The sequence below is a fragment of the Pseudodesulfovibrio profundus genome, from assembly GCF_900217235.1.
Classification (GTDB): domain Bacteria; phylum Desulfobacterota; class Desulfovibrionia; order Desulfovibrionales; family Desulfovibrionaceae; genus Pseudodesulfovibrio; species Pseudodesulfovibrio profundus.
This window is the reverse complement of the sequence record NZ_LT907975.1, coordinates 1,442,776-1,499,731: the sequence shown is the minus strand read 5'-3', so window position 1 is coordinate 1,499,731 and position 56,956 is coordinate 1,442,776. Positions and strand designations below refer to the sequence as shown.

Here is a 56,956-nt window from a genome sequence, read left to right as displayed (position 1 = left end):
GTCCTTGGTTCCGGAGAACGTGTCTTTTTCTCCTCCTCTTGGGATGATGGTGGCTTTGATCCCATGCTCGGGCTTTGGAACAGTGATGGAAGCCTGATCGAGTTTCAGGATGATGGTGGGGCTACCGGTACACAGCTTTCCAACGGTGTTGGGTATGACTATGGCGGGTATGACTCATTTTATGCAGTGAATCTGGACGTTGGAAGCTATTTCCTTACCCTCACTGCCTATGATAACTTCAACATTTCTGATAGTTATCTTGATGGGTTCCAACGTGACGGGGACACCCCTCTGCTCATCGCTGACTGGGACCAGCCTGCCAATGGTTCAGTCACAAACGAATACGCATTCCATATTTTGAATGTTGACCGAGCAAGCGGACCGATTCCCGCTCCTGAACCTTCAACCATGCTTCTTCTCGGCGTGGGATTGCTTGGATTGATCGGGTTTGGACGGAAGAAGATGAAGGCTTAAGGTCTTGTTGCTTTAAATAGGGTTGGTGCCGTGAAAGCACGGTACAAGTAAAGACAACACCTCTTCAGGTCGCGTCTGATCGTACACCGAATCGGTAATAAAAAAGGTTGCAGTGATGAAGTGCAACCTTTTTTATTGGTCTGAGACCTTTATGATTTGTATGGCCGTGCGGATCGCCGGTCCTTTTCCCTTTCTATTGAGAAGGTTTGCTTCGGAGTGCCCGGTCTACGATTGGCGCGAGAACAGATGCCGCAGCCTCGTTGCCAAACGGATTCCAGTGGTTGTCACATACGAAGAACACATCATGTGCATTCAACTTCTGCTCGTGGAATTCCTTGAGCATGTCGACGTAAGTGAAGCCTTTCTCCTCCGACAGTTCCCGTATTTTCTTTGACAAAGGCGGTTCCTGTCCGGTGTACATCTCAAAGTCCGGAAGGACCGGGATCGTGAACACGATCAGTTTCTTGTCTCGCGCTTCTTCTGCGATCTGTTCCAGTGAGTACCGCATGATATTCCACTCTTCATTTGTGAAATTATAGTAACGCGACTCAGGCTTTTCCCGATCAAACTCTTCCTGCCAGCGGGGGACCAGTGTCAATCCTTCGAGTCGGTAGGACCCGAGATAGCGCATGATGCGATAAAAACTGCTCCACTCGCGTAAGGTGAAATCAAAGCTCTTCAGAAACGGTGTCTTCTTGTTGATGTTTGGCAGTTCTTTCGCACTGTATACCAGGTCGTAATCGGGATATGTGCCATCCAGGTAGGGGCGATAGGATGCTTTTTTCAGCCCGATCTCGTAGTCGTTATCCTTGAAATCGTTATGGGGAAGGATGCCCAATATAACCACATCATGGTCAAACTCGCGGACCATGTGTTTATAGAGCTGCCATTCCTGGATTGTCCCGAATCCCCCAGAGGTTCCGAAGTTGAGAACCTCTTTGCCGAGAGTCGCTTCCAGCCGGTCGGAGAGTCTGTCTTCCGACTCGTTTCCCCATCCTTCGACAAAGGAATCACCAAGGATTGCAACGCGGGTGTCGTTGCTGGTCATGGAGCGTTCCTGGTCTCTCATGCCATGGGAGTTGGCTGTGTACTTGACCACAAAGCACGACTTGTTGTGCAGGTATTCGGAGTTGGGAGCGTGCCATACCCCGAAGTGCTCGTTGATATATACCCAGAACTTACTGCCGGCATTGACGATGCTGTAGGTTGGCAGTGGAATGTGGGGATTGATGAACCGAATGTAGGCGTACGAGCTTATTTCGAGCAGGACGATGGTAATAAAAAGAAAAATCGCCAGTTGCTTCAGAAAAGAGAGAATTTTTTTCATCAGAATTAGTCCAATTCAAATTGGCTGATCCAATCTTTGGATTCGTCCCACTCGGGTTGATCAGCTTTGGAAAACACATGGTCACCTATTACGAGGTAATCCATCTCGGTGCGCATGAAGCAGGTGTAGGCATCTGCCGGGGTACAGACGATAGGCTCGCCTCGGACGTTGAAACTCGTATTGACCACCAGTCCGCATCCGTGCTCCGCATTGAAGGTATTGATAAGTTCCCAATATCGAGGGTTGGTCTTTTTGCTGACCGACTGGATACGCGCCGAATGATCGACATGCGTTACGGCCGGGATGTGCGAACGCTGAACGTACAGACGATCATACATCTCCATGTCGTCATAGCCTTCGGGGAGCGGATGGCACTGCGCATCGGCCACCGGAGCCACGATGAGCATGTATGGTGAAGGACGATCAAGATCGAACCATGTGGCAATCTCTTCTTCCATGACGGACGGGGCAAAGGGGCGGAACCCCTCGCGGTACTTGATCTTGAGATTGAGCTTTTTCTGCATTTCCGGGTGGCGTGGATCACCGAGTATGGAACGCCCGCCCAATGCTCTCGGTCCATATTCCATGCGGCCCTGGAACCAGCCGATGGCATTACCCTGGGAAAGCAGGTCGGCAACGTCCGAAGTCAGCTTGCCGAAATCATCGTATTTAACGGACTTCGCCTTGAACTGACGAATGACGCGCTGGGTGTCGTTCTCCGAAAAAGAGGGGCCGAGGTAGGCGCCACGCATGGAGTCATCAGAATCGACCACGCGCTCCTTGCCTTGCCAGATGTGCCGTCCGGCAAGGGCCGCACCCAGGGCTCCGCCAGCGTCGCCGGCAGCGGGCTGAATCCAGATATCGTCAAATGTCTTGTTGCGAAGCAGTTTGCCGTTGGCCACACAGTTGAGCGCCACGCCGCCAGCCATGACCAGTTTGTTGCAGCCGGTCAACTCTTTGGCGGTTTCAGCCAATGTAAATACAATTTCCTCGGTCACCTGCTGAATGGCAAAGGCGAGGTCCATGTAGTCCTGGGAAATGTCTGTTTCAGGCTGGCGGGCCGGGATTCCAAAGAGCGATTCCCATTTGGGGAATTCGCACATGGTCAGGCCGGTGGCATAGTTGAAATACTCCATGTTCAGGAGCAGGGAGCCGTCTTCGCGTACGTCGATCAGCTCATCATAGATGGCTTGCTTCCACGTGTCGATTCGCTCTGCCGTGGGATTACCGTATGGAGCGAGCCCCATGAGTTTATATTCGCCGGAGTTGACCCTGAAGCCACAGAACGCGGTGAAGGCAGAGTAGAGGAGACCGAGTGAATGAGGGAAATGCAATTCCCTGAGAACCGAGATGTCCTTCCCGGACCCCTTGCAGATGGTCGTCGTTGCCCATTCGCCGACGCCGTCCACCGTCAGGATTGCAGCTTCCTCAAAAGGGGAGGGGTAAAATGCACTCGCTGCGTGTGAGAGGTGGTGCTCCGGAAAGAGGATCTTCGGCTTGCCAGAACCCAGACGAGCAAGCTCGTCCTTGAGCATTTTACGCATGAAGAGCTTTTCCTTGATCCATACCGGTATGGAGGAAAGGAAGCTCTGTAATCCCTTGGGAGCAAAACCGTTGTATGTTTCCAGAAGTCGCTCGAACTTGAGGTAGGGCTTGTCGTAGAATGCGACGGCACTCAGGTCGGAGAGCTGCAATCCGCCTTCTTTCAGAACATACTTGGCCGCATTGTGCGGGAAATCTGCGTCGTGCTTCTTGCGAGTGAATCGTTCTTCTTGTGCTGCGGCTACAATTTCACCGTCCACCAGAAGAACAGCGGCTGAATCATGATAAAAGGCAGAAATCCCCAGAATGGCGTCTGACATATTGCCCTCTAGAATACGGTGTAAATGAACGGTGCAATGGCCGAACCGCTGGTCAGGACAATGAGCGAACCGAAAACGAGCAGTACGAGGATGACCGGAAGCAGCCAGAATTTTTTGCGTACTTTAAGAAAGCCCCAGAGGTCTTTGAGAAAATCCATGATGTTCCTTGTTTGCTAGTAAGGGAGTTCGATTTCTTCTGCAGTGAAGGTGTGGTCGCGTGATTCAAAAACGGACGTTGAATCCTTTTTCCATTTTCCGAGCTGCATGGGGTCGTGCCCTAGCATTCGTCGCAAGAGGGCAAGGGGAGTCACAACCACAAAAAATACCAGGGAGAGTAATATTTTGGACATGACAGTCCCAAGCAGTGTCGAAAAGCCGAGCCAGCCTTTAGCTACATAGGTGTATGCCCGCGCCCAAACCATGTTGAGCACTAACAGGATGATGGCAGCGAGGTGATACTCTCTGACATCAGTGAACCACCCTATGAGCAGGGCGATGAGCACCATGGCCATGCCGGTGTCGCTGCACTCTTTTGTGGTTACTGTCGTAGGGAATATACCGTGAGAGTTGTGTTTGTTGGTGTCTATCATATGTCTTGGTAAATAAAATTATAATTTTTTGTACGCTTGTGCCTTATAAATATCCCAAAATCAAGTTGCTTTCGTCGTATCTTCTATTGATATGGTTATTGTTATCATCTTGGGCGTAGCGTTCATCGTTTTCTTATCGATCATTACTTGAGAATGGAGATGGCGGATTGAGAGATATAAAGGGGCCGGCGAAGTAGTGGATTTGCCGTCTACATCACACTGGTCTTGGAAGCTGCGCAGGATTACCGAGGTTGTCGAATGAGGCTGATTCAATAGCAAAGTCCAACAAACATCATGCTGTTGGGCTGTGGAAGTGTGGAAGTGTGGAAGTGTGGGAGTCGGGTGATACATAAGAAAAAGGTTTGTGGCTGATAGTCACAAACCTTTTATCTTGGAGTCAAGAGAGTGCTTGAAGGCTTTTATGGTTTTTGGCTTTTCAACGAGCGGGTTTTATGGAGTGATGTTCTTGGACTGATAGCAGAACCTGAAGGACATCTACCTCTTTGACCCTGTTGTGGTAAGCTGCATATCTCTGTGCGAACATGCCCCTTGCAATTACTGCAACAAGGAATGAAATAGGGTTTAATCGTTAGTAATGACCTTATACCTTACCCCGAGGTCATCGCACAAATTCTTAACACCCTGAAGAACCAGTTGTTCGGATTCTTCATGTGACCGTTCATCATCTGTCCCTGTTGCAATTATCTGGCTGACATTCTTGCTGACTGGAACAACGGTGAATCTCGCTTCCCACTTCGTTTCAGTCCCTTCGACTTTGATCAAATAATTATCCTCATCGATGTCGGTAACGGTGAAGGTGATGCCGGATTCTGACACACCACTTTCTACCCGTTTTTTTGCGGCAGCAAAGACTTCCGGAGCACTCTTGGGGATTTCGACCGTAACCGTTATGCCAGAATCGGAGTATGCGGCAATAATGGGTATGATCAACATCGGACACCCCTGCAAAAACAAGGTCAGACTGAGCAAAAGCGGAGCCCAAAGCCTCAAAATAGTGCTGTTTTTTTGGTACCTCATGGAGTCTCCTTGTAAATGAGTATAGGTTGACAGATCACACTGTTGATTCCGTATCACAACTGGAACACATTTACGACAAAGTTTTTAGATCGCAGCACGATCAGGTCACTTGTGAAGCAGGCTCCCAACGCTATTTTGGGGGATAATTTATTCTTGATTCAGTGGTATGAAAGAATAAAATGCGCTTGGGCGCATAGGCACTTCGGATGTATAATCCAAACAGATGCATAGTTGGTATGAGGGGGCGAACGAGAGTTATGTACGTTTTATTTCGTGGCAGAGCGGTAATGCACGTTGCTCTGTACTCTCTGCTTCACGGCAACCCCATGGCGTTGGACGCGGGTCGCACGAACTGCTCGTTGGAAAAGAAAAAAGGTTTGTGACTGGTTAGCCACAAACCTTTTGCATTCTTGGTGCCGAAGAGAAGACTCGAACTTCCACGGGATTGCTCCCACTAGACCCTGAACCTAGCGTGTCTACCAATTCCACCACTTCGGCACGATCAGGGACGAGTTAGATAACTGGAGTTGCTTTGCCTGTCAACCGATAAGTGCTGCCTTTCTGACTATGGGCGTTGGGTGTACCCTCCTTAAAAAAACGTGACAGTTCGCTTTCTTTGGGATACCACGCCACCATGACCGACCTGTTGGGCTTCACCCCTAGAAAAATTCTTGCGTGTCAGCTTCGCCAGATTGGCGATGTGTTGCTTTCGACACCGGCTTACAAGCTACTCAAGCAACGGTATCCTGACGCAGAGCTCCATGTCCTTACAGAAAAGAAGTGTGTCAGTGTGCTGGAGAATAACCCGCATGTTGATCATGTTTGGGCTATCGATAAAAAGGAGCTTGCCAACCCGTTGAAGGCTGTTGCATGGTACGCCCGTGTCGGTCGTCAGGGGTACGATCTCATCGTTGACTTTCAGCAACTCCCTCGCTGCAAGTGGGTTGTCGGCTTGTCCAATGCTCCTGTCCGACTCTCTTTCTCTCCTCCCTGGTACAATAGATTCCTTTACACACACTGGACGGAAATGGAATCCGGGTATGCCGCAAAAGCCAAGGCCAGCGTGCTGGCGCCACTTGGTATTGAGTGGGATATGGATAAACCCGAGCTGTTTCTTACCGATCAGGAAAAGAGTGACGCCGAGGCCACTCTCAAGCAGTACGGGCTTTCCGGTGTGCCGTTCATCACAGTCGATCCCAGTCATCGTCGGAAAACCCGAAAGTGGCCGGCTCGTCATTATATTGCATTGCTGAAAATTTTGGAAGAGCAGCACCCGGACATGAAGGCCGTGATCCTGTATGGTCCCGGGGAAAAAGAGCTGGCAGACAAAATCAATGCTGAAGCCGGGAACAATGTTCTGGTTTTCGATGAAATGTTGAGCCTGCGTCAGATGGCGGCCGTTCTTGATAGGGCTGTCATGCATTTGGGAAACTGTTCCTCCCCAAGGCACTTTGCTGTGGCCGTAGATACGCCTTCTGTCGTCATACACGGTGCAACCAGCCCGGCATGGCGCTTTCCCAGCGATGATCACTTGAGTCTCATTCGCTGGCAAGGCTGCTATCTGTGCAACAAAAATACATGCAAGCTCGGAACAATTGAGTGTCTAGTTGAGTATCTTCCCGAGCACGTGTTTTCGGAGTTCAAAGAGCACCTGGAAAAGTGCCTGGTGCGTTGGAGCGATCATGAAAGGTAAGCCGATCAAAGTGGCATTTATCGTGGGAGGCCTACCTTTTGGCGGAGTCGAAAACTGGCTGCTTGACCTTGTTCAGCCTCTCAAAGCGGGAAGTGAAATCGATCCATACGTGATCAACCTTTCCGGGACGGGCGACCTCATGTCCAAATATGAAAAGATGGGTGTTGAGGTCCTTTGCATTGGTAGCGACAAGAAAAGCATCAAAACGCATCGTTTGGATACCCTGCTGGAGTTGCGCAAGAAGCTGAAGGATATTCAGCCTGATATTGTGCATACAATGCATTTCTCAGCAGACTATTTCGGGCGTCTTGCTGCTCTGGGGTTGGATGTTCCGGTTTTTTGCCACGTTCATACTGCCAAATCCGAACGCAAAATCTACCGAAGACTAGCCAATAAAACATTATCCTATGCCACGACGTGTTTTTTTTCCGTCTCAAAGGAAGTGGCGTCCACGGTTGAGAAAGATCATAACACTGCAGGACGTCCCAGCCGCGTGCTCTATAACGCCGTGGACCCTGCCAAAATGGATGTGGAACCCTTTGACTTGTTCGAACGACATGGCCTGTCAGGTAAAACCATTGTGGGCGTTGGTCGATTCGTTGCCCTGAAGAATTTTGACAAGTTAATCAAGGCTTTTGCGATTGTTAGTGAGCAGGATCCCGACGCTTCGCTTCTGTTGTTGGGTGATGGTGGACAGATGGATGATCTGAAGCAGCTTGTTCAGGAATTGCAAATCGAGAATAAAGTCTGTCTGCCTGGATATGTGAACAATGCCGATATCCCCAGCTATCTGAAAGCCGCCTATGTCCTGGCAATGCCCTCAGAATATGAAGGATTACCGATTGCTCATATTGAGAGCTTGTTTTGCGGGTTGCCAGCCGTCGTGTCCGAACATGTGCCGTCCATCGAGATTGCAGCTGATGCCTCTCTCGTCTGCACGACGGATGTCGATGACATAGCAGAAAAACTGTTACGTGTTTTATCGGATACATCGCTCCACTCCAGTCTGTCTCAAGCCGCCCTGTCCATTGCGCCCGAGTACTCTATTGAGCGATATATAGAGAAGCTCTTGGCGGTATATAGGGAATTCCTGTAGATAGTTGCCATGAAGATTTTATTTGTAGTTGACAGAATGGGTGGAGGCGGTATCGAGCGCTTGCTCGTAGACATGGTTCGTCAGCTCAAGGATACTGGTCACGAACCTGTTGCGATCCCCATGGCCTCATCCGGTCCGCTGCTTGCGGATCTCGAGGCAACAGGTATTCCTGTGCGATCAATTACGGACAATATCAAGGACATTGGTTTCTTCAAGCCCGTCATGATCAAGCGGTTGCGGCAGATGATCAGGGAGGAAGCACCGGATATTATCCATCTCTGTGACATCGTGAGTGGGCATGTGGGCAGAATCGCCAGTCTGGGGTTGGGCATCCCTGTTGTTTACGCTCTTCATAGCATGGCTCCCCACGGGAAACGAAAATACCGCGTCGCGAGTTCTCTTCTTTCATTTGCAACCGATCACTATGTAGCGGTCTCCAGAGAGGTCTGGGAGGTCACCGGGCGTCAACAGAATATAGCCCGAAAACCGTATACGGTCATACATAATGGGGTGAATCAGCAACTTTTTCTTGACTCGCAACCTATCGATATAGCTCGGGATATAATCGGTGACGATGGGCCTGTTGTAATGAGTTGCGGACGACTTGTGCCATTGAAGAATGTGGATCTTCTCATACGCAGTTTTGTCTCAGTCTTGGAAAAAATCCCCAATGCGTCCTTGTTGATATTGGGTGATGGGCCGGAAAGGGAGCGCCTGGAAGCTCTGGCTCGGGAAGTGGAAGTTGACGGAAGTACATATTTTCTCGGATTCAGGGAAGATGTCCCTTCTATTCTCAAAGGACTGGCTTCGATGCGTGCGTTGATGGCTATGCCTTCGGAGTACGAAGGGTTCAGCCTTGCCTTTGCCGAGGCCCTCTATTGTGGATTGCCTGTCGTTATCAGCGAGCAGGCCGCCCCTAAAGATATAGTTGGCGAGGGAGTAGTATATTGCTCTCTTGATGAAACATCCTTGTCTACAGCACTTTGTAAAGCCCTGGGTGATGCGGATCTGTATGCAGAAATGTCCCATAGCGCCCGGAATCTTGGTGCGAGCTTGACTATTGCCAATACTATTGATGATCATTTGCGCGTTTATGAAAATGTACTCAGCCAAAAAAAGGGAATGGGCGTTTAATGAGTAGCCCACTGATATCAATTGGAATTACCTGCTTCAATGCACAGGACACAGTTGGCCGTGCAATAGAAAGCGCCCTTGAGCAGGATTGGCCCAATACGGAAGTCGTCGTTGTTGATGACTGCTCCTTGGATGATTCAATCTCCGTCATTGAATCGTATATGGAAAAGCACGACAACATACGGCTTATTCGCCATGAGGAAAATCGCGGTTGTCCTGTGTCCAGAAACAGTATCCTTGACCATGCCCGAGGCGATTACATAGCCTTTTTCGATGACGATGACTGGAGCTATCCTTCCCGGCTGACCAAGCAGTACAATCGCATTCAGGAATACGGCCATTCATCTGAGATAGTTTTTTGTTACTGCAACTGGGAAGTTGCTCTTGAAGAAAAGCCGGACGAGATTATACAGACAATCGAAGGTATTGGACGCCATCCTGCTGAACCGCATGGGGAGATGGTTGCGAGATATCTTCTGCTCGGTCAGTTTGTTTCGCTGCCGGGAGCAAAAAGTCCCGACTATACATGGGGAGGCCTTGGAACGGGGACACTCATGGGGAGTCGGGAAAATTTCGATTTGGTTGGCAGATTTGATGAGGAGCTTGGCCGGTATGAAGACTGGGATATGGCTATTCGAGCGAGCTTCCTGGGGGCACATTTTATTTCGGTAGACGAAACCTTAATGCTCCAGCACAGGACTTATGGGCAGGATAAATCCTTTAAAAATGTTGTGGATAACAGATCGCACCTTGCTCACAAGTATAAAAGTTTTTTCATAAAATCAGACGTTTGGTTGTATGCAAGGATAATGATGCATGCTGGGGCTCACGAGTATGTCGGCAACAAGTGGCGGTTTAAGTTGTTACGAAGCTTGGCAAAGCGAGTTCTGTAAAGTTGTGTAAAATGAGACTGGCTATGTAACAAGTCTTCGTACTGTTTTGGTGACTTTGAATCGATAATAAATAAAGAGATATATGATGAAATTTCAAATCATGTTGCCTACCTACAATAGAGGGGATTTGGTTGGCGGTGCAATAAAAACAGTACTCGCCCAGGAGAACCCCAACTGGTCTCTGTTGGTCGTTGACAATAACAGTGCTGATAATACAGCGGAAGTCGTCAAGTCCTTTGATGATCCTAGAATACGTTATGTGTGCAATCCCACCAACACGTCGATGTCTGGCAACTGGGAGTTCGGACTTAAGCACCTCGAAGAGGCTGATGCGTACACGGTGCTTGGTGATGATGACGGATTTCTACCAAATGCTTTGACTGTTGTTGAGAATATGTTTCAGGAGCATGATATTGAAGCTGTTAGGGTTGATGACGGGTGTTTTACATATCCTGCGGTAGATGGCAGTACCCTTTCTCGTTTGCAGGCATCCTGTCGCGGTGAGTACTCAATTTATAATTCGTTTGAGGTCCTCAAGAAGGTAGCTCGCTTCGAGCATCCTGGGGGCTATAAGTGGTTACCCTCTATCTATAACAGTTTTTTTTCCAGGAAGCTCCTTGAAACGATAAAAGAGAAATCTCCAGAAAGAGTTTTTGGTTCTGCCGCCCCAGATATTTATACGGCCATGCTTGCAGGAGGCCTAGGTGTTAACTTTCTCTACCTTTCATATCCCGTTAAGTTGCCTGGAACTTCTCCTAAATCAAATGGTTTCCTAGTAGGAAAGACTGGAAAGAAAGGGAAGATAGATCCTAGGGCTTCGGAGTTTTACAAAAGTACAATTGCGGAAAAGCTGATTAGGCATGATGCCATTACTATTTTCCCCCATGTGTGGGATTCCATTCAGAAAGTGAGATCATTACTTAATATTAGAGATATCTCTCTTGATTCTGAAAGGGTATATACTGCTGTTGTAAAGGAGTTCCTGAAGAGGAGTAACGTGCTACTTGAAGGTGATATTCAATTTTTGTCAGAAGTATGCTCTGTCCCGGTAGAGGATGTCAGGAAGGATATTTCTGGGAGGTTGAAAAGAAAAGAAGTCAAAGAACGTAAACGCAAAATTCGCAAGGCATTGACTCTAAGTAGCCTACGCCGCCGGATTTGGCCCCGCTCAGAGCCCATTTCTTCCAATAAATACTTTATTGACGAGTATGTTGCGGATGAGAGTGTGAATGATATTTATTCCGGATGTATGTACTACTACCAAATGCTGCAACCGCTTGATTTCGAGGTTAAACCTGTTGAAGATGTTGCTGGTATTTATGCGTCTGAATAAAGAAGCAAGCCGCTTCCTGAATAAAAGTCTTTTGAAGGATCAGAAGCAAATATAATATTATCCTACCCTCTTGTGGGCAGTTGAGTGTGGTTAAAGTGCTGATTTAATTAGAGACTAATGTAATGGGCTCATTTATGATGTTTGTGATTACTTCAATGATTTACCGAGCATGGGGTCGTTTTAGTGAGTAGCATATGATAAAGGTGATGGTTCACTGACAATTTGTTTTTTAGAATTTTGCTTATGTACACGGGGGTAAGATACATCCTCAAAGCATATTAAAAAGTCTGAAAGACGAGTGTCTGGAGCCTTTTTGCTGCGTATCTCATTTGATATTGATGTGCTTGGATATCCTAGGGCCTTCAGATGGGCTTCACCGTCTGAAGATATTGAGAAATCTGGCTTGAGGGTGATCAATAAAAGTGGAATCTACTATAAGATGCTTTCTACACCACAAATGGATTGGTTCTTGAGAACGGTCTCTGAGAAAAGGGGTATGGTTGGGGGAGAACCGGGATGGAAAAGGCATTTTGCCGTGCCTGCTATGAATATAGGCTTGAACACCCTGAAGATTGCAATCTCGTTTACGCAGTTACAGAAGATTGATGAAGTAGGATTAAGGGATACAGTATAACGGATTCTACTGAGCTCCAACAGCAGGTTGCTGCCAATATTGAAAACTCTGGGGCAGGATAAAGAGCTTCTGGGAAAATATCATCGCTGGGCCCAGCGCTCCAACGAGAGTGGGTATACATATGACTTCAAGTAGATAGGGCTTCCCCTCATTCTATACCCTCAAGATATGGCTGCGATGCAGGAAATCATATGGGAAGTAAAACCTGACCATAACATCGAGACAGATATAGCTCGTCTTCTATGCCAGCATGTTGAAAATGAGGGATATTCAAGGTGGAGTCGTTGGGGTGGATATTGATATCAGGCCTGATAACCGTGAGGCGATCGAAAATCATCCCATGGCTAAGTGTATAACACTTATTCAAGGCTCTTCGATTGATGAGGGGGTTGTGGATCAAGTGAAAAGTTGTGCTCAAGGAAAGAGTCGAGTTCTTGTTGCTCTAGACTCTAATCATACCCATCAGCATGTGCTTGCAGAGCTGAAAACATACGCTCCACTTGTTGCAAAAGACAGTTGTTGTGTTGTTTTGGACACTATCATTGAATATATGCCTGAAGGGTACTTCCCTGATCGTCCCTGGGATAAAGGTGATAATCCTAAGACTGCAGTCTGGGAGTATCTCAAGACAACGGATCGCTTTGAGATAGACGATGCTATTCAAAACAAGCCGCAGATTACCGTAGCTCCAGATTACTACTTGAAGTGCATCAAGAATTAATTCATGAAACGAATACCTGTAGCCGGGCCATCTGTTACGAAGCTGGAAATTGATTACGTCACAGATGCAGCTGTTAATTCGTGGGGTGAAAATGCCAGTGTTTACTATGAGAAGTTCCACAGAACTTTCGCTGAATTCGTTGGTGTCAAAAATGCTGTCAGCTTGCCGTCATGTACATCGGCGCTGCACCTCTCTTTGGCTGCCTTGGGAGTTGGGCAGGGGACGAAGTTGTTGTGCCTGACGTTACATGGATAGCTTCTTCTGCTCCTGTCTCTTACGTTGGCGCTATTCCTGTTTTGCCGATATTGATCTGGAAACGTGGTGTATCTCTACCAAAGGTGTTGAGGAATGCCTCACATCGAAAACCAAAGCCATCATCCCTGTTGAGCTCTATGGCAGTATGCCGGATTGGGGTGCTATCCACGATGTCGCACGGGCCAATAATTTGTTCGTTGTGGAGGATGCGGCAGAAGCGCTGGGGTCTCAATGTAAAGGCAAAGGGGCTGGCAGCCTGGGCGCTACTGGTTGTTTTAGTTTTCATGGTTCCAAAAGCCTGACGACCAATGAAGGGGGAATGATTGTTATAGATGACGACGACCTCTTCAAACGGATCCTGTTCTTACTTGACCATGGGCGTATAGCGGGGAATGTTTTCCCCGTGAATGTTGAGTTTGCTTTCAAGTACAAAATGAGTGCTATGCAGGCTGCTATGGGACTTGCTTTGATTGAGCGTGGTCAGGAGTTGGTTGATGGCAAGCGTGAGATATTTAACTGGTACGCTGAAGAGCTTGGTGATATTGATGGCCTCAAGCTGAATGCAGAACCCGTCGGTGTGGTAAACAGTTACTGGATGACCACAGTTATCGTTGATCCAAAATATGGAATGGATAAATTCATTCTTATGGAAAAAATGAAACAGGAAGGAGTGGATACCCGTCCATTCTTCTCCCCGCTTAGTTCAATCCCTGCATATGCTGATACGGAAGAAGCTCGGGTTGCTTCAAAGAGAAATATCAATGCGTATGCCGTTAGTGGGGCAGGCATCAATTTGCCTAGCGGTCTTCAGCTTACAAGGGATGATATTTCAAAAGTCTGCGACGCGTTAAAAAGAATTTTGAAGGGATAAGGTTTATGGAAGTAGTAATCCTGTGCGGCGGTTTGGGGACTCGTCTCCGTGAGGAAACCGAATTTCGTCCTAAGCCGATGGTGAATATTGGACCCAGGCCGATTTTATGGCATGTCATGAAAACCTATGCATCGCATGGGCATACGGATTTCGTGCTTCCGCTCGGATACAAAGGTGAAATGATCCGTGATTATTTTGTTAACTATCAATGGATGAATAATGATGTGACCGTTGATCTTGGGCATCCTGATTCCATTTGTCAGCACAATTGTCACGATGAGTCAGACTGGCGTATAACCATGTCCGACACCGGTGCGCAGACCCTCAAGGGTGGACGTATCAAGCGTATTGAGAAATATATCACCGGCGACACTTTTATGATGACCTATGGTGATGGTGTGGCAAACATCGACATCGCGGCTTTGCTTGATTTTCATAACTCCCATGGAAAGTTGGTCACGGTGACGGGTGTTAACCCTGCTCAGCAGTTTGGTGTTCTTAAGACGGAAAATGATGCCGTTCTAGCTTTCGAGGAAAAGCCCGATAGAGCTAGAGAGGATCTCATTAGCGGCGGTTACTTTGTGATGAGCAGAAAGGTTTTCGATTACCTTACCCCAGAAGTGGGGTGTGATTTTGAGTACGGCCCACTTGAAAAGATTGCGGCTGAAGGCCAACTCATGGTTTACCGTCATGACGGCTTTTGGGCTTGCATGGACACCTTGCGAGACACTGAAAAGTTGAATGCCATGTGGGATGCTGGCAAAGCTCCTTGGAAGATCTGGTAGTCATGTTTTCGAATTTTTATAGTGGAAAAAGAGTTTTTCTTACCGGGCACACCGGATTCAAGGGAGCATGGTTAGCTCTGTGGCTTGAGCAGATGGGCGCCCAGGTTGCGGCATATTCTCTAGAACCGCCATCTTCGCCTTCCCTCTGGTCTTTGGCGAATGTTGAAGGTTCCGTTAAACGGGTTGGTGGTGACATCAATAACGCAGCTGATATCTCGGCAGCGGTTCGTTCGTTCAAACCTGAAATAGTGATTCATATGGCGGCTCAATCTCTTGTCAGGCCATCGTATGATAACCCACTTGAGACCCTTAATACCAATGTGATGGGGACTGCCAATCTGCTTGAGGCGATTAGGCATACGCCACATGTGCGCTCTGTGATCATCGTTACGAGCGATAAGTGCTATGAGAATCAGGAGACAGGTACTCCTTTTGTGGAAAGCGATCCCATGGGGGGGCATGATCCGTATTCAGCGAGTAAAGGATGCGCTGAACTCGTCACAGCTTCTTACGTAAATAGTTTTTTCCGGCAAAATTCAACGGCTGTTGCTACTGTTCGAGCGGGGAATGTCATCGGGGGAGGAGATTTCGCCGTAGATCGCTTGATTCCTGACATGGTAAGGGCTTTCAAGGCTGGTAATCCGGTTCATATTCGGTCACCGCATGCCACACGTCCCTGGCAACATGTTCTTGAGCCTCTCTCGGGGTACCTTCGCCTGGCAAAGTCCCTTTTCGAAGAAGGTCAGGAATATGTCGGAGCTTGGAATTTCGGTCCGGCAAAAGAATCTGTCAAAACAGTTGGTGAAGTTGTTACATTCTTTTCCGATTTGTGGGGAGAAGGTGCAGCCCATCAAATTGACCAGAGCGAGCAGCCTCACGAGGCTAAGCTGTTAGGTTTGGACTGTAGCAAGGTCAATAATGAGTTGGGATGGAAGCCGAAGACTGATTTTGAGAAGGCAATGGAAATGACCGCCGAGTGGTATAAGGAGTGGGCGAACGCAGGGGATGTTCGTAGCAAAACCATCAAGCAGATTGCCGAATTTGAGGCTTTAAAATGATTATTTCTGACTTGCCCCTAGCAGGTTTGCTCCTTTTGGAATCAGAACCTTTTCGTGACGATAGAGGGCAATTTTCGCGGCTGTTTTGTCGAAACGAACTAAGTGAAAGAGGCGTGGGGATGAATATTGCCCAGATCAATCATTCACTTACTCGCAAAGTTGGATCGATCCGAGGAATGCACTTTCAGCGTCCTCCGCATGCCGAGATCAAGATTATTCGATGCTTGCGAGGCAAATGCTTCGATGTCGCTGTGGATTTAAGGCCGGAATCTGACACCTATTTGAAGTGGCATGGGGAAATACTGGAAGGCCATGACAACAAAGCGCTGTTAATCCCTGAAGGATTTGCGCATGGATTCCAGGTATTGGAAGCGGATACTGAATTGCTTTACCTTCACTCGGAGTTCTATACTCCAGAGGTTGAAGCTGGAGTTCGCTTTGATGATCCCCAACTGGCCATTGAGTGGCCTTTGCCGCCAAGTGAAATTTCTGACAGAGATGCTACCCTGCCGTTCATCAAATAATTGAGAGTTTTTACATGAATTGCCGCCATTGCGACACTCCTTTGAGAGATGTTTTTATTGATCTTTTTCACCAACCGCCATCGAACTCTTTTTTGTCTTCGAGCCAGTTGGATGAACCAGAAGTCTACTATCCTCTTAAGATTTTTGTCTGCTCAGAGTGTTTTTTGGTTCAGGTAGCAGAGTACAAGAAATCCGAAGATATTTTTTCTGATGACTATGTCTACTACTCCTCCTATTCGACATCATGGGTTGAGCATGCAAAGCAATACGTCGACATGGCAACATCACGGTTCGGACTCGAAGCAGACTCCCAAGTGGTAGAGATCGCATCCAATGATGGCTACCTCTTACAGTGGTTTGTTCAGGCAGGAATTCCATGTCTTGGTATTGAGCCTACAGGCGGGACTGCTGACGCTGCTGAGGAAAAAGGGGTGCATTCTCTCAGAGAATTCTTTGGTTCTGAACTGGCAAGTAGATTGGTTGAACAAGGAAAGCAGGCAGACCTGCTTTTGGGAAACAATGTTCTCGCACATGTCCCTGATATTAATGATTTTGTCTCCGGTCTGAAGATTGCCTTGAAGCAGGGGGGTACCATTACGATGGAATTCCCTCATTTGGCGAATCTTGTTCGCTTAAACCAGTTTGATACCATATATCATGAACATTATTCCTATTTGTCACTGCTCTCGGTTCAACGAATATTTCAGGAAAATGGCCTGACCATTTTTGATGTCGAGCATCTGCCGACACATGGCGGGTCTCTGAGAATTTTTGCATGCCACGAAGAGGAAGCGCGAGAGGTCAAACGTGCTGTTGCAGATTGTCTTGAAGATGAACTGGCTCAGGGAGCGGGGACAATCGATTACTATACTGGATTTCAGCAAAAAGCCGACTTGATCAAAAGAGAACTCCTCGCCTTTCTCATGGACCAAAAGCGTGAGGGGAAAACCGTAGCTGCCTATGGGGCTGCAGCCAAAGGCAACACGCTTCTCAACTATTGTGGAGCCCGAACAGATCTCATTTCATTTTGCGTTGATGCCTCGCCTCATAAGCAGGGGCGCTACATGCCTGGCAGTCATATTCCGGTTCTTTCACCTGAGACACTCCGAGAAGAAAAGCCTGACTTTGTTTTGATTCTTCCTTGGAATATCAAAGAAGAAATCATGAAGCAGCATCATTACATCAATGAGTGGGGCGGGCGTTTTGTGGCTGCAATTCCAGAATTAGTCGTGTTTTGATTGGCTCAATCATAGCCGAGTCTAACACACGGGAAATCAAACCTTATTTTGCCGTGAAATCGGTGTCTCTATGATTGGTTGATTTAGAGTTGTTGAGCATACCACGAATAGAATGTCGGTAGCTCTTGAGGGGCTTTTGTCGCATCTTGTACCGGTAGATGCCAATAGCAAGTCATATTACTCTATGCCTTTAGTGGCTTGTGAGCACTGCATTCTCCCACTTTCACGAGTCACATGCTGTTTTGCTTGAGACTCTGCCTTTTCCCAGCCATCCATTGTATTTTCGACTTTGGTCGAAGTGTGTCCGAAACAGCTTGGGACACTCAAGCACCGACAATACTGTTGCCCCTTCGAGTCTGAAGCTCGTTTGGCCAGATGTTTACGAAAATGAGGGAGCGGCCTTCATTTTGAAGTAGGGGTTTTCTTCTTCAAAAAAAGAAGAAAGGCCTCATGGCGGTGATTGAGGCCTTTCGGGGGGAGTTCCCGACGGGGATGCCGGGAAAATGTGGCTCTAATAAGCCACAGCCCCGAAAAGAGAGCAATAGGGGATGTTCCCGTTCTTCAGTAGAGAAACAGGAAAATATCCCGAATAATCATGAAATTTTTTTCATCGGGCCTCAAGCAACTCAAGGCCCGATGAAATATGTGTTATTCGTAGGCGTTAGTGAGCCTTCAGAAGGTTCTTGGCGATCTCCAGGTCGTACAGCGCAAGGGGGTTCCGATCCGTGGCGCGTTCCTTGTACATTTCGGCGGCCTGCTGGATAGCGGAGTAGGGGACCCATTGGTGTTTTTCCCAGATGATCGGTTCATTGGGGTTATAGAGTCGAAATTCAATGACGCCTTCGTTGTCTCGGACGTACATGCGAACTTCGGGGTGCTGCAGTGACGGGGTGTAGTAGTGGCCTCGTTCGTCTTTCATGTTAGGCTCCCTGGGCGAAGCTGAATCGTACGGAATCGCCCTTTTCATATACTTTGATGTTCATGGTTCCGAGCAGGACACGTAAGGGACGTCCGAAAAGGAATTCGGTGATGTCTGCGTTTGTACCGCTCTTTTCTGCTACCAAGCGTCGAACTTCCATATCGAACAGAACGATTTCTTTCAATTTGACGCCTGCCTCGTCATCTCCTTCACGAGCCTTTTTTGCCGTTTCTTCCATAAGAATGGGAGAACATTGCTTGTCATGCTCTTCGATGAGTTCAAGGAGAGGGTGGTTTTCAGGCAGCAGGCTCGCCCGCGTCAGCCTGGTTTTATCATATACTGCCGATAGCGCCTCTGGTTCGAGACAGAAAAGGAGTTCGCACTCCAGCGGACGAGTCTCGTAAATACCGCAGTTCTGTCCATCAGGGCTGAAGTTGATGCATGTCCACCCGTTGTCGCGTCCCTTTATCTTGAGAATTTCGGTCTCAAGGGGGAGGATTGACTGGGCGGGCTGATTGTAGACACGCTCTCCAGGTCGAAGTGTGACGATATCGGACAGTTGGATTGTACCATCCTGAACAAGCGGCATGTCTTCTTCGTGCAAAGCCGGACCGCCTTTTCTGCAGCATGCGCCGCACCGCTTACATTGAAGATTGTTATCATTCGTATTCTGCAAGTTTGTGTTGCTCCTGAAATTCTTTTGTTGTAACGATTATGTCGATCCATAACCTGTTGCCAAGGACCGATACTCTGCATGGACTGCAAACGCAAGTCTGCGCGCGAGAAAGAGCAAAGGCGCGGGACGGGCGATGGGCCCGTATGATCAGGTTTGACAATGCTTTTTGGGCAATTACCGGTTGACATAAATCGGATGCGTCCATTACATTGGCACCCCTGCATACTTTGTGAATAGGTGCGCAAAAGGCCCCTGTTCAACGCACGATGCGTAATGTAGCAAAGGTGTCCGGGCTCCGGAAAATATTCTGCAGTCGGCCCGGATTAGAATGGTTGATGGCAACATCTTAATCAAACAATGGAGGTTAAGGGAATGGCGAAACACAAAACTCCTCTGTTGGATCAGCTGGAAAGCGGCCCGTGGCCCAGCTTCGTATCCGACATCAAACAGGAGGCAGCAAACCGAGCCAAGAACGAAAAAGGTCTTGACTACCAGGTTGCAGTGGACTGCCCTGAAGATCTGCTCGGCGTTCTTGAAATGTCTTTCACCGATGGTGAAACTCACTGGAAGCACGGCGGCATCGTTGGCGTTTTCGGTTACGGCGGCGGCGTTATCGGCCGTTACTGTGACCAGCCTGAGATGTTCCCCGGCGTTGCTCACTTCCACACCGTTCGCGTGGCTCAGCCCGCCGGTATGTGGTACAAGACTGACTTCCTGCGTCAGCTGATGGACATCTGGGATCTCCGCGGTTCCGGTCTGACCAACATGCACGGCGCTACCGGTGACATCGTTCTGCTTGGTACTGCTACTCCGCAGCTCGAAGAAATCTTCTGGGAATTGACTCACGACCTCGACGTCGACCTCGGCGGCTCCGGCTCCAACCTGCGTACCCCCGCTTCCTGCATGGGTATGTCTCGTTGCCAGTACGCCTGCTACGACGCTCAGGAACTGTGCTACAACATGACCCAGGAATACCAGGATGAGCTGCACCGCCCGGCTTTCCCCTACAAGTTCAAGTTCAAGTTCGACGGTTGCGCGAACGGTTGCGTTGCATCCATCGCACGTTCCGACATGGCCTTCATCGGTACCTGGAAAGGCGCCATCAAGATCGACCAGGAAAAAGTAGCTGCTTACGTTGGCGGCGAAATCGCTCCTAACGCTGGCGCTCACGCCGGTCGTGACTGGGGTGCATTCGACATCCAGAAGGAAGTCGTCGATCTGTGTCCGTCCGAATGCCTCGCATTCGAAGACGGCAAGCTGGTCATGGACCACAAAGAGTGTGTCCGCTGCATGCACTGCATCAACACCATGCCTCAGGCCCTGAAGATCGGTGACGAGCGCGGCTTGTCCATCTTCTGCGGTGCTAAGGCTCCGATTCTCGACGGTCCTCAGATGGGCTCCCTGCTCGTTCCCTTCGTTGAAGTCAACAAGGACGACGACTACCAGGCCATCAAAGACATCGTTGAAAACGTTTGGGACTGGTGGATGGACGAAGGCAAGAACCGTGAGCGTATCGGTGAGACCATGAAGCGTCTTGGCTTTGCCGCCTTGGCTGATGCCGCTGGCATCGCTGCTGATCCTCGCCACGTTCAGGAACCCCGCCACAACCCCTACATCTTCTGGAAGGCAGAAGACGTTGATGGTGGTTGGGATCGCGATCTCGCCGAATTCCGTAAACGCCACCAGCGCTAAAGATTGGAGGAAAATAATATGGCTTTCATTTCTTCCGGATACAATCCTGACAAACCGATGGAAGGTCGTATCTCTGATATCGGCCCCCGCCACTTCACGGATTTCCTTCCCCCGGTAATTGCTAAGAACTTCGGCAAGTGGGACTACCACGAGATCCTCGAACCGGGTCTCCTGTGCCACACCGCCGAGTCTGGTGACAAAGTCTACACCGTTCGTTGCGGTTCCGCACGTCTGGTTTCCGTCACCTACATTCGTGAACTCTGTGACATCGCTGACAAGTTCACCGGTGGACACCTGCGTTTCACCACTCGTAACAACATCGAGTTCATCCTCGAGTCCCTGGACGAAGCCAAAGAACTGATGACCTTCCTGGAAGGCCAGAAGTTCGACGGTGGTTCTCACAAGTTCCCCGTTGGTGGTACCGGTGCCGGTGTCACTAACATCGTCCACACCCAGGGTTGGATTCACTGCCACACCCCGGCTTCCGACGCTTCCGGTACCGTTAAGGCTACCATGGACGTCGTATTCGATGACTTCAAGGACATGAAGCTGCCTGCTCCGGTTCGCATCTCCATGGCTTGCTGCCTCAACATGTGTGGCGCGGTTCACTGCTCCGACATCGCTATCCTCGGTGTTCACCGCAAGCCGCCCCTCATTGACCACGAGTACCTTGACAACCTTTGTGAGATCCCCCTGGCCGTCGCTTCCTGCCCCACCGGTGCAGTTCGCCCGACCAAGGTAGAGCTCAACGGTGAGACCTACAAGACCGTCGCAATTAAGGAAGAGCGCTGCATGTTCTGTGGTAACTGCTACACCATGTGCCCCTCCCTGCCTCTGTCCGACGGTGAAGGTGACGGTATTGCCATCATGGTTGGTGGTAAGATCTCCAACCGTATCACCAAGCCCGCCTTCTCCAAGGTTGTAGTACCTTTCGTACCCAACGAGCCGCCTCGCTGGCCTACGATGACCAAGGTCATCAAGAAGATCCTCGACACCTACGCTGCCGAGGCCAACAAGTACGAGCGTCTGGGCGACTGGGCTAACCGTATTGGTTGGGAACGCTTCTTCGAGAAATGCGAACTGGAATTCAGCTCTCACCTGATTGATGATTTCCGTGATCCCGCATACTACACCTGGCGTCAGACCACTCAGTTCAAGTGGTAAGATAATAAAGCTCCGGGGTACGGCATTCCGCCGTACCCCGACTTTGCAACAATGAAGGAGTCCGACTATGGCACTCGATCCTGAAGCCGCAAAAGCTGAAATTATTGCTTTTTGCGAGTCCAAATCCAAGAATAAGTCCAAGTTCTACTTCAATGACTTCACCAAGCTGTTCCCGGAAGAGAAGAGCCGTGCAGTCAAGAAGATTCTTACCCAGCTGATTCAGGAAGAAAAACTGGTGTTCTGGTCCTCCGGTTCCACCACCATGTACGGCCTTGCTGGCGCTGGCAAGCAGGCTGCTTCCGAGGGCGAAGGTTAATCTTTTCGCGAAGTTCGGATCACAAGGCCTTGCCCGTTTCCGGGCAAGGCTTTTCTTGATTCTGGGCGCCTGCGTATTTATGTATTTGGCAGTCAAAGTTTGCTCCACGGGAGCACGGTCTAGAGCGCTGCCGGGTGCGGTGTGCTGATTTCAGAATGCGAGCCTTTTAGGCTCATAGCTTCAAAACAACCTGTGCCGATAACAATCCCCAGATTTATTTTAGCCGGTTTATCCGGCGGTACCGGGAAGACTATTGTCTCCCTGGGCCTTGCTCGCGCGTTTCATCTGCGCGGCTTACGAGTTGCCCCTTTCAAGAAAGGCCCTGACTACATTGATGCCAAATGGCTTGGTCTGGCTGCAGATTCTGTCTGTTCTAATCTTGACCCGTTTTTTCATACCGACTCCATGTTGCAGTCCCTGCTGGTCCACAAGTCCGCCGGTCGTGATATCAGCCTGATAGAAGGCAACCGTGGATTGTTCGATGGCAAGGATCGACATGGTAGCTGTTCCACGGCTGAGTTGGCGCGCAAGCTTGATACTCCTGTCATATTGACCATTGATTGTACCAAGATGACGCGAACTGTTGCCGCCATCGTGCAAGGGTGCGTTCATTTCGAGCAGGGGTTGAATCTGGCCGGTGTGATCCTCAACAGAACTGCCGGCGAACGGCATCGCTCCGTCCTCAAGGAATCTATCGAGGAGCATACCGACATACCAGTGCTGGGCATGCTTCCCAAGCTCAAGGATAACCCTATTCCGGAGCGTCACATGGGGTTGATGTCAGACCAGGAGTACGACGGTACTGATTACGGAAGCGAACAAAAAGCGTTGGATGCGCTTGCGACCATGGCTGAGGAGTGGCTTGACCTGGAAGCGATTCTGAAAATTGCCTCTGCTGCACCTGCTACGTCCCAACAGGTTCCCCAATTATTTCCTGGCGATCCCAAGCCTCGCAATGTTCGTATCGGTTACGTCCACGATGCCGCTCTCTGGTTTTATTACCCGGAGAACCTTGAGGCACTGGAACACGCAGGGGCCGAACTTGTCCGTCTGAGCCTGTTGTCGGATGAACCGTGGCCCGAAGTGGATGGGCTGTATATTGGTGGCGGTTTCCCAGAAGTTTTTGCCGATCGCATAGCCAAAAACAGGGGTGTTCTCGATTCCTTGCGGCACTTGTCCGAGGCCGGTGCTCCGGTGTATGCGGAGTGCGGTGGCTTCATGGTGTTGTGTGATTACCTCAAGACAGATGACAATACCTATCCCATGGCAGGTGTATTCCCGGTGGGGACTACCTTTTGTCAGCGCCCACAGGGGTTGGGATATACAGAAGCCGTCGCGGTTCGGGACACTGTCTTTTTTCCAGAAGGTGGCCGTGTTTTAGGTCATGAATTTCATTATTCCGTGTGTTTGGATAAAGAGAAAGAAGCTCTCGATTATGCCATGCGCATGGACAGGGGCAAAGGGGTCGGCATCGGTTGGGACGGCCTGCATGTAAACAATACGCTTGCAGGATACAATCACACCCACGCCCTTGCCGTACCTGAGTGGGCTCCTCGATTCGTAGAGGCTGCCAAGCTGTTTCGCGAGTCACGCGATCTATAAAGGCGAAAGCGTTGTGGGACCGGCTAGGAAGATGGTATGTCCCACCCAGATAGTTATAAACAAAGCGAGTTAGAATATGGGAATTCCTTTCATCGATCTGAAAGCGCAATATCAGCGTGTTGAAGAGGCGGTTAAAAAGGGTATTGATGGTGTGTTGGATCATGGCGCATATGTCATGGGACCGGAGATAACCGAACTCGAAGACCAACTTGCCGATTTTTCTGACGTTAAGCATGCTGTTGGATGTGCCTCGGGAACTGATGCCCTGATCATGGCGCTGATGGCGTTTGAGGTTGGACCGGGTGATGCCGTTTTCACGACCCCGTTTACGTTCATGGCGACTGCAGAATCCATTGCTCTGCTTGGTGCAACGCCGGTATTTGTCGATATCGACCCGGTCACCTTCAATATTGATCCCGACGACCTCCGCCGCAAGGTTCGCTACGTCAAAAATGAACGCAAGGACCTGACACCCAAAGGGGTGATCGCCGTTGATCTGTTCGGTCAACCGGCTGATTATGACCGTATAGAGCCTTTGGCTCACAATAACGGGCTGTTCCTCATCGTTGATGCAGCACAGTCTTTTGGCGCTACCTACAAGGGTAAACCTGTCTGCTCGCTGGGCGATGTCGCATGTACCTCCTTCTTCCCGGCCAAGCCGCTTGGTTGTTACGGTGATGGTGGTATGGTCTTCGCGCAAAACGATGAGCTGCATAAGCTGCTTGTCTCCATCCGTGTACATGGAATGGGTGAGGACAAGTACGAGAACGTGCGTCTTGGCATCAATGGGCGCCTCGACTCCATGCAGGCGGCGGTCCTTCTCGCGAAGTTCGCCATTTTCGCCGATGAGATCGAAAAGCGGCAGCAGGCTGCTGATCGGTATGCAGAACTGCTGAGTGACGTTCCTGATCTGGTTGTTCCGAAGGTGGCAGAAGGCAATACCTCTGTCTGGGCCCAGTACTCACTGCTTGCCAACGACAGCGCCCATCGAGAGGAGCTGATGACCAAGCTTCGCGAAAATGATATACCTTCGGTCATCTACTATCCCAAGCCGTTGCATCAGCAAAAGGCATTTGCTGATCTGAACTACTCCAAGGGTGATTTCCCTGTGTGTGATTCCGTGGCTGATCGTATTTTCAGCCTGCCCATGCACCCGTACCTTGAGGAAGAGGACCAGAAGACCATCGCCAAGGTACTCAAAGGATAATTGATTATCATGAAACGTCGGTCTCCACTCATTCGGGTTCTCAAGCCCATAGTGGCCGGGATGGCGCTTGCCTTCTTTGTGACCGCATTTCTGGATCGTCCGGCACCGGTGCATTTTCAGCCGGAAAACCCGTACGCGCCCAAGCAGTCGGAAGTGGCTCGGCCACAGACTGATCAGGTTATGGATACCAATGTCCTGCGTCTGGGGTCTCCACTTTCGGTTCAGCCTTCTACAGGTGTGAATTCCAATGGAGAGCCTGGAGAGGTAGAGGTTCGCAAGACGGTCCAGCCACCTGAAGAGAATATTGAAGAGCTATGATGTGTGAGATGTCAAACGCCTCAGACTCACTATAAACGACATTACACCGGACCTTCCGGTACAAAGGAGAATGAATATGATCAAAATGGAAACAAGCATGGGCGACATCGTCATCGAACTGGACTTCGACAAGGCTCCCATCAGCGCTGCCAACTTTCAGCAGTACGTTGAAGACGGATTCTACGACGGTTTGATCTTCCACCGCGTCATCAATGGTTTCATGGTTCAGGGCGGCGGCATGGATGAGAACATGAATGAAAAGCCGACCCGTGAGCCCATCAAGAACGAAGCTAACAATGGTGTGAAGAACGACTGCTACACCCTGGCTATGGCCCGTACCATGGATCCGCATTCTGCCTCTTCCCAGTTCTTCATCAACGTCAAGGACAATGGTTTCCTGAACTTCACCGCAGAGACCCCTCAGGGCTGGGGCTACGCTGTTTTTGGCAAAGTTGTCGAAGGCACCGAAGTCGTTGATGCTATCAAGGAAGTACCTACCGGGCGTAACGGTTTCCACGACGATGTTCCTGTTGAGCCGGTTTTCATCAACAAGGCTACTGTCATCGAAGATTAATTTCGCATCGGCAGCAGCCGATCAGAATGAATGCCCAAGGCGCGTCATAGACATATGGCGCGCCTTTTTCATTGCATACCGTTGCTAGTCACATGGACGATTGCATACAAAGGTGGATTTTTGTCTGATACGTATTACTATAAGAAGTAATAGTAATGAAAAGTCAGGAGCACCTATGCGATTTGATAATAGTTATGCACGCCTTCCCGATCGATTCTATGAACGTATTGACCCTGTTCTGGTCAATGAGCCTGAGCTTATACGGTTGAATCGACCTTTGATGCAATCTATGGAACTCGACCTCCCGGAGGATACTACTGAGTTGGCGGCCATTCTGTCTGGCAACAAGGTGCCGGATGGGGCAGAGCCACTGGCCATGGCGTATGCAGGGCATCAGTTCGGAGGATTTGTTCCGCAACTGGGTGATGGCCGTGCAGTCCTGTTGGGAGAGGTGCTGACTGAGAAGGGAAGGCGGTACGATATTCAATTGAAGGGTTCGGGACAGACGCGTTTTTCGCGTGCTGGCGATGGGCGATCCGCCCTTGGGCCGGTATTGCGAGAATATATCGTCAGTGAGGCCATGCATGCGCTGGGCATTCCTACAACGCGCTCACTGGCAATGGTCAGTACAGGCGAAATCGTGCTCAGGGAAAAGCCCACACCGGGAGGCGTACTGACTCGTGTTTCATCCGGTCTGGTCCGTGTCGGAACCTTTGAATACTTTGCAGCGCGTGAGGACTGGGAAGCTGTTCGGTTACTGGCTGATCATGTCATTGAGCGGCATTACCCGGCTGCCAGGAAGTCGAGCACACCGTATCTGGACCTGTATCGTTTGGTCTGCATTGCCACAGCAGAACTTGTGGCCCGCTGGATGGGGGTGGGATTCATCCATGTCGTCATGAATACGGACAATACCGCTATTAGCGGCGAGACCATAGACTATGGCCCGTGTGCGTTCATGGATACCTACGAGCCGGACAAGGTGTTCAGTTCCATCGATCATTTCGGCCGATATGCATTCAATAACCAGCCGACCATCGCGCAATGGAACATGGCGGCTTTCGGCGGATGTATCCTTCCACTGCTTAGCGAAAATGAAGATGAAGCACGAAGCGTGGCGCAGACCACCCTTGAGACCTTCTCTTCCATCTTCAAGCAGAGTTATCAAAAGGTGCTCACGGAAAAGATCGGTTTACCGGATACGGAGGAGGGCTTTGAGCATGCTCGACAGTTGCTTCGCCTTATGCATGCGGATCACGTTGATTTTACGATTGCTTTCCGAACGCTTGCCGAAGATCTTGATACCTTTTCCGGTTTGTTCATCAATGGAGCGGCTATTACGTCCTGGCTCGGTGAGTGGGAGCGTTACCTTGATGGAGCAGGTATAACCCCGGATCAGAGCATGCAACGCATGCGTCAGGTCAATCCGGCCTATATTCCGCGCAACCACAGGATCGAGCAGGCAATCCGGGCAGCCGAAGATGATGGTGACTATACGTTGACGCACCGGCTGATCGAGGTTCTAGAAAATCCGTATGATGATCAACCCGCATATCATGAGTACAGGAATCCTCCCAAGCCGGAAGAAATCGTCAGGCAGACATTTTGTGGAACCTAGACGGGTATAAGTCTATGAAATAAAAAAAGGCGCCCCGGATTTGTCGGAGCGCCATTTTTTTGATCGTTTTTACTGATTTTAGCCGCCCAGATAGGCTCTTTTGACCTCTGGATCGTCCATCAGTGAGGCACTGGGGCCTTCGGCTACAATTTCACCTGTGTCGATAACGTATCCGCGGTGGGCAAAGTCCAAAGCGAGCTTGGCGTTCTGCTCGATGAGCAGGATGGTCATGCCTTCCTCGTTCAATTCTTTGAGTGCGCGGAACATATCGTACATGAGCAGGGGAGCAAGGCCCATTGACGGCTCATCAAGCATGACGACGCGGCATGCGGACATGAGTGCGCGCCCAACTGCCAGCATCTGCTGTTCACCGCCGGACAAGGATTCAGAGCGCTGTTTCTTGCGCTCGTCAAGGCGCGGGAACAGGGAATAGACGCGGTTGTAATCCCGCTGAATGTCGGCCTGCGAGTCTTTGCGGGCGTATGTGGCCAGCTTGAGGTTCTCCTCAACGGTCAGGTTGCCGAAGATATGACGTCCTTCGGGAACCAGAGCTACGTGCAGGTCGGCAACGATTTTATCCGGGGACATGCCAAGGATGGATTGCCCCTTGAAGCGGATATCGCCTTTGATGACCTTGGGAGCCTCGGGCGGCGGCAACTGCGCAATGGACATGAGCGTCGTGGACTTGCCGGCTCCATTGGCGCCGATAAGGGTGACGATTTCGCCTTCGCCCACGGTGAAGTTGATGCCGTGCAGGGCTTCGATATTGCCGTACTTGACGTACAGATTTTCGACTTCGATAAGTGGAGTACTCATATGTTGTCGTCTCCAAGATAGGCCTTGATGACGGCCGGGTTGGATTGAATGTCTTCAGCGGTGCCTTCGGCAATGGTGGCGCCGAAGTCAATGACCTTGATCCACTGGCACAACGATGTCACGACCTTCATCTGGTGTTCGATCATGAAGATGGTGATATCAAAGTTTTCGTGAATCCAGCTGACGAGCTTGATCAGCTCTTCCACGTCAGACGAGTTCAGGCCGGCGGCAGGTTCATCCAGAAGCAGCAGCTTCGGGCGAATGGACATGGCGCGGGCTATCTCCACGCGGCGCTGGAGGCCGTATGGCAGGTTTTTCGGGTACTCCAACGCATAGTCAGAGAGGGACATGGCCTCAAGCAACTCCTCGGCAATTTCAAGGATTCGCGCTTCACGTTCGCGGTATTTCTTGCCGCGAATGATGGAATCCCACACCGAGTATCCCATGCGATAATGCTGGGCGATACGAATGTTGTCCAGAACAGTCATGTCGTGCCAGAGGCGAATGTTCTGGAATGTCCGGGCAACCCCCAGGGAAGTGACCTGATGCGGCCGCAAGCCTGCGGTGGGTGTGCCATTGAGGGTGATGGACCCTTCGGTTGGTTGGTAGAAGCCGGAAATCAGGTTGAAGATGGTGGTCTTGCCGGCGCCGTTGGGACCGATAAGTCCCATCAGTTCGCCGCCTTTCATCTCAACGCTGAATTCCGATACGGCCTGCAGGCCGCCAAAACGTTGTGTCAGGGAGTCGATAGTAAGCAAAGACATGTCGCCCCCTTATTTGAACGTGTAGTATTTTTTGAGTTTCGGGAACACGTCCGACAGCTCCTTGTTGCCCAGAAGTCCTTCGGGGCGGAATTGCATGATCAGAACCAGCATCAGCGGAATGATCACCCACTTGATGACGCCTGCGGAGGGTTCCCACTCGGGGAAGATGAAAGTCGCAGGCGAAGTGAGCACATCAATGATGGCCTGTGAACGCAGTACCTCCATCAGGGCCGTGAACAGGATGGCGGAGATGACCGCTCCGGACAGGGACCCCATGCCGCCGAGGTAAACCATGACCATGGCTTCGGTGGACTTGAGGATGTTGAAGGACTGCGGGTTTACATACCCGATGATGTGCGCGAACAGGCCACCGGCGCAACCGGCGAGTCCTGCGGATATCATGAAGTTGATGGTTTTGATCTTGTTGGTGTTCACCGACATGATTTCGGCGGCTACCTCATCCTGGCAGATGGCGTTGACGCCTTTGCCGTAGGTGGAAGAGATGAACCGGCGGATGACCCAGATGGTGAACGCTGTGAACAGCATCACGTAGAGCAGCACCCATGGGAAGTCGTTCTCGCCCATCATCCATGACGGCGTGTTGTCCACCATGGCCCAAACCGTGTCTTTCATGCCCTGAAAACCGCGGGAACCACCGATGAAATCCATGTTTTCGATGGCGGAAATGACCATGTAGTTTACCGCAATGGTGATAATGGCCAGATAGTCGTCACGGGTTTTAAAGGATGGGAGCGCCACGAGTATGGACGTTATGGCTGCCATGGCTCCACCTATCAGAATGATGATCGGGAAGATGATGTATACCATGCCCTCAGGGAACATGGGATCACCGAACTTGCTGCCGAAGAACAGGACTGAAAGGATGGATGACACGTAAGCCCCGACGCACATGAAGGCAGCGTGACCACAGGTGAATTCACCCATGTTGCCGTTTACGAGGTTCAGGCTGGTGGACATCATGATGTTGATGCCCACAAACATGACGACTGCCTGGATGTAGTTGTCGATGATCCGGAACTGGGCAAGTACCAGCAGTACCACGGCGCAGAAGGCCAGAAGTATGTTGAATGTGTATTTCTGCATGGTTGTCTCCAGCTAGATCTTGGTGGATTGCGGCATACCGAACAATCCGGTTGGCTTGATCCAGAGGATGATTAGCAGAATAGTAAAGGCGAAGAGATCGCGGTAGGTGGACGGGAAGACGGTGACAACACCAACTTCGATGAAGCCCAACAGGAAGCCGCCGTAGAAGGCGCCGCGAATGTCACCGATACCACCAACAACCGCAGCGATGAACGCTTTCCAGCCAATGATCATGCCCATGAACGGCTCAAGGATCGGGTAGGACATGGCGAACAGCAGTCCGGCCAGCCCGGCAAAACCGGAACCGAGAATGAACGTGAACACAATGATGGTGTCGATGGGAATGCCCATGAGGGGAATGGCGAACTTGTCGTACGAGATTCCCCGCATTGCCATGCCTATCTTGGTCTTGGTGACAATGAAATTCAGGAAGGCAAATACGGCAACGGCTGCGACGATGACGATTACCTTGAGGTTGGTGAAGGTGACGCCCCCGATATTCCAGATGGTCTTTTCGATGAGTTCGGGGAATTTGAGGCGGCTGGCTCCGAGAACGGCCAGGTTGGAGTATTCCAGAATAAGCCCGCACATGAGAGCCGTGATGACCACGTAAAGGCGATGTGCACCTTTGCGGCGCAAGGGGCGGTAGGCAATGCGTTCAAGCGTTACACCCACACAGGCGGTCAGGGCCATGGTCAGGGGGATTGCCAGCGCGAAGGTCACCAGCGGGGAGAACCCCAGAGCGGGACCGAGCATCGTGCCGGACAGGAAAAACGCGATGTACGCGCCCACCATGAAGATGTCTCCATGGGCGAAGTTGATCAAACGCAGTACGCCGTACACCAAAGTGTAACCAAGAGCGATCAGTGCGTAGAAGCTTCCCCATTGGAGCGCATTCAAGATGTTTTGAATGATAAAGTCCACGATTCTACTTCCTGAGAAATTTCTTTTCTGTTTTGGGCGGATCGACGAACGAATGTGCCCGTTTGGTTGACAAAAAGGCGGGGCCCGGAAGGTCCCCGCCTTGATCAATCATGCAGTCAGCCGGTTAGGGGCAGACAGATTCCTCGAATACGAATTCACCCTTGTCGGTGATCTTGACGACTACGGCGCACTTGATGGGGTCACCCTGTGCATCGAACTTGGAAGAACCGGTGATGCCGTCAAAGGACTTGATGGCAGCCAGGCCTTCACGGACAGCCTTACGCATCTTGCGCGGGTTGCTTTCAACCTTGCCGGCGTTCTTGATGGCTTCGATCAGGATACCGATGGAATCCCAGGTCAGAGCAGCATAGTCAGCAGGGGTATCGCCATATTTTGCTTCGTAGCGATCGATGAATTCCTTGGTTGCACCCTGGGCGCCGGCAGCGGCGTAGTGGGTGGAGAAGTAGTTGTTGTAACAGGCATCGCCGCACAACTTGACCAGATCAGGGGTGCCCCAGGCATCGGAACCCATGAAGGGACCGGTGTAGCCGAGGTCGCGTGCCTGCTGAACGATCAGGGCAACCTGGTTGTAGTTGTTGGGGATGAAGATGAAATCAGGCTCGGCAGCGATGATGGTGGTCAACTGTGCAGAGAAGTCCTGATCCTTGGTGCCGTGGGATTCGAAAGCAACGACGGGGCCGAGGCCTTTCTTTTCCCAGGAGCTCTTGAAAATTTCAGCCAGACCTTTTGCGTAGTCGTTGGAAATATCGAAGATAACAGCGGACTTTTTGGCGCCGAACTTCTTGGCGGCAAAGTCAGCTACAACCGGACCCTGGAACGGATCAAGGAAGGCCGCACGGAAAACCCAGGGACGGTCCTTGGTGGTGTCCGGGTTGGTGGACCACGGGGTGATCATCGGGGTGCGGTTGTCGTTGCAGGTACCACCGGCAGGAACAGCCTGCTTGGAGGAGTTGGGGCCGATAATGGCGATGACATCTTCCTGCTCAATGAGTTTCAGGGCGACGTTAACAGCGGATTCAGCTTTGGATTCGTTGTCCATGTAGACAAATTCCAAGGGGTACTTTGTGCCGCCAACTTCCAGACCGCCTTGGGCATTGATGTCTTCAAGGTACATCTCGGCAGCTTTCTTGGAACCGTCGCCAACTTCGGGGATATCACCGGTCAGTGGCAGGTTGAAGCCTATTTTGATGGCGTCGGCTGCAAAAGCCGGTGCGCAGATGAGTGCACTCAAAATGAGTGACAGTGTCAACATCCCGAATTTACTAAACTCTTTTCTCATTACTCCTCCTCTCATAGGAATTACAGATACCAGTTTCATTGACTAGCTTGTGCAATACACCAATTGAAGGGCTGAGTGAAGGGGTTTTCGCTAATACATTTTTGCAAATGTGGTAGTATGTTTGAATTTATTTCGTATTTTCACGCTTCTGCCGGAGGAAAATTCGTAAAAATTTAATAAACAGCGAAGGTGTTTTCTCATAATTGTTATTTTTGCAGATTGGCTGTTGCTAGAAATGAGGCGTTGTTGGCAAAAAAAGCCCCGCAAAAAGCGGGGCTTAAAAAAGATATTCTATTATATTAGGTAATGGTTAAAGAGTGATTTTTGACTCGATTAGCCTCAGAACGGCAGACACGCATTCATCGAGCGGCATGGTGTCGGTGGTCAGACGCAGGTCAGGATTTTCCGGCCTGTCATATGGTGCGCTGATGCCGGTGTAGTTTTTGATCTTGCCTTCTCGTGCGAGCTTGTACATTCCCTTGACGTCGCGCTCTTCACATACCTCTACAGGACAGTCCGTATGAATGAGATAAAAGTCGCCATCCTGATGGGCCTGGCGAAGCTTCTCCTGCTCTTCGTGTCGGGGCGTGATGAATGCGCAAAGACAGATGATTCCGGCATCCAGAAACAGTTTGTTCATCTCGCATATGCGGCGGATGTTTTCCGAGCGCCCTTCTGGTGAAAAGGAGAGGTCTCCGCACAACCCATGTCGGACGTTATCTCCGTCAAAGGTATAGGCTTTCACCCCTTGGTCGTACAAACGCTTTTCTACCGCATGAGCAATGGTGGATTTCCCAGATCCAGACAATCCTGTGAACCAGAGGGTTATTGCGCGATGCCCGTGCAGTTGTTCACGCATTGCGCGGTCTACTTCACCACGTTGCTCAACAACATTTTCACTCTTCACGTGTTTTCCTTTTGCGATTTTTCCGGGCTTCGAGCTTAGCAGCCTCTTCATCGCGGAGGGCGCGGCGAAGTACCTTGCCGACCATGGTTTTCGGGAGTTCCTTGCGAAATTCAACGCGCTTTGGAACTTTGTAGTTGGCAAGCTTTTCGCGACAGAATCCTATGACATCACTGCGGGAAAGCTCTTCGCCATCCTTGACGACAACGTATGCCTTCACGATTTCACCACGGGCATCATGGGGGATGCCCACGCTGACCGCTTCTTCGATCTTGGGATGTGCGTGCAATACCTCATCTATCTCGCGCGGGTAGATATTGTAGCCGCCGGAAATGATCAGGTCTTTCTTGCGATCCACAATATAGAAATATCCTTCCTCGTCCATGTAGGCAATGTCACCGGTGTAGAGCCAGCCGTTACGCAGTACGTCGGCCGTGGAATCCGGACGATTGTAGTACCCTTTCATCACCTGGGGGCCGCGAATGACAAGCTCACCCCTGGCGCCGGGAGGAAGTGCTTCTCCACCCAGGTCCTTATCCACTATCTTGGCATCGGTGTCCGGGAAGGGCAGGCCGATGGAGCCATTCTTCCGAACCCCTTTGATGGGATTGAAGTGTGTGACAGGTGATGCTTCGGTCAGACCGTACCCCTCGGATATGGCGGTGCCTGTGCGTTCGGCAAACTGCTCCATGTGCTCAACAGGCATGGGCGCAGAGCCGGATACACAACAGTTGATGGAGGACAGGTCGTACTTGCCAATGTCTTTTTGCTGCAGAAGGGAAATATACAGTGAAGGAGCACCCGGGAAAACAGTGGGTCTGAGTTTGTGAATCCCTTTGAGTACGTCAAGTGGCACGTAACGGGGGAACGGCGTCAGCGTTGCGCCCATGGAGGTCGGCCACGTCAGGCAGGTGGTCAGTCCATAAATATGGAAATAGGGGAGGATGCCGAGGAACGTTTCTTTTTGTTGTCCCAGCGTGTGCATCATGGATTGGCACTGCTGAAGGTTGGCCCCCAGATTGAAGTGCGTGAGAATACACCCTTTGGCCACTCCGGTTGTACCGCCTGTGTACTGAAGGAGTGCGGTGTCCTCGGCTGAAACCTTTTCGTCCGTGTAGCGTTCGCGCCCTTTGGTCAGGGCCTTGAATGGGAATACCTCGGTATTGTCATAGTCCACTTTGGGCGAGGTGCCGTTCTTTTTTGCTTGGAGCTTGTACAGAATGTTGAGCGGAAACTTCAGTCCTTCTCCGATGGTGGTGATAAAGAACTTTTCCACCGGAATGGAAGGGCGGAGCTTGTTGAGCTTCGGCCAGAGCAAATCCAGTGTGATGCAGCATTTGACATCTGCATCATTGAACTGGTGGACGATCTCCGTTTCCATGTAGAGGGGGTTGGTCATGACCCCGATGGCGCCACAACGGATAACGCCCCAGAAGGCGATGATTGTCTGGGGAAGGTTGGGCAGCATCATGGCGACACGATCGCCCTTGCGAATACCTTGCGCTCTGAGATTGGCAGCAACGACTTCGCTTTGCTCCTTGAGCTTGCCGTAAGTGATCGACCAGTTTTTGAAGACGATCGCCTTGCGGTTGGGCCACTTGTGTGCGGCACGGTCCAGGAAGCGGAAAAGCGGGACTTTTTCGTAGTCAATGGTTGCTGGTACTTCCGGGTCGTAGGACTTCAGCCACGGCCGCTGGATTGGCTCCTTCTGCTCCATCAAATCATCCTTTTAAATGGTAATGTAAAAAAAAGACGGTGAGACCTTATAATAGCAAACTTCGCGGGTCAACAATGGCGTACCTCCCGAGGCGTTGTTGCCTGTTTTTTGACAGGATAATGGACAAGGTGGATCGATCTTTCAGTTAATGGATGTGTTAAAGTAATTACTTTTTAAAAAAAAGATGAAACAACGGCTGGTTACTTGCTGAGTTCTCTTGTTGCGGTTGTTTTGGCTGAGTTCTTGCAACACAGGATGCGCCCTCTCGGAAGGAAAAAATTGCCATTGGCTAAAGAAAATCGCTCGATGACCGATTATTCACTATATCAACGATTTTTGAATCGGCCAGAGAAAGCAATCTATCGATCCGGGAATGTTGAAATTGGCGAGAACCCTTTTGTTGACAGGCTTACAGTGCGCGACTAGTGTGCTAGACTCAGCATTGTAACGTGCTGGCAAGTCGATGAATTATTGACCGAGCGAATGGAATGGACATAATGCCCGAATTAGTTGCAAATGGAAATAAGGGAATGTTGATCACGGACGGGCTGTATCTCAAACCGAGCAAGTCTACCCGCGTACTCGCCATATTGGAGGCATTGACCCGGGATTCCGGGCTTTCTCAGTTCGAGCTGGGGCGCCGCCTCAACCTTTCTGGTGCCATGGTGAATCAGTACCTCAAGCAATTGCAGTCGGAAGGGTTGGTTGAGTTCATGCCGGTCAATGGCAAGAGCTATCGCTATACGTTGACGGATGCCGGGCACCAATCGCGTCGACAGATGTTCTCGGATTATTCCTCGGAAACCGTCCGACTGTACACGACCATCAAGGATTTCGTGGTCAACCGCCTGAGTTCTTTTTTGATGGAAGGCAAAGTAAGGTTGGCTCTTTTCGGCGCTTCTGAAACGTGCGAAGTTGTCCTGTCCGCTTTGCGTGATACGGATTTTCATATAATGGCTTTATTGGACAATGACACCACAAAGCAGGGGCAGTTATTCCACGGACATGTTGTTTCTGCTCCCCATGTCATTGATCAGGTGGAGTGCGATGCAGTAGTCATCACCTCCTTTGGCAAGCAGGATGAAATTTTCGAGCAACTTAAGCCGTACTCTGAAAAGCGCGGGTTTCAAATCGTGAGATTTTAATTATGAAACAGATTCAATCCATCACTCTTCGTTCCGGCGTCACCATTGGCGAAGGTCATCCATGCTTCATCGTCGCTGAGATCGGTAACAACCACCAAGGCGAATTCCAAATCGCCAAGCAGATGGTGGACGAAGCCGCAGCCGCCGGTGTTCAGGCCGTCAAATTTCAAAAGCGGGATATGGAAGCCCTGCTTACCCGAGAAGGGCGGGCTGCTCCGTATACCGGCTGCAACAGCTTTGGGCCGACATACGGAGAGCACAGAAATGCTCTTGAGCTGTCTATCGAACAGATGGCCGAGCTCAAGGAGTACAGCGAGTCCAAGGGGCTTGTCTTTTTTGCATCAGCCTGGGATGCGCCTAGTCTCAAACAGATCATTGATCTGGATGTCGAGTTGCTCAAGATCAGCTCGGCGGAACTGGTCAACGTACCGCTGGTGCGTGAGTACGCCAAAGCCGGGACACCTATCATCCTTTCCACTGGCATGAGTTCCCTCGAAGATATCGATGTTTCATTGAGCGAAATCCGCAATTATCACGATCAGGTCGTCCTGCTGCACTGCAACTCCCGCTATCCATGTCCTGAAGAACAAATCGGTTTGCCGGTCATGGACGCTCTTCGTGAACGTTACGGGCTGCCTGTCGGATACTCCGGTCACGAGAAGGGCATTGGTCCCAGTGTTGGTGCCGCAGCGCTCGGCGCCTGTGTTGTCGAGCGCCACTTCACCATGGACAAAACCTGGAAGGGTACCGATCATCAGGCGTCCCTTGAGCCAGCTGAGTTGACCAGCATGGTCACCATGATTCGTGAGGTCGAGCGTGCCATGTGCGTGAAGGGTAAGAATGTCTTTCCGGAAGAACAGGCGGCTGCCAAAAAGCTTCGCAAGTGCATTGTTTTCTCGCGCGATCTTCCTGCCGGTCATGTACTGGCCCCTTCGGATCTGACGACCCGTTGTCCGAGAGTGGGTGTTTCTCCTGTTCATTGGGACGAAGTCGTCGGAGCAACGTTGCAGAAATCGGTCAAGCACGAAGAGCCGGTACAGTGGGAAATGTTGACTCTTGCCGAACAGATGTGCGCTGGAGCCGTTTCTTCCTAGAGAGTCTGTCTACGTATCTTGAGAGCCGTTTTGCCGAGAGCGAAACGGCTCTTTTTATTTGACCTTGTTAGTGACCTTTGGGAAAAGTGTAAAAAAATCATTCATCTCACTATGTGAGGGTGATATAGATTATGTAATTGGCACGACTGGCCCTAGGAGGATCAATGAGTCAACAGGACATATTGCTAGAAACCGGCACTAATGAGCTTGAAATAATTGAATTTTTCATTCATGAGACCAGTGGCGATTCAATCGAAACACACTATTTTGGTGTAAACGTCGCCAAGGTGCTGGAAGTTGTCGAGGCTCCGGAAGGGCTGACAGGTTCCGAGGCGGCTGTTCATCCGAGCTTCTTGGGCACCATCCCATTACGCGACTTGATTCTGCCGGTGGTCGATCTGTCGGTATGGCTGGATGTCGATAAGGCGAAGGATGAGAATGAACCGATCATCGTTACAGAATTCAATGGAATGATTACCGGTTTTCTCGTTTCTGGGGTGACGCAGATTCATCGGGTCAACTGGGCCGAAGTCGAGCCGCCGAGCAAGTATTTCGCCAAAATGGAATCGAACTGCATTACTGGTACCGTCAAGATCAATGACCGTTTTGTTCTCATGCTCGACTTGGAGCAGGTGCTGGCTGACCTCGATGAATCCGGTAACACGCAGGCACAGCTTTCGGATGTCGTGTCCGATGAACGCTACCGAGCACTGGTGGCTGATGATTCCACCTCGGTTCGCGAACTGCTCCGCAAGAATTTTAGTAATGCCAATTTCGAGATTGAAGTGGTTGGTGATGGGGCCGAAGCATGGGAGAAGTTCAGTAAGATCAAGGCAATTGTCCAGGAGCAGGGCGGCTCTCCGCTCGATCATCTTGATGTGGTGGTCTCGGATGTCGAGATGCCGCAGATGGATGGTTACACTTTGACTCGGCGGATCAAGGAAGACCCGATCCTCAAGCAGTTACCGGTCGCTCTCTTTTCCTCTCTCATTTCCAAGTCCGTGCTGCATAAGGGGAAGGCTGTCATGGCCGATGCCCAGGTTACCAAGCCTGAGTTCAACCAGTTGACCGGAAAGGTCATCAATCTGATTCGGGAGTGGCGGGAAAATCTATAGACATCATCAACAGACATTTACTGTGAAAGGGCGATGTGTTTTTTAGCGCATCGCCCATTCATCGTAATGAAAGTAACTGTCTCATCATTATGCGGTTGCCTCGTCCAGGACTTCACGAAGGGAGCTGATACCACAGGAATGGCGCTGGATAACGGGGATATCCTTTCCGCGCAGTGCCGTCAGCACATCCTTGCGAGCCTTATGGGAAACTTTGTTCGTAAAAAGCACCACAAAATCCACGTTTCCCAGTGTGCCGGAAATCTTGCGTTCCTTGCCTGTGAAGCACTTCAGTTTGACGCCGTTTTTCTTGGCTTCATTCATGTAATCACGTTTCAGTCTATCCATTCCGCCTACTAATGCTGCGCACATATCTCTCTCCAGGTTTTAATTGAGGTTGAAAATCGTTTTCAATTAATATTGAGCAATGAGTGTTTTGTCAACCCTGTTTGTGAGAAAAAGGGGTGTCTCTCCTATGGCCTCGTAATGATGCACTTAATAGGGAGATTCAAGTCTAGATACGCACGAGATATTGGTGTTCATGCAGGGTGCTTCTTTCTCTCTGGAAGGAAAAAGGAGCATCAATTATTGATGAGCGTAGCTGCTTTCACTCTGAAAACCGTATGGAGGTGCAGTGCTGGCTGGGGATAAATCCGCCTGGGTTCATGCGGTTACTACCATGCCTCATCTTCCGGAGCCATTTCCGGAAGCGAGCACGGGCTGGCTTCAACCAGACGGTTTCCTTTCCCTCTATCCACGAATGAGGGATTGCTGCCGATCACGACATTGACGCTGCCGCCCAGCAGGATCTGCCCTTTGATACCGATGAAATCATTAACGTTGGTCCAGGCAAAGGTGTTGCTGATGGCCTTGAGCGCCTCAAACGGGTGACAGTACATAGCGTACCGGCCTTCGCCACGGATTCTGTTGTTGGCAAAGAAGCCGCGTGACCCTGTCTGGACTATGCCGCGCGCTTCACTGCCTCCGGCCACAATGACATCATTGCAGGTCGCAACGATGTCGTTGGCATAAAGCAGCATGCCTGTAGATGCCTCGCCGCGAACCTCGATTCTGTTACCTGTCAGCGAAATGCGGTTATTGCGATTGAAATTGACTCCGCCGGACGTATCGAAATACCACCCGGCCACGATTCCGTTCGGCCCATATTTGTGCGGGTAGGGGATGCCCTCATTGGCCGTGATTATTCGGTTGTTGTCTATCCTGATGTTTCCTTTGCCATCGGCGCCAAGCACGTTGTCGAGTATCTCGATGCCATTGCGTGATGCGCGTTCGATGCGATTGTTGGTGACGGCAACGTCTGCTCCCCATGTCCAGTCAATCATCACACCATAGCCTGCTGTGCGGCGAGGCCGGTCTGTTTCCATGTAGAATCGGTTGTTGTCGATGCGGATAGTGCCCATGGCTGCCCGCTTGATCCGTTTGGATCGGTCTTCCAGCCGATTGCCGACAACGATACCGGCTTGGAACAGCAAGCTGTCGCCATCACTCCAGCGGATATCCAGCGTCTGGGGGCGAATGTCGGAGATGGTGCAGTTCTCCACATTGACTCCGCCCACGTGGGGGAAGTGCAGTGGTGTCCCCTTTGCTTCCTTGAAATGAATGCCTTTAATGACAATGAGCGGCCCTTTGCTGGCGGGTGGAGCCCCCTTGACCGGCAGGGGAGAATAGAATGACCAAAGGCCGCCCTTGATGATGGTGACGGGCAGGTCCGACCCATCAAGTTCTCCGGTAACGGTAATATTTTTGCGGATAGTGATCCGACCGGTTTCACCAAGGTCGAATTTCCCTTTGAGCAGAAGGGTACCACCTCCATCAACCGCTTTCTGAAGGTTTTCAATGTCCTTTTCAGGTATGCCGGTGCCGACAACCGTCCTCTCGGCATGGGCTGGAGTGATGGTGCAGAGCATAAAAAGAACGGTGAAGATAAGGCGGTACATGGTTACTCCTGAGAAGCGTGGATCCGTCTGCTTTTGAAACTTGGTGCGCATGAGATGCAATTTAGTAGCCGCGATTGGCGGGAATGGTGTGCTGATCCGGGGTGCCCTTGCGCAGTTTGGCGTTGTCCTTGTCCTGTCGGTGGATTGCCTGGGCCATCACAAGGCAGGCGTCATCAAGTGACGATCGGTCTTGGCGCAAAGAGTTGAGGACTTCTCGGAGCGCCTCGTGGATGACAGGCTGCTCAATCCATGCAGGATATGCTCCCCAATATGCAATGGCATCATCCTTTCGTCCCAGCTTGGCTGCGGCATATCCGGCGTGCAGATAGGCGTCCGGTATTTCCTTGCGGCGAATGCATTCGTCCAGAACCGTGAGAGCGTCTTCGTTACGGCCCAGTCGTACAAAGCCTACGCCGGCCATGACCAGATGAGATGGGAATGGTTGTTTCCCTTTGTCTCGTTGCTGCGCGAGGTAGTGGTCGTAGGCATCCACCGACAGCTCGAAAAACTCTTTGGCCTTGGCATACTCTCCGCGCTCTTCGGCACTGCGAGCACGCTCGAAATTCTTTTGTCCTTTAACGGAGTGTTGCACGAATCGTGAGAAGAATGACATGTGGTAGAATTATCCCGTTTTTCTGATGGATTCAAGCTGTGCATGGAGGGAAGAAGGAAAGGGCAGATCATGTTGCGCTGCCTTTGCCCGAGAGGTGGCTATCAACAAAAAAAAGGCCGGGTACAATACCCGGCCTTTGGATGATTGATGGCGTAGAGGTTAGTCTTCGTCTTCAACGGCTTCGGAGATGGCGCACTCGGTGGTCAGCAGCATGGAGGAAACGCTTGCAGCGTTCTGCAGTGCAATGCGGGTGACCTTCTTGGGATCGATGACACCGGCTTCGACCAGGTCAACGTACTCGTTGGTGCGGGCGTTGTAGCCATTGGAGCCTTCGAGCTTCTTGACCTTCTCGACAACAACAGTGCCTTCGAGACCGCAGTTGTTGGCGATCTGCTTCAGGGGCTCTTCGATGGCGCGGGCTACGATGGCGATACCGGCCTGTTCGGTGTCGTTGCTGCCCTTGAGGGTTTCCAGTACGCGGCCTGCGCGAACCAGAGCGGTGCCACCGCCGGGAACAATGCCTTCGTCCACTGCAGCGCGGGTGGCGTTGAGGGCATCCTCGACGCGATCCTTGCGCTCTTTCATTTCGATTTCAGTGGGGGCGCCGACCTTGACGACAGCGACGCCGCCGACGAGCTTGGCCAGACGTTCCTGCAGCTTTTCGCGATCGTAGTCGCTGGCTGCGTTGGCGATCATGTTGTTGATCTCTTCGCAACGACGCTCAACGACTTCTTTGCTACCGGCACCTTCAACGATGACGGTGTTCTTCTTGCCGACGACAACCTTCTTGGCAGTACCAAAATCGTCCGGCTTGATGGATTCGAGGGTCACGGCAGTGTCTTCGGAGACCACGTTGGCGCCGGTCATGATAGCGATATCGCGAACCATTTCCTTGCGGCGGTCACCGAAACCGGGAGCCTTGACTGCGCAGACCTTCAGGGCGCCGCGCATGGCGTTGATGGTCAGACCGGCCAGCGCTTCGTTCTCAACCGTTTCAGCAATGATCATCAGGGGACGACCAGCTTTGGCAACGGCTTCGAGGATGGGTACGAGAGGTTTGATGTTGGAGATTTTGCCTTCGGAAAGCAGGATGAAGGGATTCTCCAGTACGGCTTCCTGCTTGTCCTGATCGGTGACGAAGTAGGGGGAAAGCCAACCGTTGTCCCACTGCATGCCTTCGACAACGTCGAGTTCGGTGGCGAAGCCCTGGGATTCTTCAACGGTGATAACGCCGTTGTTACCGACTTTTTCCACGGCTTCGGCGAGAATTTCACCGATGGTGGAGTCGTTGTTGGCGGAGATGGCGCCGACCTGAGCGATTTCGGAAGACTTGTTCACCGGTTTGGCGAGTGCTTCCAGTTCGGCCACAACCGCATCCACGGCGAGGTCGATGCCGCGCTTCAGGGACATGGGGTTGCGTCCGGCTGCCAGGAGCTTGACGCCTTCGTTGAAGATGGCCTGGGAAAGGATGGTAGCGGTAGTGGTACCATCACCGGCGATCTCATTGGTTTTGGAAGCGACTTCCTTAACCATCTGAGCGCCCATGTTTTCGAGCTTGTCTTCCAGGTCGATCTTTTCAGCGACGGTGACGCCGTCCTTGGTTACCTGAGGTGCGCCCCAGGCTTTTTCCAACATGACGTTACGGCCCTTGGGACCGAGGGTAACCTTGACTGCGTTTGCCAGGATATTTACGCCGTTCTGCATGCCCTCACGAGCTACAGCTTTGTAATCGATAGCTTTTGCCATTGTATGCTTATCCTTGAAAATCTGTGTTTGTATTCCGTTTCAACAGGCCGAATTTATGCGAAGACACCCAGGATGTCGTCTTCACGCATGATGATCAATTCGTCACCATCCACGGAGAACTCGCTGCCTGCATACTTGGCGAACAGTACGGAGTCGCCGGCCTTGACGGTCTTGCATTCGGGACCGGCGGCAACAACTTCGCCACCCTGCGGCTTTTCCTTGGCGGAATCAGGGATGTAGATACCCCCGGCGGTCTTTTCTTCTTCTTCTTTTCTCTTGACGATGACACGGTCATTGAGTGGTTTCAAACCCATGATTACTCTCCTTTATAATGAAAATGATCTCACCGCGGTGCGGTGTATTCTTATCGACTGCGCAGAGAGATAATACCCACAGGCCGGGTGTCAACAGTCCCGGGTGATATTTTTCCATGTCAATTTGTTCCTCCCTTGCCATGATTGTCGAAGACCGTTACCACATAGCATGGAAGAAAAAGATGTTACGAAAGATTGCAAAGGAGGATGCACAGACATGGTAGGCGGCAAACAACGACTGGTCGTGGTTTCCAACAGGCTCCCGGCCACCCTCAAGAAGGACGGTGATGAGTGGACTGTGCAGGGCGGTGCGGGCGGACTGGTCACGGCACTGGCTCCGGTGCTCAAAAATCGTGGTGGTGTCTGGATCGGTTGGTCCGGCGCTTCCGACCCGTCGATCGATGTCGATTCACTGCTGGCCGATTTTTCCGCCAAAGCGGGCTATGAGCTGTACACTGTGCCGCTGACCAAGGAAGAGGTGGACGGTTACTATTTCGGTTTCTCCAACGAAATAATCTGGCCGCTGTTCCATGATCTTCAGACCCGTTGTCGCTTTCATCCCCGATATTGGCGGATGTATCTGGATGTGAACTTCAAGTTTGCGGAGATGGTCGCTCGAAGCACCACGCCCGATGATTACATCTGGATTCAGGACTACCATCTCATGCATCAGGCGTTTTTCCTCAAGTCCATGGGGGTAAAAAGACAGACCGGCTTCTTCCTGCATATTCCATTTCCACCGCCCGATATTTTCATGAAACTGCCGTGGCGCTGGAAAGTCATTCAGGCGCTGACCGAATTCGATCTGGTCGGATTCCACACGACACAGGACAGAGACAACTTTGCCGAATGCCTGCGTCGATTCCAGCCCGATACCGAGATTGAAGGCAGTGGAGCCGTTGTCGAGGTCCGATCAGGCAATCGTCAATTCCGCCTGGGAGCATTTCCCATCTCCATCGATTTCAACCAGTTCAATGGCCTGGCCGAAAATGAAGATGTGGCCCGCAAAGCCTTTAACATTCGTGAAGCCCTCCGACACAGGAAAATTATCCTTGGGGTGGATCGTCTTGACTACACCAAAGGGATACCCGAGCGCATCCGCTCCATTCAAACGCTGTTCCGCATGTTCCCGGACCTGCGAGGCCGTGTGAATTTCGTGCAAATAGCCGTACCCAGTCGCGAAGAGGTCGACGAGTACAAGGAACTGCGCACCGAGATCGAGCAGTTGGTCGGGCGCGTCAATGGTGAATTCTCTTTCCCCGGCTGGGTGCCTGTACACTACCATTACAAGAGCTTCCCACATGATGAGCTGGTGGCGTATTACAGCGCTGCCGATATTGCGTTGGTCACGCCGCTTCGCGACGGCATGAACCTTGTAGCCAAGGAGTACTGCGCGGCCAATGTCAGTCAGGACGGTGTGCTGGTACTGAGCGAATTTGCCGGAGCCGCTGCCCAGCTTCAGGAGGACGCGTACCTTGTCAATCCCTATGATATGGAAGGCATTGCCAAGGATCTGAACCGGGCAATCCACCGAGACAAGGCCGAGCGTAAACTCCACATGACCAACCTGCGTGACCAGATTCGCAAGAACAACATTTACTGGTGGGTCGATTCATTCCTGCAGGCGGGAATTTCCAAACGACTGGGGGATTTTCCGGAGATGGCCACGGTTCAGTTCGAGCGGGAGTGATCAGCCCCATGAACCGATTGAGCCTGTCGCCGGTTTGAGGTAGGTCTGTTGCCATGTTGACCCTCAAATGTGCCGCGTGTCGGCAAAAGCTTTGGAAATACTATAAGATCGGGCAGGGCGAGGTGCACCGCTGTCACAAGGATCGTATCCGCAAGATCTTCAACATGGAAGAACGGGACGGGAAAGTGTATTGCCCGTGCGGCAAGGCCGTGGGGATTGACCGCGGCTCATACTATACCATGGACAAAAAAGCGTTCACCTACAAAGGGACCAAAACCAACAACTGACCTACCCATTCGAATGGGGTGTTCATTTTGATACGCCGTTGTCTTTGCCTTTTCTGAACCGTGTCAGCTAGAGGATACGGCGCGCACCAATGTAATGCTTGTGCCAGTATGTGTTGTTTAGGCTGGATTCCATGACTCGCTTGCCCGAGCTGGGGGCATGGATGAATGTGCCCCTGTCGGTCAGAATGGCAACGTGCAGAGACTTTCCCTTTTTGTCGACCCGGTAAAAAAGCAGATCACCGGGACGCAACGCGTCATAGGCCACCGCTTTGCCCGCACCGAACTGCTGCCAGGATACGCGGGGGAGATTGATACCGTGCTGGTGGTAGACAAACCAGATGAATCCCGAACAATCAAAGCCCATCTGTGGCGTATAGCCACCCCATTTGTACGGTGCGCCGATCAATGTGCGCGCCGTGCGGAGTACGGCTGCCCGTTTGCCCTGTGCCGGTGTTGTTTTGACAACTGGCGGTGGCGGCGACGGCGTGTGGGAGGCGCAACCGCCAAACAGTAAGGTCCCGCCCAGCACAATGCTGGACAGGATAACTGTAGACAAACGGCGGTGCTTGCTGATCATGCTACGGCTTCACCGTGATGTAGGATTTGACCTCACGAACGCCGGATACGGAGCGTGCATGGTTTTCGGCAGCTTCCTTTTCCTGCTGGGTAGCGACAATGCCAAGAAGAATGACTTTGCACTGGAGCATCTCGATATCCACATTGGTGGACCAGATGTTCTTGTCCGCGATGAGCTTCTGGCGAACCTTTGCGTTGAGTTCCACGTTGTCCGTGGTGCCGCAGGTGTCGTCAGAGCGCTTGGGGAGGAAGTAGGTTGTCACTTTGCGCACGCCCTGTACGTTCTTGGCGATGTAAACGGCACGGTTGACCTGCTCACGGCTTTCGTACTCACCTATCAGGTAGACATGCCCCTGATAGCTGTAGGCATCAAAATCCAGGAATTTGATCTGGGAGTCTTCCAGAAAGGACTGCTCAATGGTGAAGCTGATTTGTTTGTCATCAACCCATTCACCGGTACTGCGTTCTTCCACGGCAACGTCGTATACTGCGCACCCGCCGAGAAAATTCAGGCCGATCAGACTGCCAAGTATCAATGATAATATGATGAATCGTTTCATTGGTTCCCCTTTGAGGTTTTCTAGATAAACTCTACATACGCATTTTGGACCGGGTTCGCAACAAAGGGCAGATCATTGCATCTGTCGGCAGATGACCGACTACTCGATAACGAGGCGTTGGGCATTGCGCAGGATGTCGTCCGGCACCTGCCATTTGCCGTTCCAGTCGGGGGGGAGGGTGAATGTTTGCCCATCGGTGCTCATGAGGTAACAATGCAGGCGCATATTGCCGCGCACATGGCCTTTGCCATATTTGTGGTCACCAAGCACGGCATGGCCGCGGGAGGCCAGTTGCACGCGAATCTGGTGTGTGCGGCCGGTCAGCAGTTCGACGGCCAGCAGGGTTTTGTCCTGTTCCGTGATGAGCGGGGTGATCCGGGCGCGGGCAACCTTGCCTGATCCGGTTTGGACAGTCTCATTGCCTGGTGTTCCCTGTTTTTCCATGCGATCTTCAACGAGTGTGGTGTCCGATTCCGGCCACTGCCCATTGACCCACGCCAGGTACAGCTTGGTGACAGTGCCGGAAGCAAAGGCGTTGTTGAGAGTGGTCAGGGTCGGATAATCCTTTGCCGCCAGCAGGAGCCCTGATGTGTCTTTGTCCAGCCGGTGGGCCAGGGTCGGCATGAAGTCCGCTTCGCTGAACCGGGCGCGAATGCGGGCCGTGATTGAGTCGTCAATGTTGTCGCCGCCATGAACGGCCAGCCCGGCGGGTTTGGCGATGACCAGTATGTGATCATCTTCATGGGCGATAGGGAGGGTGCCTTGCGTTGAAACGATTTTCTCCTCACCGGGAGTATAGGGCGGAATATGGACAACCTGCCCTTCATCTATGCGATCGAAGGGCTTTTTGCGCCCCTTATCCACGCGCACCTGTCCCTTGCGAATCCAGCGCTGGATGGCACCCTGCGGGACATCGCCCTTGAGGCGCCGTTTCAGAAACTGAAGCAGCTTCTGGCCGGATTCGGCCTGCGTGACGGTGACGAACTGCGCTTTGGGCATTTTCTGCTCGTGTTGTCGGTTGATTGTTGCGGTATCATGTCACCTCTAAAGGTCGAGGGCCGACATTTAGGATACCGCAAACCACCTACTGCATCAAATGGGGGATGAACGTCACGATACCCGGGAAAGCGAGCATCAGCGCCACACAGAGGCAATATGCCACCATGAAGTAGGTCACCCCTTTGAACACATCCGTCATTGGAACATCTTTGGCCATGGAGGCCACGATAAAGGTGTTTACCCCGACGGGCGGTGTGATGGCTCCCAGTGTGGTGACAACGGTGATCAGCACGCCGAACCAGAGTGGATCATAGCCCATGGCCGTCACTACCGGGAAGAATATGGGGATGGTGACCAGCAGCAGGGCAAGGGCGTCCATGACCATGCCGCCGATGACATAGATGAGGCAGATGACCATGATGATGACCAGCGGCGGGATGGGCAGACCGGCCACGAAACCGGCAGCCTCGAACGGCAGGCGCGTGATGGCCAGAAAGCGCCCGAAAATGACGGCGCCAAGGATGATGACCATGATCATACATGAAATCTTGAGTGAATCGTTGACCGCCATCCAGAACTTCTTGAGGCTCATCTGCCCGGAAATCACAGAGATGAGCAGGGCGAGAGCCGCACCGGCCGCACCAGCCTCGGTCGGCGTGAAGAAGCCGAGGAACAGGCCACCCATGACCAGGATGAACAGGATAATCATCTCGATGGAGCCGGGAAGGGAAGCACACTTTTCCTTGAAGGTGGTCTTGGGACCGGCCGGACCCCAGTCAGGATTCTTTTTACACAGGTACCAGACGGTCCCGAGGAACAAGGCGGTGAGCAGCACGCCGGGAACCATGCCGCCAATGAAAAGCTGGGCAATGGACTGGCTGGTCTGAAGGCCGATGATGATCAGCACCACAGAAGGCGGAATGATGACGCCAAGGGTCGCTCCTGCGGCCACGGAACCAGTGGACAGGATCGGATTGTACTTGAATTTCTTCATCTCCGGCAAAGCAACCGTAGACATGGTGGCTGCTGTTGCCGAGTTGGAACCGCAAATGGCGGCGAATCCGGCACAGGCGAGGATGGTGGTCATGGCAATACCGCCGCGAATCTCTCCCATCCAGGCATAGGCCGATTTGTACAGGCGCTCGTTGACGCCTGAGTAAAAACATATCTGCCCCATGAGGATGAACAATGGAATAACGGTCAGACCGTACTTGGAAAACACGTTCCACAACTCTGTTCCGAGCATGCCGGTGGCCGCGTTCCAGTTGAGTACATAGGCGAAACCGCCGAACCCGATGATAGCCATGGCAAAGCCCACGGGAATGCGAAGAACGAAAATGACGGCAAGCAGGAGCAGCGTGCCGACAATACCAACGGTAATCGGGTCCATTATTGTACCTTTTCGGCAGTCAGGGTTTTCAAGGTGTCGACCAGCAGGACGAAGCTAAGGGCAAAGCATCCGGCAGAGGCGGCAAAAACAAATGGGTGATAGACAATCTGCAAGGTCTCGGAGAGTTCTCCGGTCATGATCAGGAAGGAAGCCCATTTATAGGTTTCCATGCCGCAGAGCAGGAAAAATCCGCATGATGCCGCCGACGAGAGAGCATCGGCGCTGCGTCTGACCCATTGGGGAAAGCGGGTGAGCAGGATACCCACTGCGATGTGTGACTTCTGGCGCTGGGCAAAGGCCAGGGAAAAAGCGGCAACCACGGCCCCCATGAAGCCCATCATCTCAAAGGTCCCCTGAATGGGATTGTTCAAGACCGCCCGGAAGACCATGTTGGCACATGCCAGCGCCATCATGCCAACGAGAAACAGTCCGGCAAGGAAGGTCAACCCCCTTGCGGCCAGGGTGCTCAATTTGTCGAGTATGTCTATCATATGAAAGAAAACACCCCCATCAGAACAGACAGGGGTGTTGTGCTGTCGGTTAATTGCCGATTTCGGCTTCGTATTTTGCCTTGAGAGCGAGCATGTCAGCCAGCAGGGCGTCGGCATCGTAGCCAGCCTTGGTGGCCTGTTCTTTCCATGCTTCAACCAGGTCAGCGCTCTTGGTCTTGATCTCGGCATGTTCTGCGTCGGTCAGTTCCAATACTTCAACCTGGTATTTCTCTTTAGACCAGGCAAGAGCCTGACTGGTGTAGTCGTCCAGATAGCGTCCGGTCCATGCAGCCTGCTCGCGACCGAGATCGTCGAGGGTCTTCTTGACGTCTTCGGGCAAAGAGTCAAACCGCGCCTTGTTCATGACAACGGCAAACGGATAGACGGGCAGGTTGGTGATGGTCTCGTAGCGGCAGATTTCAGCGAAATTCATGTCCTTGAGAACGTCAAAGGAGGACACCAGTCCATTGACCACGCCTTTCTGCAATGCTTCGGGGGTCTGGGACATGGGCATGCCCACTCCCTGTGCGCCGAGATTCTGCAGAATCTGCAAAATGGTGCCGGATGCGCGCAGCTCCAGACCTTCGAGGTCGGCCAGGGTTTTGATCGGCTTTTTGCTCATGACGTGAGAAGGAGCCGAAGTGAACATGGTCAGGACCTTGACGTTCTTCATTTCCTTGGGCTGGTATTTGACAAAGATATCCCACATGACCAGGGATGCCACTTCCGTGGAAGTGAAAGCCACCGGCAGGTTGACCACGGACATGGCCGGGTAGACGCCGGGGTAGTAAGCAAGGCTCAGACAACCGATGTCGGCCTGACCGGTCATGACGCCACGCATCATGTTTTTGGGGCCGAGCAGAGTGGAACCGGGAAATGTCTGGACGGAGACTGCGCCTTCGGTGCGTTTCTCCACTTCAGTTTTCCAGCGCTCCATCTGAACACAGGGGAAGGTCTGCGCGGGCGGGAAGTTGGCGTAGGTCAGTGTTGTTCCGGCCATGGCGACAGCACTTGTCAGGCAGACGAGCGCCAGGACGGTCATGGCGGTCAGCAGTCTTTTCATCGGTCCTCTCTCTTTTTGACAGTTGAATCGAAAAAGCGGGCGGTCTCTCACTCCGCCCGCTTTTTTATTACATGTTCAGGTCGTAAGCCAATACGACGGTTTTGCGTTTCTTGAATCCGAGTCCACCCGGGAAGGTGTTCAGCAGAACGCATAACTGCTTCTCGCCATCATTGTTGATGTCTGCAAGATAGACGTCAGAGACCTGTCCCTTGATGCGACGGGTCTTCCAGGCCAGGTTCATGCCGACGCCATCCCATACCAGAGAGTGAATCTCACCCTGGGAGAAGTACTTGAAGCGCTCAAAGACCTGCGACGCGATGGAGAGGTCCTTGTTGACGAGCAGTTCGTACTTGTCCTTTGTGCTGAGGCGGGCAGTGATCATGCGGAACGGCACGTTGTACGTGCTGATCATTTCGTCCATTGAGCCACCGCCAAGTCCCAGCGGACGTTCGCTGTATTCGAGACCGATGCCGGAGGTGTTGTAGGTGTCCATATCCGTAATGGACAACTGCTCAAGGGTCTGGCCGTATACGCGCATCTTGTGGAAATCATCAATGACAACGTATTTGAAGCCCATGCCGTCGGGCAGGTAGGCCATGTTGTAGATATTGGCGAATTCTGGGCGGCTGATACGGTTGCCGGTTACGATGTCGCCATCCTTCAGGTAGGCTTCCTCGATCTTTGGATCAAAGAAATCGCGGGAACCTTTGTCCTGGGCAACGAGAATCGGCGAGTACATGGGCGGAATGCGCAGTACGCCGAGGAATTTCCTGTAGTCTTTCACCAGATATTCGAATTTTCCGTTCTTGAAGCTCAGGACGTGCGAACGGACTCTGCCTTCGGGAGCGTGCTGGGCTTTTTTGTAGATCATCTGATAGCTGGCAACAATCAGCTCAGGGACGTTGTCCCGGTCCAGATCCGTTGCTTCCAGACGAATGAAGCTGGTGTTCGGGGTCATGTCCATGTTGTCCAGCAACTTGAGTTGACCCTGATTGTAACGGTAGGCGGCGATACCTTTGCTGTGCAGAATGAAGATTTCGTTATTGCCGTCGCCGTCAGCATCTTCCACCACCATGCTTGTGGAGTAATAACGGAGGGTCTGGCTGCGCCATCTGCCAATGGTTTCGGTGCCGCCTTCGTAACGGAACTGCGGGTTGAGCGTATCGGTCTGGTAGCGGTCATCCGCGCTGATGAAGGCAGAGTTGACTTCAACAGGTGATTCGCCGACTCCGTCCTGAATGTCGGTCTGAGAGCTGATGGCGGCTGCTGTGCTGTAGCCTGGGCGTTTGAACAGGTCGCCCTGAATGGCCTTGCTCTGTTCATCGAGCCAGGGGGTGATCTCATCAATGCCCATCTGCGAGCTTTTTTCCCAGGTGGAGCCATCGGCTGCAACGGCGTTGATGGAGAGGTTGGCCGACTTGTCTATGATGGCGATGGAGCCGGTGATGACGTAATCGAGGCCGGAGGAACGAAGGGAATTGATCGCCTCGCCGGTGCTTTCGGGTGCCTTGATATTGTTGACGACGCTATCGTCTGCCGGGACAACGCGCCCGGACCACTCCAGGTCGTTGTTCAGGCTCGCCTGAAATGCCTTGGGGAAATAGGAATATTTCTTCGGGCCAGCGTACGTGAACGGCATGACAGCGTACTTTTTCGCCGTTTGTGCCAGTGCCGGACCGGCAAACAGGATTACTGCCACCAAAGCAGCCAGAGCCACGGCAAATCGTTTATTGAACATGTATTCCTCCTAATCAAGGATAAGTGACGTTATGTCCGCACGCTGATTTCATGCGCGCGGGAAGGTCTTGTAACAGTTTCCGTATCGGTATGCAAAGTAGTTAAGCGGTTGCCTCCGTCAAAGCAAGGCGGTATTGAGCGTTCATGACAAACCATTTTCGTACGTTTCGTCTTGTGTGTGATGAAAAATCCGTCGGCACAGTCGAAGCGCTTCTTGCTGCACAGGGATTTTCGTTTGAGCCGGAGCCGTTTTACCCCATGGCCCGCAAGTTGACCCACGAGCCGTTCCCTCTGGGAGAGAGCATTGCTGCGCGGTTCGGGCGTATATACATTCAAGATCGATCCTCCATGCTGCCGCCATTGTTGCTCGCGCCTCCCGAAGGTGCGGCGGTTCTCGATATGTGTTCTGCTCCCGGTAGCAAGACAAGCCTGCTGTCACGCCTGGTCGGGCGAAACGGCTTTGTCTTCGGCTCCGAACCATCTCCTGACAGGCTTGGGACACTCCGTGCCAACCTGCGGCGAACCGGTTCGGTTAATACGGCCACGGCACGATCCATGGCCCAGGACCTCCCTTTTGCTGATGCGTCATGGGATTATATCCAGCTCGATCCACCCTGTAGTGGATGGGGGACCGTGGATAAAAATCCCAAGGTCATGGAATTGTGGTCCGAGTCAAAGACTGCGCCGCTTGTTTCATTGCAAAAGACGCTCCTGAAAAAGGCGACGGACTTGCTCACGGCAGGCGGAACCGTTTTGTACTCCACGTGTACTACTAATATAGAAGAGAACGAAGAACAGGTTCAGTGGGCCCTTTCCGAGCTTGACCTAGAACTTGAGCCATTGACACCCCCTCCGGGTTTTGTCTTTGGTGACCCCATGCTTCCTGGTATGGAAGGCGTTTTGCGGGTGGACGAACGCTCTGCCGGGCAAGGTTTCTTTTTGGCGCGCTTCCGTAAAAAGGGAGAAGACAGCGCAGATTCGAGCGATGGTGAGCAAAAAATAGTGCTTCCGGGGCGTCGAGTACGACTCGACAGATTGAATGGGGCCGATGGCCTTGACCTTGGCAAGTTGCCTCCCGGGCAAGCCTACGACTTTGGCGGCAAGGTGTATTTTCTGCATGAAGAGGCGCTGTCGAGGGTTCCATCATCCGTAAGGTGGCAGGGAGCATTGTTGGGAAAAATAGCCGGAAAAGGGGAACGTACCAAGTTCCGTCCGGACGGCATGGCTCGTGTCTTGTTGCCGTCGCTTGATGCATGCTCGGAAAACGATGCGCTAAATGTCGATGATCCCAAATTAATTGAGCAGCTTCTTACCGGTCAGAGTGTTTCTTTCGTCAAAGGAACAACCCCTGTTGGGCTATATTTTCGAGGTCTCCCCCTTTGTTGGTTATCTCGCAAAGGGAAACGCGTTATGATGGCCTCAAAATAGTTATAAATAGCAAGTGTTTACGATAGCGAAAAAAAAGTTACAAAAGTCGTTGACAAACAGAGGGAGTCTGGGCAGTATGCCTTTCGCTGAACGCGGAAGGCGTCTGGCAACCAGGTCGACAACTTAAGTGACAAAAAGATGTTGACAACAGACTGGAAGCCAAGCTAAAGACACTCTTCCTGCGGGCGCTTAGCTCAGCTGGGAGAGCATCGCCCTTACAAGGCGAGGGTCACAGGTTCGAGCCCTGTAGCGCCCACCATCTTTGAAATATGGAGTTGCTTAACACTCCAATATTATAAGTGCGGAGCCGTAGTTAAGCTGGTTATAACGCCGGCCTGTCACGCCGGAGGCCGCGAGTTCGAGTCTCGTCGGCTCCGCCACTAAAGATCAAGCCCTTACATTCAATTGTAAGGGCTTTTTCTTTTGGAATGTTGCACTTTTGGGGCATGGGAGGCGATATGGTGTCAGTTCGTTTAGCAGTGGAGAGCGATTTGGAGCCGTTTCTGGGGCTTGCGCGAGAAGTGGAGCCGCTTTTTGGGCCCATGGTTGATAACCCCGACTTTGTTGAGGGAGTCAAAGGCGCTATCAAAAACGGCCAGGTGATTTGTGTTGTCGACAAGCCGTATTCTCAAGTCATTGGAGCATGCGTTATCGATTCTGAATCGAGGACAATCCTCTGGCTGGCTGTGACTGAGAAGTCCCGTGGCAACGGTGCCGGGGCGATGTTGGTCGCTGCCGCATTGGAGCGATTGGGTGAGGGAGATCCAGTGCAAGTGACGACCTTTAGTGAAGACATGGCTGAGTCTATCTCTGCCCGTAAGCTCTATGACAGCTTTGGTTTCAAGGAGGTCAAAGCGGGTGAGGTAAATCCTGCCGGGTATGCCACGGTTGTGATGGAACGACCTGAATAGTTGGGTTTCCCATAGTGGAAGTCGCGAGTTTCAACCTCTCGAATGGGAAATGGTTTTAGCCTGTCTGATTTTGTATACGCGGTAGAAATATCTATTGGGTCTCTGGGTGCCTCTCTCCAGCAGTCAATTCTGCTTGAGAGGGGCTTTTTTTGGTTCATCCGGCTAAAGCGTACTTTTGACAAAATGAAAGGACATGGCGTCCAACCGTTGGAAGCATCACCAACCAGCGGGAGGAGTAATCACCATGTCCACGAGTTTCATCTACCACGCGTTCGGCCTGCGAGGCTACGACTACGTTCGGCAGGATTTCATCGCAGGCAACATCATCCTGAAAGTGCAGCCCAAGGATGACTTGATTCGTTGTCCTTGCTGCCATTCCAGAAACATCATTCGCCACGGCTTTGCCGAAAGATGGGTTCAGACTGTGCCCATCGGTTTCAAGCCCGTCTGGCTGGTCATTCCCGTCCAACGGGTAGGATGTCGCAATTGCGGCGTCATTCGTTTGATCGACATTCAGATCGCCGAGTCCAGGCGCTGGTATACGAAAGCCTTTGAGCGATATGCTCTCGCCTTGGCAAAAAAGATGACGATTCAGGATGTTGCCGATCTGCTGGGCGTCGGTTGGGACACCATCAAATCAATCTTCAAGCGCTATCTGTTTCGCCGTTTCTCAAGTCCCAGCCTGGGAAAGATCAAGTATATCGCCATCGACGAAATCAGCGTCCGTAAAGGGCAAAAGTACCTCACGCTGGTCATGGACCTCGAAAGTGGCGCAGTCGTCTTTGTTGGTGAAGGACGAAGTCGAGAAACGCTTACCCCGTTTTGGGAACGTCTCAAGAAGACAAAAGCCAAGATTGCGGCTGTGGCGACGGACATGAACGCAGGCTACATCAGCGCTGTCATGGAGAACTTGCCGAATGCGGCTATCGTGTTTGACCGGTTTCATGTGGTCAAGCTGATGAACGAGAAAATCACGCAGATCCGCCGCCAGCTCTTTCGGGAACTCACCTCGCCACTTGAAAGGAAAGCGGTCAAAGGAACTCGATGGATTCTTCTGAAAAACCCCGAAAATCTGGATGAAAGCCGTGATGAAAAGGAGCGCTTGGATGAAGCGTTGCGGCTGAACAAACCTCTGGCGACAGCCTACTATCTGAAAGAGGATTTGCGGCAACTCTGGTCCCAGCCGAACAAGGCGACGGCAGAGAAAGTCATCAACGACTGGATCGCCAGAGCCGAAGCCTCGGAGATACGCCCTTTGCAGATCATGGCGAGGACGCTTGCCTCGTATCGTTTCGGCATTCTTGCCTATTACGACCATCCCATCTCATCAGGCCCAATCGAGGGAACCAACAACAAGATCAAGACGCTGAAACGACAAGCCTACGGATATCGGGATACCGAGTTCTTCAAGCTCAGGATCATGGGAATTCACGAAGCGAAGTACGCTTTAGCCGGATGAACCCTTTTTTTTGTATTGTTTCCCGATGCTTTTTGCTCGAACGCTTTGCTCCCGATCCCTCCATGCATCCTGATATCGGATGATATTTCTGGTGGATAGCTGGCCGTTTTATTTTGGGGCTGTACCAGATAACTCCTTTGGGTTATCGGTATGGCAATGCGAAAAAGTCGTTTGAGCAAGGACAAGCAGCTTCGTTTAATCGAACATTTTGTGGCTGGCACGACAGCTCGTTGCGCTGCCGATCTGGTTGGTGTGAACGTCAAAACAGCCGCCTATTACTTTCACCGGCTCCGGGAAATCATAGCGGTAGAAGAGTCCTGTGAAGGGATGGATTTTGGCGAATTTGAGGTCGATGAGAGCTACTTCGGTGGCAAGCGAAAGGGCAAAAGAGGACGTGGGGCGGCTGGTAAGGTTCCTGTTTTTGGAATCCTTAAAAGGGGCGGGAAGGTCTATACACAGGTGATTCCTGATGCGAAAGGTAAAACCTTGCTTCCCATTATTCAGGAAAGAATCCAGCCAGACAGTGTGGTTTACTCGGACTGCTGGTATGGCTACAATGTCCTTGATGTGTCAGCGTTCAAACACTTCCGAATCAACCACTCGAAGCTGTTTGCAGATAGCCACAACCACATCAATGGAATCGAGAATTTTTGGAACCAGGCCAAACGCCATATGAGGAAATTCAACGGCATTCCAACCAAGCATTTTTCTCTGTTTTTAAAGGAATGCGAGTGGCGTTTTAATAACAGCAATCCGCGAAGCCAGTTTAAACAACTGAAACAGTGGGTTAGAAGACATATGGGCTAGTTATCTGGTACAGCCCCTTTATTTTTTGGGGTTAATGAAATGAGAATAGCTTCACAGTAAACGCAGAATTGTGTTATAGAAACTATAATAATAACCCTTACCCAAATGGAGAATCACTATGCCTAATATGGATTACCCAGGCCCGTGTCCGAGTTGTATGGGAATTGATGGCTGCCCCACTGAAGCTGGAAAGGAAGAAGCAGTAGCCCACTATTGTAAGGGCTTGGAAATGGAACTGAACACATGGAAGGCCCGCCTTTATGATATTCTGGCAGCCGAAAAGACCGATGATCTGAAGGATGAAATCATCCTTATCAAGTCGACCGTGAAGGAAATCGAAGCAATTGCTGAACAGATGCAAGGCACCTGCCCTTCGAGTCTGAGCGATCAGGAACAGATTATTGGTGGCAAGCTACAGGATCTGAGGGTGCATTA

The 56,956-nt window shown here is 51.5% G+C and carries 55 protein-coding genes, 3 tRNA genes and 2 pseudogenes (2 of these 60 running past the window's edge); 33 read left to right on the top strand and 27 right to left on the bottom strand.

The annotated features are described in order from the left end of the window. Positions 1-474, top strand: the 3' portion of a protein-coding gene (locus tag DPRO_RS07185) for a DVUA0089 family protein (protein WP_097011434.1). 126 nt of this gene lie to the left of the window's left edge; the window shows 474 of its 600 coding nt (coding positions 127-600); the start codon falls outside the window, past its left edge; it ends in the stop codon at positions 472-474. A 193-nt stretch (positions 475-667) separates the two neighbouring features. Here DPRO_RS07185 and DPRO_RS07180 read toward each other — a convergent pair whose 3' ends face one another. The 6 genes from DPRO_RS07180 to DPRO_RS07160 form a co-directional block, all read right to left on the bottom strand. After that, the gene (locus tag DPRO_RS07180; RefSeq protein ID WP_097011433.1) at positions 668-1,801 is read right to left on the bottom strand and encodes an SGNH/GDSL hydrolase family protein; all 1,134 of its coding nucleotides are present in this window, start codon (positions 1,799-1,801) and stop codon (positions 668-670) included. A 5-nt stretch (positions 1,802-1,806) separates the two neighbouring features. Next, the gene (locus tag DPRO_RS07175; RefSeq protein WP_097011432.1) at positions 1,807-3,663 is read right to left on the bottom strand and encodes a carbamoyltransferase family protein; all 1,857 of its coding nucleotides are present in this window, start codon (positions 3,661-3,663) and stop codon (positions 1,807-1,809) included. A gap of 8 nt (positions 3,664-3,671) precedes the next feature. Beyond that, positions 3,672-3,821 carry a DUF5989 family protein gene (locus DPRO_RS20295; RefSeq protein WP_173806759.1) on the bottom strand — a complete coding sequence of 50 codons (150 nt, stop codon included), beginning with the start codon at positions 3,819-3,821 and terminating at the stop codon, positions 3,672-3,674. Between the two features lie 15 nt (positions 3,822-3,836). Then, positions 3,837-4,253: an SxtJ family membrane protein gene (locus DPRO_RS07170; protein ID WP_162291155.1), complete on the bottom strand. Its 417-nt coding sequence runs from the start codon at positions 4,251-4,253 to the stop codon at positions 3,837-3,839. Between the two features lie 582 nt (positions 4,254-4,835). Further along, positions 4,836-5,207: a hypothetical protein gene (locus tag DPRO_RS07165; RefSeq protein ID WP_157917392.1), complete on the bottom strand. Its 372-nt coding sequence runs from the start codon at positions 5,205-5,207 to the stop codon at positions 4,836-4,838. A gap of 495 nt (positions 5,208-5,702) precedes the next feature. Next, a tRNA-Leu gene (locus DPRO_RS07160) sits at positions 5,703-5,789 on the bottom strand. A 136-nt stretch (positions 5,790-5,925) separates the two neighbouring features. Between DPRO_RS07160 and DPRO_RS07155 the strand changes: the two genes are divergently transcribed. The 12 genes and pseudogenes from DPRO_RS07155 (at position 5,926) to DPRO_RS07100 (ending at position 17,526) form a co-directional block, all read left to right on the top strand. After that, the gene (locus DPRO_RS07155; RefSeq protein WP_097011429.1) at positions 5,926-6,984 is read left to right on the top strand and encodes a glycosyltransferase family 9 protein; all 1,059 of its coding nucleotides are present in this window, start codon (positions 5,926-5,928) and stop codon (positions 6,982-6,984) included. Continuing rightward, positions 6,974-8,080: a glycosyltransferase gene (locus DPRO_RS07150; protein WP_232005736.1), complete on the top strand. Its 1,107-nt coding sequence runs from the start codon at positions 6,974-6,976 to the stop codon at positions 8,078-8,080. Before DPRO_RS07155 ends, DPRO_RS07150 begins: the two co-directional genes overlap by 11 nt. A gap of 9 nt (positions 8,081-8,089) precedes the next feature. Next, a complete protein-coding gene (locus DPRO_RS07145; protein ID WP_097011428.1) occupies positions 8,090-9,214 on the top strand; it encodes a glycosyltransferase in 1,125 nt (374 codons plus the stop codon). After that, a complete protein-coding gene (locus DPRO_RS07140; RefSeq protein ID WP_097011427.1) occupies positions 9,214-10,107 on the top strand; it encodes a glycosyltransferase in 894 nt (297 codons plus the stop codon). The genes DPRO_RS07145 and DPRO_RS07140 overlap by 1 nt, the downstream gene beginning before the upstream one ends. Before the next feature lie 82 nt (positions 10,108-10,189). Continuing rightward, positions 10,190-11,440 (top strand): glycosyltransferase family 2 protein, encoded by a 1,251-nt coding sequence (locus DPRO_RS07135; protein WP_097011426.1) that lies wholly within the window; start codon positions 10,190-10,192, stop codon positions 11,438-11,440. Positions 11,441-11,753: 313 nt separating this feature from the next. Continuing rightward, positions 11,754-12,074 (top strand): hypothetical protein, encoded by a 321-nt coding sequence (locus DPRO_RS07130; RefSeq protein WP_097011425.1) that lies wholly within the window; start codon positions 11,754-11,756, stop codon positions 12,072-12,074. A gap of 168 nt (positions 12,075-12,242) precedes the next feature. After that, positions 12,243-12,795, top strand: a pseudogene (locus DPRO_RS07125) (cephalosporin hydroxylase family protein). A 3-nt stretch (positions 12,796-12,798) separates the two neighbouring features. Beyond that, positions 12,799-13,921: pseudogene (locus DPRO_RS07120) on the top strand (DegT/DnrJ/EryC1/StrS family aminotransferase). 5 nt (positions 13,922-13,926) lie between these two features. Beyond that, on the top strand, positions 13,927-14,706 hold the full coding sequence (rfbF, locus tag DPRO_RS07115) for a glucose-1-phosphate cytidylyltransferase (RefSeq protein WP_097011424.1): 780 nt from the start codon (positions 13,927-13,929) through the stop codon (positions 14,704-14,706). Then, positions 14,691-15,764 (top strand): CDP-glucose 4,6-dehydratase, encoded by a 1,074-nt coding sequence (gene rfbG, locus DPRO_RS07110; RefSeq protein WP_232005735.1) that lies wholly within the window; start codon positions 14,691-14,693, stop codon positions 15,762-15,764. Before rfbF ends, rfbG begins: the two co-directional genes overlap by 16 nt. Then, positions 15,761-16,288: a dTDP-4-dehydrorhamnose 3,5-epimerase gene (gene rfbC, locus DPRO_RS07105; protein ID WP_097011422.1), complete on the top strand. Its 528-nt coding sequence runs from the start codon at positions 15,761-15,763 to the stop codon at positions 16,286-16,288. The genes rfbG and rfbC overlap by 4 nt, the downstream gene beginning before the upstream one ends. 14 nt (positions 16,289-16,302) lie before the next feature. Beyond that, positions 16,303-17,526, top strand: a complete 1,224-nt coding sequence (locus tag DPRO_RS07100) for a class I SAM-dependent methyltransferase (protein ID WP_097011421.1) — start codon at positions 16,303-16,305, stop codon at positions 17,524-17,526. 661 nt (positions 17,527-18,187) lie between these two features. On the opposite strand, the gene DPRO_RS07095 is transcribed toward DPRO_RS07100, so the two are convergent. Both DPRO_RS07095 and DPRO_RS07090 read right to left on the bottom strand, forming a co-directional pair. Further along, on the bottom strand, positions 18,188-18,445 hold the full coding sequence (locus tag DPRO_RS07095; RefSeq protein ID WP_097011420.1) for a hypothetical protein: 258 nt from the start codon (positions 18,443-18,445) through the stop codon (positions 18,188-18,190). Between the two features lies 1 nt (position 18,446). Further along, positions 18,447-19,121, bottom strand: a complete 675-nt coding sequence (locus DPRO_RS07090) for a YkgJ family cysteine cluster protein (protein ID WP_097011419.1) — start codon at positions 19,119-19,121, stop codon at positions 18,447-18,449. Positions 19,122-19,493: 372 nt separating this feature from the next. Here DPRO_RS07090 and dsrA point away from each other — a divergent pair, with 372 nt between their 5' ends. The 8 genes from dsrA (at position 19,494) to DPRO_RS07050 (ending at position 27,612) form a co-directional block, all read left to right on the top strand. Then, complete coding sequence (dsrA, locus tag DPRO_RS07085; protein WP_097011418.1) at positions 19,494-20,813, top strand: dissimilatory-type sulfite reductase subunit alpha; 1,320 nt, start codon at positions 19,494-19,496, stop codon at positions 20,811-20,813. A gap of 18 nt (positions 20,814-20,831) precedes the next feature. Beyond that, entirely contained in the window at positions 20,832-21,977 is a 1,146-nt protein-coding gene (gene dsrB / locus DPRO_RS07080; protein WP_097011417.1) for a dissimilatory-type sulfite reductase subunit beta, read from the top strand. 67 nt (positions 21,978-22,044) lie between these two features. Then, positions 22,045-22,293, top strand: a complete 249-nt coding sequence (locus DPRO_RS07075) for a dissimilatory sulfite reductase D family protein (RefSeq protein ID WP_097011416.1) — start codon at positions 22,045-22,047, stop codon at positions 22,291-22,293. Positions 22,294-22,491: 198 nt separating this feature from the next. Then, positions 22,492-23,895 (top strand): cobyrinate a,c-diamide synthase, encoded by a 1,404-nt coding sequence (locus tag DPRO_RS07070; RefSeq protein ID WP_407681405.1) that lies wholly within the window; start codon positions 22,492-22,494, stop codon positions 23,893-23,895. Positions 23,896-23,971: 76 nt separating this feature from the next. Continuing rightward, positions 23,972-25,102, top strand: coding sequence for a DegT/DnrJ/EryC1/StrS family aminotransferase (locus tag DPRO_RS07065; RefSeq protein WP_097011414.1), 1,131 nt, complete (start codon positions 23,972-23,974; stop codon positions 25,100-25,102). A gap of 9 nt (positions 25,103-25,111) precedes the next feature. Beyond that, entirely contained in the window at positions 25,112-25,420 is a 309-nt protein-coding gene (locus tag DPRO_RS07060; protein WP_097011413.1) for a hypothetical protein, read from the top strand. A 76-nt stretch (positions 25,421-25,496) separates the two neighbouring features. After that, entirely contained in the window at positions 25,497-25,994 is a 498-nt protein-coding gene (locus tag DPRO_RS07055; RefSeq protein WP_097011412.1) for a peptidylprolyl isomerase, read from the top strand. Positions 25,995-26,169: 175 nt separating this feature from the next. After that, a complete protein-coding gene (locus tag DPRO_RS07050) occupies positions 26,170-27,612 on the top strand; it encodes a protein adenylyltransferase SelO (RefSeq protein WP_097011411.1) in 1,443 nt (480 codons plus the stop codon). A gap of 78 nt (positions 27,613-27,690) precedes the next feature. Here the strand turns inward: DPRO_RS07050 and DPRO_RS07045 are convergent, their stop codons facing one another. The 7 genes from DPRO_RS07045 to DPRO_RS07015 form a co-directional block, all read right to left on the bottom strand. Next, positions 27,691-28,428, bottom strand: a complete 738-nt coding sequence (locus DPRO_RS07045) for an ABC transporter ATP-binding protein (protein WP_097011410.1) — start codon at positions 28,426-28,428, stop codon at positions 27,691-27,693. Further along, positions 28,425-29,192 (bottom strand): ABC transporter ATP-binding protein, encoded by a 768-nt coding sequence (locus tag DPRO_RS07040; RefSeq protein WP_097011409.1) that lies wholly within the window; start codon positions 29,190-29,192, stop codon positions 28,425-28,427. Before DPRO_RS07040 ends, DPRO_RS07045 begins: the two co-directional genes overlap by 4 nt. 9 nt (positions 29,193-29,201) lie before the next feature. Further along, positions 29,202-30,296: a branched-chain amino acid ABC transporter permease gene (locus tag DPRO_RS07035; protein ID WP_097011408.1), complete on the bottom strand. Its 1,095-nt coding sequence runs from the start codon at positions 30,294-30,296 to the stop codon at positions 29,202-29,204. A gap of 12 nt (positions 30,297-30,308) precedes the next feature. After that, positions 30,309-31,220, bottom strand: a complete 912-nt coding sequence (locus DPRO_RS07030; protein WP_097011407.1) for a branched-chain amino acid ABC transporter permease — start codon at positions 31,218-31,220, stop codon at positions 30,309-30,311. A gap of 124 nt (positions 31,221-31,344) precedes the next feature. Beyond that, positions 31,345-32,493, bottom strand: coding sequence for an ABC transporter substrate-binding protein (locus tag DPRO_RS07025; protein WP_407681404.1), 1,149 nt, complete (start codon positions 32,491-32,493; stop codon positions 31,345-31,347). Between the two features lie 337 nt (positions 32,494-32,830). Beyond that, entirely contained in the window at positions 32,831-33,427 is a 597-nt protein-coding gene (cysC, locus tag DPRO_RS07020) for an adenylyl-sulfate kinase (RefSeq protein ID WP_232005733.1), read from the bottom strand. Then, positions 33,417-35,141: a long-chain-fatty-acid--CoA ligase gene (locus DPRO_RS07015; RefSeq protein ID WP_097011404.1), complete on the bottom strand. Its 1,725-nt coding sequence runs from the start codon at positions 35,139-35,141 to the stop codon at positions 33,417-33,419. Before DPRO_RS07015 ends, cysC begins: the two co-directional genes overlap by 11 nt. A gap of 497 nt (positions 35,142-35,638) precedes the next feature. Between DPRO_RS07015 and DPRO_RS07010 the strand changes: the two genes are divergently transcribed. The 3 genes from DPRO_RS07010 (at position 35,639) to DPRO_RS07000 (ending at position 38,495) form a co-directional block, all read left to right on the top strand. Further along, the gene (locus DPRO_RS07010) at positions 35,639-36,286 is read left to right on the top strand and encodes a winged helix-turn-helix domain-containing protein (RefSeq protein ID WP_097011403.1); all 648 of its coding nucleotides are present in this window, start codon (positions 35,639-35,641) and stop codon (positions 36,284-36,286) included. A gap of 2 nt (positions 36,287-36,288) precedes the next feature. Further along, positions 36,289-37,380: an N-acetylneuraminate synthase family protein gene (locus DPRO_RS07005; protein ID WP_097011402.1), complete on the top strand. Its 1,092-nt coding sequence runs from the start codon at positions 36,289-36,291 to the stop codon at positions 37,378-37,380. Positions 37,381-37,544: 164 nt separating this feature from the next. Next, entirely contained in the window at positions 37,545-38,495 is a 951-nt protein-coding gene (locus tag DPRO_RS07000) for a chemotaxis protein (RefSeq protein ID WP_097011401.1), read from the top strand. An 87-nt stretch (positions 38,496-38,582) separates the two neighbouring features. On the opposite strand, the gene DPRO_RS06995 is transcribed toward DPRO_RS07000, so the two are convergent. From DPRO_RS06995 to DPRO_RS06975, 5 genes are all read right to left on the bottom strand, one after another. Then, positions 38,583-38,864: a DUF2325 domain-containing protein gene (locus DPRO_RS06995; protein ID WP_097011400.1), complete on the bottom strand. Its 282-nt coding sequence runs from the start codon at positions 38,862-38,864 to the stop codon at positions 38,583-38,585. A 302-nt stretch (positions 38,865-39,166) separates the two neighbouring features. Then, positions 39,167-40,450, bottom strand: a complete 1,284-nt coding sequence (locus DPRO_RS06990; RefSeq protein WP_097011399.1) for a right-handed parallel beta-helix repeat-containing protein — start codon at positions 40,448-40,450, stop codon at positions 39,167-39,169. A 61-nt stretch (positions 40,451-40,511) separates the two neighbouring features. After that, positions 40,512-41,042 (bottom strand): tetratricopeptide repeat protein, encoded by a 531-nt coding sequence (locus DPRO_RS06985; RefSeq protein WP_162291154.1) that lies wholly within the window; start codon positions 41,040-41,042, stop codon positions 40,512-40,514. A 180-nt stretch (positions 41,043-41,222) separates the two neighbouring features. After that, positions 41,223-42,809 (bottom strand): chaperonin GroEL, encoded by a 1,587-nt coding sequence (groL, locus tag DPRO_RS06980; protein ID WP_097011397.1) that lies wholly within the window; start codon positions 42,807-42,809, stop codon positions 41,223-41,225. Between the two features lie 53 nt (positions 42,810-42,862). Then, positions 42,863-43,123 (bottom strand): co-chaperone GroES, encoded by a 261-nt coding sequence (locus DPRO_RS06975; RefSeq protein ID WP_097011396.1) that lies wholly within the window; start codon positions 43,121-43,123, stop codon positions 42,863-42,865. A 217-nt stretch (positions 43,124-43,340) separates the two neighbouring features. Between DPRO_RS06975 and DPRO_RS06970 the strand changes: the two genes are divergently transcribed. Beyond that, positions 43,341-44,813: an alpha,alpha-trehalose-phosphate synthase (UDP-forming) gene (locus tag DPRO_RS06970; protein ID WP_097011395.1), complete on the top strand. Its 1,473-nt coding sequence runs from the start codon at positions 43,341-43,343 to the stop codon at positions 44,811-44,813. A gap of 53 nt (positions 44,814-44,866) precedes the next feature. Beyond that, complete coding sequence (locus DPRO_RS06965; RefSeq protein WP_097011394.1) at positions 44,867-45,100, top strand: hypothetical protein; 234 nt, start codon at positions 44,867-44,869, stop codon at positions 45,098-45,100. A gap of 67 nt (positions 45,101-45,167) precedes the next feature. Here DPRO_RS06965 and DPRO_RS06960 read toward each other — a convergent pair whose 3' ends face one another. From DPRO_RS06960 to DPRO_RS06930, 7 genes are all read right to left on the bottom strand, one after another. Then, positions 45,168-45,677 carry a C40 family peptidase gene (locus tag DPRO_RS06960; protein ID WP_097011393.1) on the bottom strand — a complete coding sequence of 170 codons (510 nt, stop codon included), beginning with the start codon at positions 45,675-45,677 and terminating at the stop codon, positions 45,168-45,170. 1 nt (position 45,678) lies between these two features. After that, positions 45,679-46,236, bottom strand: coding sequence for a BON domain-containing protein (locus DPRO_RS06955; RefSeq protein WP_097011392.1), 558 nt, complete (start codon positions 46,234-46,236; stop codon positions 45,679-45,681). A gap of 99 nt (positions 46,237-46,335) precedes the next feature. Continuing rightward, positions 46,336-47,235: an RluA family pseudouridine synthase gene (locus DPRO_RS06950; RefSeq protein ID WP_097011391.1), complete on the bottom strand. Its 900-nt coding sequence runs from the start codon at positions 47,233-47,235 to the stop codon at positions 46,336-46,338. A gap of 85 nt (positions 47,236-47,320) precedes the next feature. After that, positions 47,321-48,625: a TRAP transporter large permease gene (locus DPRO_RS06945; protein ID WP_097011390.1), complete on the bottom strand. Its 1,305-nt coding sequence runs from the start codon at positions 48,623-48,625 to the stop codon at positions 47,321-47,323. Then, on the bottom strand, positions 48,625-49,116 hold the full coding sequence (locus DPRO_RS06940) for a TRAP transporter small permease (RefSeq protein ID WP_097011389.1): 492 nt from the start codon (positions 49,114-49,116) through the stop codon (positions 48,625-48,627). The genes DPRO_RS06945 and DPRO_RS06940 overlap by 1 nt, the downstream gene beginning before the upstream one ends. 49 nt (positions 49,117-49,165) lie before the next feature. Then, on the bottom strand, positions 49,166-50,179 hold the full coding sequence (locus DPRO_RS06935) for a TRAP transporter substrate-binding protein (RefSeq protein ID WP_097011388.1): 1,014 nt from the start codon (positions 50,177-50,179) through the stop codon (positions 49,166-49,168). A 67-nt stretch (positions 50,180-50,246) separates the two neighbouring features. Further along, positions 50,247-51,917: an FG-GAP-like repeat-containing protein gene (locus tag DPRO_RS06930; RefSeq protein ID WP_097011387.1), complete on the bottom strand. Its 1,671-nt coding sequence runs from the start codon at positions 51,915-51,917 to the stop codon at positions 50,247-50,249. 143 nt (positions 51,918-52,060) lie between these two features. Here DPRO_RS06930 and DPRO_RS06925 point away from each other — a divergent pair, with 143 nt between their 5' ends. From DPRO_RS06925 to DPRO_RS06895, 7 genes are all read left to right on the top strand, one after another. Further along, positions 52,061-53,344, top strand: a complete 1,284-nt coding sequence (locus tag DPRO_RS06925) for an RsmB/NOP family class I SAM-dependent RNA methyltransferase (protein ID WP_097011386.1) — start codon at positions 52,061-52,063, stop codon at positions 53,342-53,344. A 183-nt stretch (positions 53,345-53,527) separates the two neighbouring features. After that, positions 53,528-53,603: transfer RNA gene (locus DPRO_RS06920), tRNA-Val, on the top strand. 44 nt (positions 53,604-53,647) lie between these two features. Further along, positions 53,648-53,724: transfer RNA gene (locus DPRO_RS06915), tRNA-Asp, on the top strand. Between the two features lie 78 nt (positions 53,725-53,802). After that, positions 53,803-54,255 (top strand): GNAT family N-acetyltransferase, encoded by a 453-nt coding sequence (locus tag DPRO_RS06910; protein ID WP_162291153.1) that lies wholly within the window; start codon positions 53,803-53,805, stop codon positions 54,253-54,255. Between the two features lie 244 nt (positions 54,256-54,499). Further along, positions 54,500-55,714 carry an ISL3 family transposase gene (locus DPRO_RS06905; RefSeq protein ID WP_097010316.1) on the top strand — a complete coding sequence of 405 codons (1,215 nt, stop codon included), beginning with the start codon at positions 54,500-54,502 and terminating at the stop codon, positions 55,712-55,714. A 156-nt stretch (positions 55,715-55,870) separates the two neighbouring features. Further along, positions 55,871-56,521 carry an IS1595 family transposase gene (locus DPRO_RS06900; RefSeq protein ID WP_097012874.1) on the top strand — a complete coding sequence of 217 codons (651 nt, stop codon included), beginning with the start codon at positions 55,871-55,873 and terminating at the stop codon, positions 56,519-56,521. A gap of 118 nt (positions 56,522-56,639) precedes the next feature. After that, positions 56,640-56,956 carry the 5' portion of a hypothetical protein gene (locus DPRO_RS06895; protein ID WP_097011384.1) on the top strand. Its footprint extends 46 nt past the window's final position, so the window shows 317 of its 363 coding nt (coding positions 1-317); its start codon is at positions 56,640-56,642; its stop codon lies beyond the right edge, outside the window.

Coding starts and splice junctions, on each gene's coding strand:
- DPRO_RS07180 (WP_097011433.1), bottom strand. CDS start 1,801: ATGAAAAAAATTCTCTCTTTTCTGAAGCAACTGGCGATTTTTCTTTTT.
- DPRO_RS07175 (WP_097011432.1), bottom strand. CDS start 3,663: ATGTCAGACGCCATTCTGGGGATTTCTGCCTTTTATCATGATTCAGCC.
- DPRO_RS20295 (WP_173806759.1), bottom strand. CDS start 3,821: ATGGATTTTCTCAAAGACCTCTGGGGCTTTCTTAAAGTACGCAAAAAA.
- DPRO_RS07170 (WP_162291155.1), bottom strand. CDS start 4,253: ATGATAGACACCAACAAACACAACTCTCACGGTATATTCCCTACGACA.
- DPRO_RS07165 (WP_157917392.1), bottom strand. CDS start 5,207: ATGTTGATCATACCCATTATTGCCGCATACTCCGATTCTGGCATAACG.
- DPRO_RS07155 (WP_097011429.1), top strand. CDS start 5,926: ATGACCGACCTGTTGGGCTTCACCCCTAGAAAAATTCTTGCGTGTCAG.
- DPRO_RS07150 (WP_232005736.1), top strand. CDS start 6,974: ATGAAAGGTAAGCCGATCAAAGTGGCATTTATCGTGGGAGGCCTACCT.
- DPRO_RS07145 (WP_097011428.1), top strand. CDS start 8,090: ATGAAGATTTTATTTGTAGTTGACAGAATGGGTGGAGGCGGTATCGAG.
- DPRO_RS07140 (WP_097011427.1), top strand. CDS start 9,214: ATGAGTAGCCCACTGATATCAATTGGAATTACCTGCTTCAATGCACAG.
- DPRO_RS07135 (WP_097011426.1), top strand. CDS start 10,190: ATGATGAAATTTCAAATCATGTTGCCTACCTACAATAGAGGGGATTTG.
- rfbF (WP_097011424.1), top strand. CDS start 13,927: ATGGAAGTAGTAATCCTGTGCGGCGGTTTGGGGACTCGTCTCCGTGAG.
- rfbC (WP_097011422.1), top strand. CDS start 15,761: ATGATTATTTCTGACTTGCCCCTAGCAGGTTTGCTCCTTTTGGAATCA.
- DPRO_RS07100 (WP_097011421.1), top strand. CDS start 16,303: ATGAATTGCCGCCATTGCGACACTCCTTTGAGAGATGTTTTTATTGAT.
- DPRO_RS07095 (WP_097011420.1), bottom strand. CDS start 18,445: ATGAAAGACGAACGAGGCCACTACTACACCCCGTCACTGCAGCACCCC.
- dsrA (WP_097011418.1), top strand. CDS start 19,494: ATGGCGAAACACAAAACTCCTCTGTTGGATCAGCTGGAAAGCGGCCCG.
- dsrB (WP_097011417.1), top strand. CDS start 20,832: ATGGCTTTCATTTCTTCCGGATACAATCCTGACAAACCGATGGAAGGT.
- DPRO_RS07075 (WP_097011416.1), top strand. CDS start 22,045: ATGGCACTCGATCCTGAAGCCGCAAAAGCTGAAATTATTGCTTTTTGC.
- DPRO_RS07065 (WP_097011414.1), top strand. CDS start 23,972: ATGGGAATTCCTTTCATCGATCTGAAAGCGCAATATCAGCGTGTTGAA.
- DPRO_RS07060 (WP_097011413.1), top strand. CDS start 25,112: ATGAAACGTCGGTCTCCACTCATTCGGGTTCTCAAGCCCATAGTGGCC.
- DPRO_RS07055 (WP_097011412.1), top strand. CDS start 25,497: ATGATCAAAATGGAAACAAGCATGGGCGACATCGTCATCGAACTGGAC.
- DPRO_RS07050 (WP_097011411.1), top strand. CDS start 26,170: ATGCGATTTGATAATAGTTATGCACGCCTTCCCGATCGATTCTATGAA.
- DPRO_RS07045 (WP_097011410.1), bottom strand. CDS start 28,428: ATGAGTACTCCACTTATCGAAGTCGAAAATCTGTACGTCAAGTACGGC.
- DPRO_RS07040 (WP_097011409.1), bottom strand. CDS start 29,192: ATGTCTTTGCTTACTATCGACTCCCTGACACAACGTTTTGGCGGCCTG.
- DPRO_RS07035 (WP_097011408.1), bottom strand. CDS start 30,296: ATGCAGAAATACACATTCAACATACTTCTGGCCTTCTGCGCCGTGGTA.
- DPRO_RS07025 (WP_407681404.1), bottom strand. CDS start 32,493: ATGTTGACACTGTCACTCATTTTGAGTGCACTCATCTGCGCACCGGCT.
- DPRO_RS07015 (WP_097011404.1), bottom strand. CDS start 35,141: ATGGAGCAGAAGGAGCCAATCCAGCGGCCGTGGCTGAAGTCCTACGAC.
- DPRO_RS07010 (WP_097011403.1), top strand. CDS start 35,639: ATGCCCGAATTAGTTGCAAATGGAAATAAGGGAATGTTGATCACGGAC.
- DPRO_RS07005 (WP_097011402.1), top strand. CDS start 36,289: ATGAAACAGATTCAATCCATCACTCTTCGTTCCGGCGTCACCATTGGC.
- DPRO_RS07000 (WP_097011401.1), top strand. CDS start 37,545: ATGAGTCAACAGGACATATTGCTAGAAACCGGCACTAATGAGCTTGAA.
- DPRO_RS06995 (WP_097011400.1), bottom strand. CDS start 38,864: ATGTGCGCAGCATTAGTAGGCGGAATGGATAGACTGAAACGTGATTAC.
- DPRO_RS06990 (WP_097011399.1), bottom strand. CDS start 40,450: ATGTACCGCCTTATCTTCACCGTTCTTTTTATGCTCTGCACCATCACT.
- groL (WP_097011397.1), bottom strand. CDS start 42,809: ATGGCAAAAGCTATCGATTACAAAGCTGTAGCTCGTGAGGGCATGCAG.
- DPRO_RS06975 (WP_097011396.1), bottom strand. CDS start 43,123: ATGGGTTTGAAACCACTCAATGACCGTGTCATCGTCAAGAGAAAAGAA.
- DPRO_RS06970 (WP_097011395.1), top strand. CDS start 43,341: ATGGTAGGCGGCAAACAACGACTGGTCGTGGTTTCCAACAGGCTCCCG.
- DPRO_RS06965 (WP_097011394.1), top strand. CDS start 44,867: ATGTTGACCCTCAAATGTGCCGCGTGTCGGCAAAAGCTTTGGAAATAC.
- DPRO_RS06960 (WP_097011393.1), bottom strand. CDS start 45,677: ATGATCAGCAAGCACCGCCGTTTGTCTACAGTTATCCTGTCCAGCATT.
- DPRO_RS06955 (WP_097011392.1), bottom strand. CDS start 46,236: ATGAAACGATTCATCATATTATCATTGATACTTGGCAGTCTGATCGGC.
- DPRO_RS06950 (WP_097011391.1), bottom strand. CDS start 47,235: ATGCCCAAAGCGCAGTTCGTCACCGTCACGCAGGCCGAATCCGGCCAG.
- DPRO_RS06945 (WP_097011390.1), bottom strand. CDS start 48,625: ATGGACCCGATTACCGTTGGTATTGTCGGCACGCTGCTCCTGCTTGCC.
- DPRO_RS06940 (WP_097011389.1), bottom strand. CDS start 49,116: ATGATAGACATACTCGACAAATTGAGCACCCTGGCCGCAAGGGGGTTG.
- DPRO_RS06935 (WP_097011388.1), bottom strand. CDS start 50,179: ATGAAAAGACTGCTGACCGCCATGACCGTCCTGGCGCTCGTCTGCCTG.
- DPRO_RS06930 (WP_097011387.1), bottom strand. CDS start 51,917: ATGTTCAATAAACGATTTGCCGTGGCTCTGGCTGCTTTGGTGGCAGTA.
- DPRO_RS06925 (WP_097011386.1), top strand. CDS start 52,061: ATGACAAACCATTTTCGTACGTTTCGTCTTGTGTGTGATGAAAAATCC.
- DPRO_RS06910 (WP_162291153.1), top strand. CDS start 53,803: ATGGTGTCAGTTCGTTTAGCAGTGGAGAGCGATTTGGAGCCGTTTCTG.
- DPRO_RS06905 (WP_097010316.1), top strand. CDS start 54,500: ATGTCCACGAGTTTCATCTACCACGCGTTCGGCCTGCGAGGCTACGAC.
- DPRO_RS06900 (WP_097012874.1), top strand. CDS start 55,871: ATGCGAAAAAGTCGTTTGAGCAAGGACAAGCAGCTTCGTTTAATCGAA.